The sequence below is a fragment of the Pantoea sp. RG18 genome (assembly GCF_025910075.1).
Taxonomy (GTDB): Bacteria; Pseudomonadota; Gammaproteobacteria; order Enterobacterales; family Enterobacteriaceae; genus Pantoea; species Pantoea agglomerans.
Genome location: NZ_JAPCIL010000002.1, coordinates 1 through 57,671 on the forward strand (window position 1 = coordinate 1; position 57,671 = coordinate 57,671).

The window sequence follows — 57,671 nt, forward strand, 5'->3', positions numbered from 1 at the left end:
TTCAGGCTGGTTAAACCTCATTAGTCAGGCCAGCGTTAAGTGTAAAAGTGTGAGCTGACGGGCAGAGTCAGGAGGCGGTTTTGCGGCGGCGCTTTTTCTCAGGCAGTAACTGCGTCACCTGGCTTTCAACCCAGCCATCATCAAGACGGGTACGGAGCAGGTCGCCGCTCTGGAGCTGTGCGGTTTTCTTCACCACCTGTCCGGCGGTGTCGGTGGTCACGCTAAAACCGCGCGCCAGCGTCGCCAGCGGGCTGACGCCTTCCAGTTGCGCCACCAACTGACCAAAGTGCTGTTTGCTGGTGCTCAGCTGTTTTGTCATGCTCTGCTGCAGGCGGTAGTGCCAGCTTTGCAGCTGTTTTTGCGCATCGAACAGCCGCTGCTGAGGCTGCTGGGCATTGAGTCGATGCGACAGGCGATCCTGCTGACGCGTGGCCTGACGCAGGCGGGTTTCCATCGCTTCTCCCAGTCGCTGCTGCAGGCGGAACAGGGCGGTCTGCTGACGGGCCAGACGCAGCTGCGGATGCTGCTGTTGCAGACGATGCTCAAGGCGGGAGTAAAGCCGCTGCTGACGTGCCAGGTAGTAATCCATCGCCATCTCCAGCCGCTGTTGCTGTGACTGCAACTGACGCAGCAACTCCAGCTGGTTACGGCTGACAATTTCAGCCGCGGCGGAAGGGGTGGGTGCACGTAAATCGGCAACGAAGTCGGCAATGGTGACATCGGTTTCATGACCCACCGCGCTGACGATGGGAATGCGGCTGGCAAAAATGGCGCGCGCCACGCGTTCATCGTTAAAGCCCCACAAATCTTCCAGCGAACCGCCGCCGCGTCCGACAATTAAGACGTCGCACTCGTTGCGCAGGTTGGCGATTTCAATTGCGCGGACGATAGCCGCTGGCGCATCGACGCCCTGAACTACGGTCGGGTAGATGACCACGGGCAGGGAGGGATCACGGCGATGCAGCACGCGTAACACATCGTGCAGCGCCGCGCCGGTGGAAGAGGTGATTACCCCGACCTGACGCGCCGGTTCCGGCAGCGGTTGCTTATGCTGCGGATCAAACAGTCCTTCGGTGGCCAGTTTTGCTTTCAGCAGTTCAAACTGCTGCTGCAGCAAGCCTTCACCCGCCGGATGCATACTTTCGGCAATCAGCTGATAGTCACCGCGTGGCTCATAGAGAGTGATGTTGGCGCGAACCAGCACCTGCTGACCATGCTGCGGACGAAAGGTAACGCGTCGGTTACTGTTGCGGAACATAGCACAGCGAACCTGAGCGCCATCATCTTTCAGCGTGAAGTACCAGTGACCGGATGCCGGTTGCGTGAAGTTGGAGATCTCGGCGCTGATCCAGACCAGGCCCATCTCTTTCTCCAGCAGCTGACGCACTGTCGTATTGAGACGGCTGACGGTAAAAATATTGGCGATGGGTGGCAGCGACATGTGACGAAGATCAAATTCCAAATCAGCAGGTTAATTCATCGATACTACAGGGCTGTCAGTGCGGATCAAGAGTTTTTCGTAAATAATGCTGGAGGCAATCGATTACGGCCTGTATAATGCCGCGGCAATATTTTATCTATTCTCAATCACCCGAGGTGGAGTATTGCCATGTTAAGAATCGCTAAAGAAGCACTCACTTTTGACGACGTTCTGCTCGTCCCTGCACACTCCACCGTCCTGCCGAATACGGCCGATCTCAGCACTCAGCTGACCAAAAATATCCGTTTAAATATTCCTATGCTCTCCGCTGCCATGGACACCGTGACCGAGTCAGGTCTGGCGATTGCGCTGGCACAGGAAGGCGGCCTTGGCTTCATCCATAAAAATATGTCAATCGAACGCCAGGCGGACGAAGTGCGCAAGGTGAAGAAACATGAAAGCGGCGTGGTGACTGAACCACAGACCGTCCTGCCAACCACCCCACTGGCTGACGTCAAAGCGCTGACCGAGCGCAACGGCTTTGCGGGCTATCCGGTAGTTAACCGCGACAACGAACTGGTGGGTATCATCACCGGTCGTGACGTGCGCTTTGTCACTGACCTTTCTCAGCCTGTCTCTGCAGTCATGACCCCGAAAGATCGTCTGGTGACGGTGAAAGAGGGCGAAGCGCGCGATGTGGTGCTGCACAGGATGCATGAAAAGCGCGTTGAGAAAGCGCTGGTGGTGGATGACAGCTTCCATCTGCTGGGCATGATCACCGTTAAAGATTTCCAGAAAGCCGAACGTAAACCTAACGCCTGTAAAGATGAGCAGGGTCGTCTGCGTGTCGGTGCGGCAGTTGGCGCAGGTGCAGGTAACGAAGAGCGTATCGATGCGCTGGTTGCAGCGGGCGTTGACGTGCTGCTGATTGACTCTTCACACGGCCATTCTGAAGGCGTGCTGTCACGTATCCGTGAAACCCGTGCCAAATACCCGGACCTTGAAATCGTCGGCGGCAACGTAGCCACCGGTGCCGGCGCACTGGCGCTGGTTGCGGCAGGCGTCAGCGCCGTTAAAGTGGGTATCGGCCCGGGCTCTATCTGTACTACCCGTATCGTAACCGGCGTGGGCGTTCCGCAGATCACAGCCGTCTCTGACGCAGTCACCGCGCTGGAAGGCACCGGTATTCCGGTGATTGCCGATGGCGGTATCCGTTTCTCCGGTGACATCGCGAAAGCGATCGCCGCCGGTGCGTCCTGTGTCATGGTCGGTTCGATGCTGGCGGGGACCGAAGAGTCACCGGGCGAGATCGAACTCTATCAGGGCCGTTCGTTCAAATCCTATCGCGGTATGGGTTCACTGGGCGCGATGTCTAAAGGCTCTTCTGACCGCTACTTCCAGACCGATAACGCCGCTGACAAACTGGTGCCGGAAGGTATCGAAGGTCGCGTGGCCTATAAAGGCCGTCTGAAAGAGATCGTGCATCAGCAGATGGGCGGACTGCGCTCGTGCATGGGCCTGACCGGTTGCCCGACCATTGATGACCTGCGCACTAAGGCGGAGTTTGTCCGCATCAGCGGCGCCGGCATCAATGAGAGCCACGTGCATGATGTGACCATCACCAAAGAGTCACCGAACTATCGCATGGGTTCATAATCCCGATTTCCCGCCCGGCTTCAGCCGGGCGCTTTTATTGATCAAGTCACCGTTCTGGAAAACCCTCAATGACGACGGAAAATATCCATAAGCATCGCATTCTGATTCTCGATTTCGGCTCACAATATACTCAGTTGGTTGCACGTCGCGTGCGCGAGCTGGGCGTTTACTGTGAACTCTGGGCATGGGATGTCACCGAAGAGCAGATTCGCCAGTTCAATCCAAGCGGCATCATTCTTTCCGGTGGCCCGGAGAGCACCACCGAACTGAACAGCCCGCGTGCGCCTGAATATGTCTTCAGCGCTGGCGTGCCGGTGCTGGGTGTCTGCTACGGTATGCAGACGATGGCGATGCAGTTGGGCGGCACCGTTGCTGGCTCAACCGAGCGCGAGTTTGGTTATGCGCAGGTTGAAGTGACGACGCCAAGCGCCCTGGTTCGCGATATTGAAGATGCGATCAGCGCCGCTGGCAAACCGCTGCTGGATGTCTGGATGAGCCACGGCGACAAAGTCACGGCGATCCCGGCTGACTTCGTTACCGTTGCCAGCACAGAAACCTGTCCGTTCGCCATCATGGCTAACGAAGAGAAGCGTTTCTACGGCGTGCAGTTCCACCCGGAAGTGACCCATACCCGCCAGGGCCTGCGGATGCTTGAGCGCTTCGTTATCGACATCTGTGAATGTGAAGCCCTGTGGACGCCAGCCAAAATCATTGAAGATGCGGTTGAACGCCTGCGTGTGCAGGTCGGCAACGACAAAGTGATCCTTGGCCTGTCAGGTGGTGTTGACTCCTCCGTGACGGCAATGCTGCTGCATCGCGCCATTGGCGACCGTCTGACCTGTGTGTTCGTAGATAACGGCCTGCTGCGCCTGAACGAAGCACAACAGGTTATGGATATGTTTGGCGACCACTTCGGCCTCAACATTATTCACGTTGAAGGCGAAGCGCGCTTCCTCGACGCGCTGGCAGGTGAGAATGAGCCGGAAGCGAAACGTAAAATTATCGGTCGCGTCTTTGTGGAAGTCTTCGACGAAGAAGCGCTGAAGCTGCAGGACGTTAAGTGGCTGGCACAGGGCACCATCTATCCGGATGTTATTGAGTCTGCGGCCTCTGCAACCGGTAAGGCGCACGTCATCAAATCGCATCACAACGTCGGCGGCCTGCCGAAAGAGATGAAGATGGGCCTGGTTGAGCCGCTGCGTGAGCTGTTCAAAGATGAAGTGCGTAAGATTGGTCTGGAGCTGGGCCTGCCTTACGACATGCTCTATCGCCATCCGTTCCCGGGCCCAGGTCTGGGCGTGCGCGTGCTGGGCGAAGTGAAGAAAGAGTATTGCGACCTGCTGCGCCGTGCCGATGCCATCTTCATTGAAGAGCTGCATAAAGCGGATCTCTATAACAAAGTCAGCCAGGCCTTCACCGTCTTCCTGCCGGTACGTTCAGTCGGCGTGATGGGTGATGGCCGTAAATATGACTGGGTTGTCTCGCTGCGTGCGGTGGAAACCATCGACTTTATGACCGCACACTGGGCGCACCTGCCATATGATTTCCTGGGTCGTGTCTCTAACCGCATCATCAATGAAGTCGACGGCATCTCCCGCGTGGTGTATGACATCAGCGGTAAGCCACCAGCGACGATTGAGTGGGAATAACCTGGCCTCAGCCAGTTAATCCCTGATAAGTCTGCAGCCCGCTCCTCAGCGGGCTTTTTTTATTGCTCTGACCTTGCGCAGACTCGCTGTTTTAACCTTTCAGCACATCAAGGTCCGTCGCTGGTGTTTTCCTGTTCACTTTGCCGGGAATTACGCTATCCTCCATGCAGTAAAAGCCCGCAACTGACGTCAGTTGTGTCCCGCTTTTACCCGCCGCTTTCATCGATCGTCCGTATCCCAAAGCCGCCGCTTACTGAAACCGTCTGCTGAACAGGCGTTTCGCGATTCTTACGTCACCAGGAATGTTGTCATGCTCTCACTTAAAGTGTTCAGCCTGTTTTTTGTTGCCGTACTGCTGCTATCGCTGGGAGCCAGCATCGCGCAGGCGACGCGTCACAGCGATAACACAGAGCAGGGCGGCTGGTGGTCGGCCCGCCGCGATTCGGCCGGGATAGCGCCCGACCCGCGCGCTTTATATAGCCTGGCTATCGTACAGGTCTATGCTGCGCCGACTTACGGCTGGAAAGGGGCGGTGGCGGTGCATCCGTGGATCATCTTCAAGCGCGCAGGTGAAACGCGTTTCACTCGCTACGAAGTGATTAGCTGGGGCAGCGGCGATAAAGTCCGGCGCAACACCAACCTGCCTGATGGCTACTGGTATGGCGCAAAACCGCGGCTGCTGGTGGAACATCGCGGACCGGAAGCAGAAGCGATGATCCCGCAGATTGAAGCCGCCATTAAATCCTATCCGTGGCCGACAACCTATCGCGCCTGGCCTGGACCAAACAGCAACACCTTCCTGGCGCATATTGGCCGCGAAGTACCCGCTTTAAGGCTTGATCTACCCGCTAACGCGCTGGGAAAAGATTACCGGCCACTGTGGCGTCCGGTCGGGCTGCCGCCATCCGGGCGCGGCCTGCAGGTGTCGATTCTGGGCGTGGCGGGAGTGACGCTGGGTGCAGAAGAGGGATTTGAAGTCAATCTGCTGGGTCTGAACATGGGAGTCGATTTCACACCGTTCCGGCTGCGTCTGCCGTTTATTGGCGGCCTGGGAAATGACAACCTTCAGCAGGATAAGCCCTGACAGTCTGGCCCCGTCAGGGGCCGTTTCACCTCAGCACACGCCAAAGTCACCCTCTTCGTGATAGAGATTGACGCTCTCTGCTTTCACTTCGATCTCTTTTCTCGCCGCATCATCAACGCGTGCACACCATAAGGTATCGCCTTCTACGCGCAGCACCTGCATTTTCGGGCCGCCGGTTTTCGACTGAACAAAATCCTCTGCTTTAAACATATTGCCTCCGTTGATTATCGTTTCTGCTGCCAGATGACTTCTGGCGCTGATCGTTTTTTGTGTGACGTTTTCCAGTTTATACCCTGACTGTTTTACTGCGAGAAAAAGTCTGAGCATGCTGAGCCGCACTAAGATAATTTCATCAGGTTGTCAGTTGACAACTTATCAATTCGGCGTCAGGATAGGGAAAAACATGGCAAGGAAGCGGCATCCCAACAAAGAGATCGAAACGGCGTTACGTTACGCCGAATCCCATGGCTGGCTGGTCGTCACGGGAGGCCATCACGCCTGGGGCAAAATGTACTGTCCGAAAAATCTGTTGATGTGCCGATGTGGGGAGTTTTGTCTGACCTGTATCTGGAGCACACCAAAAAACGCACATCAGCATGCCCGCGCGCTGCGACGCGTGGTCGACAACTGTCACTATCTGAAGTCCTGATGCAGCACAAGGAGAAGCATATGGAATATTGTTTCACATTACGGTTCAGCCTGCCGGAAGGGCATGCGCCGGTGGATGAACTGCTGGAAACGCTGGCAGCGGCAGGCTGTGATGATGCGCTAATCGGCCTGGGCATGCCGGGCAGAATTGCACTGGAGTTCACCCGGGAATCTGACTCTGCAACGGATGTATTGATGCAGGCAGAAGAGGATGTGTTGCGTGCGATACCGGGTGCCACGCTGGTGGAAGCCGCACCCGATTTTGTGGGATTGACGGATGTTGCGGAGATCATCGGCATGACGCGTCAGAATATGCGTAAGCTGATGCTCAGCCACCGCCCGCCGTTTCCGCTGCCGGTGCATGACGGTAAAACCGCCATCTGGCACTTAGCGGATGTGCTGGAGTGGCTGAGTCAGCGTGGTAACTATACGCTGCCTGCGGCGACCCGAGAGCTGGCACAGGTAACGCGGCAGCGCAATCTTAACGGGTCGCTGCAACGTTACGGTCTGCAAGCCTGACGATTAGTGCGGCAGCAGGAAGATCGTCGCCAGCCCCAGGAAAATAAAGAAGCCGCCGGTGTCGGTAAGGGCGGTGATCAATACGCTGGAGCCGACGGCGGGATCGCGATTCATTTTAGTCATGACCAGCGGCACCAGCACGCCCATCAGCGCGGCCAGCAGCAGATTAAGCGCCATGGCCAGCATCATAACGCCGCCCAGCGCCATATTGTCATACATCATCCAGGTGATGCCGCCCATGATGCCGCCCCAGAACAGGCCGTTGATTAGCGCCACGCCAAGTTCGCGGACGATCAAAAACGAAAAGTTGCCCGGTTCAACCTGATGTAAGGCCAGCGCCCGCACAATCATGGTGATGGTCTGATTACCGGTATTGCCGCCGATACCCGCGACGATCGGCATCAGCGTGGCCAGCGCCACGATTTGCGAAATCGTCCCTTCAAACAGCCCGATAACCCGGGAGGCGACAAAGGCAGTGCAGAGATTAATCGCCAGCCAGGCCCAGCGTTTACGTACCGATTTACGCACCGGCGCAAACACATCCTCTTCCTGACTGATACCCCCCATTTTACGAATGTTGCTTTCGTTTTCGGCATTCACCAGGTCGATGATGTCTTCAATGGTCACGCGGCCAATCAGCTTGCCCTTGGCGTCGGTGACGGCGGCTGAAATGAGGTTATAACGTTCAAAGGCACTGGCAGCGTCTTCGGCCTTATCATTGAGCTGGAAGGTGGTAGGGCGGGCGTTCATCACGTCGCTCACCAGGGTTTTGGGTTTGTTAAGCAGGATGTCCGTCAGCAGCAGCTCGCCCAGCAGCTGATTATCTTTATTGGTGATGAAGAGTTTATCGGTACCGCCCGGCATGCTTTTGCGCTTGCGCAGAAAGCGTTGCACCGTTGCAAGCGTGACATCTTCACGCACCGTCAGGATATTGAAATCCATCACCCGGCCTACGCGGTCACGGTCAAGCTGCACCATATCGAGCATGCGGGCGCGCAGGGCGGGCTCCACCGTTGCCAGCAGGCGTCCGGTCAGGTCACGTGGCAGATAACGCGCCAGCCAGACCTGATCGTCGATATCCAGCGGCTGGATAGCGCGCAGGATATCGCGGTCGCTCATCTCTTCGGTGAGGCTGGCCCAGACCGTTTCAGACGCTTCAACCAGCACATGGCCGCGCCGCTCGTTCGGCACCAGCCGCCACAGCGCCTGACGTTCTTCTTCGGGCAGGGCTTCGAGAATATCCGCGAGGTCAGCGGCATGCAGTTGCAGAATGTCCTGCTCCAGCGCGTCACGCTGGGCCGCATTTTCACGTTGCTGTTCAGGATTGAGATCGCCCGATTTCTCCAGCAGGGCATCAACCAGATCGTGCTCGCTGAGCAGCAGCGTCAGAATGCGATGACGTATTTCACTTAAACGTTGAGAGTGAGAGGCAGACACATTGGATCCCTTAAGTCTGAAAGCACCAGCACGAAGTGTAGCGTTTCGCCTGAAAAAGGGATGCAAAAAAGAGTCCAGTTATCTGGATAACGTTTAAGTTTCAGGTGCGTTTCAGGCGAAATGTCGTTATTGGTTATTCGCTATCGCGTATCGCCTGATGTTATGGCAACCGGTTCAGGAATAGCTTTCTGTTGCTGATGATGCTCGAAGGCAGCAGGCAGGATAAAAATCAGGCGACTAAAAAGAATGATAAAACTAATCAGCAGCACAATGCGGGTCATGGTGCCGGTTTTTTGACGTCTTCGGGGAGAAATAGCGCTGTTCACGCGGGGTGGTTCCTGTAATGACCCCATCTGGGGCGACTGCAATATTTAGTCACAGTCGCCTGATGAAATCAATCGCTGTTGAAAAAAACAGCAGATAAAGATCAGTAACTCGCTTTTTGCGCCAGCAGCGTCGCAAACCGACAGGTGATGCGGTTGCCATTTTCATCTGTGCGATGCAGCTGACCGGGGTGCTCGTTGTACTTCACGATGTGCCAGTTGCGGTAGTAGTGGCTGAGCTCACCTGATTTAAACGCAAAGGAGAAATCAGCCGGGCAGGGCATATCGTCCGTGTTCATCGCCGCCACGATCAGGTTAAAACCGTCTCTGACCGTACAGGCCTGCATGTCGGCAATCAGCTGCGGAATAGTCTGCGGCTGCAGGAACATCATCACCACAGTCGACAGCACAAAGTTGAAGCCGCCATTAAAGCGCGTGTTGTTCAGGTCGCGCTGCTCGGTATGAATGCCGCTGAGATTTTCCTGCGCAATAATCTCCTGCAGGCGCGCCAGGCTTTGCGGATTATGATCCCACGCCGTGACGTCAAAACCGTGCTGATTCAGAAACAGCGTATTGCGTCCCACGCCACAGCCAAGGTCAAGCGCCTTGCCGACGTTGAGCTGGGGCAGCGCCGCAACCACTTCGGAGTGGGGCGGCGTTAAACCATAGGTTTCGGCAAAATAGTTTTCGCCTGAAAGGGGTGCGGTTGGTTGTGTCATATTCATCATTTCAGTTAAACGGGCGCCAGGCGCCCGTGTTGTCAGACTTCTTCTTCGAGGATCAGTTTCCATCCCGTGACGTCATTCCAGTAAACCTGCTCCCGTTCAAGATCGAGCTGAACCAGGTTGTTCTGCGTGAAGTAGCCCGCCGGGAAGGTCAGCGTCCAGTGGCCATCATCGCATTTCAGGGTTAACGCCTCCGGACGCGTGGTGGCCTGTCGCTGATTATTCAACAGGGTACCCAGGCGAAGCAGGAAGATCAGCGGTACAAACTGCTTTTTCTTGAACAGCGTCACGCGCGGCAGCTCATCAAGCTTTATCGCTTTACGATGGAATCTGACCAGCGCCGCCAGCAGCATCTGCTGATCCTGATTGAAGCCCGGCAGGTTGGTGTTTTGAAGAATATAGGCTGAATGGCGTTGCAGGCCGCTGTGATTGATGGTCAGGCCCACTTCGTGCAGCATCGCCGCCCATTTCAGCAGTGCGGCCAGTTGTGGATTCGCCAGTTTCTGATTCTGCTCGCGCCACTGCAGATAAAGCTGCTCGGTGGTGTCGAGCACGCGTCGTGCCTGATCGCTGTCGATAGCGTAATGGTTCGCCAGACTCTGTGCAGTACGGCTACGAATATCCTGATGGCGGAAACGGCCCTCCATCTCATAGAGCACACCTTCACGCAGCGCACCGTCGGAGAGGCGCAATTCGCGAATGGCCAGCGCATCAAATACGCCGCACAGAATCGCCAGCCCGGGTACAAACACGCCTTTACGCTCTTCCGACAGACCCGGCAGGCTGAGTGCAGCAAAGGATTTGTGTTTCATCACCTCGTCATAAAGCTTTTCGAGGCGCTCAGGCGTAATCAGCTTCTCTTTTTCATCCATCGCCAGCAGCACTTCGCAGGCGGCTTTGATGGTGCCGGACGCGCCCAGCGCATATTGCCAGCCATGCAGACGATATTGCCACGCCAGCGTTTCCAGCTTCTGCGCGGCCGCTAAACGGGCGCGACGGAAGTTTTCACGGCTGATTTCACCTTTCGGGAAATAGAGCTGGGCGAAACTGACGCAACCCATGCGTCGGCTCTCAACCAGTTGCGGTTCAAAATCCTCGCCAATGACCAGCTCGGTTGATCCGCCGCCGATATCGATCACCAGCTTGCGGCCTTTCTCCGGCTGGGTATGTTCAACGCCCATAAAGATCAGGCGAGCCTCTTCATGGCCCGAAATCACCTCGATCGGATAGGGGATCACCTCGGCCGCACGTTGCAGGAAGGTTTCGGCGTTGACCGCCTCGCGCAGCGTATGGGTACCGACAATCGTCACGTTGCTCGGACTGAACCCCTGCAGGCGCTCGGCGAACAGGGCCAGGCAGGCTAACCCCCGCTCCATCGCTTCCTCGCTGAGGTTGTGCCGGGCATCCAGTCCGTCAGCCAGATGGACGCGCTGTTTAAGGCGGCCCAGTACCTGCATCGCACCATCGACAACCCGCGCAATCACCATATGGAAACTGTTCGAGCCCAGGTCAATCGCCGCAAACTCCTGGGGTTTTGGCGTACTTTTATGAGAAATTGGCATAGGATTTATTCAGGTTGTTCCAGTTTCTTGATGTAATCATAAATGGCCAGCTGCGATCGCACTTTACGACGATTGCCGCGCTGGACGTAATGGTTACTCAACTCTTTATCGACGATGCGGGCTTTCACCGTATCACTCAACTGAATAGCAATAATGTCGAGTATGCGCTGCCGGATGTGGGGATCGAGTATCGCCACTGCCACTTCGATACGGTAATCAATGTTACGTGTCATCCAGTCAGCGGAGGAGAGGAACACCTTCTTTTCGCCGCCATTCTCAAAAATATAGACGCGATCGTGTTCCAGATAACGGTCAACAATACTGATGACACGAATATTTTCACTGATCCCGGGCAAGTCAGGGATTAATGAGCACATTCCGCGCACCAGAAGATTGACCTTCACCCCTACGCTGGAGGCTGTATAAAGCCGATCAACCAAGCCTTTGTCCACCAGATTGTTGATTTTCAGAGTAATGCCGCAGGGCTTATTCTGCTGCGCATTAGCAATTTCGGTGTCGATTAGCTCATACAGCATCCGGCGCGAGTTCTGCGGCGAGACCATCAGATGATCGAACGTCACGGGCCGGTAGGGATTCTCAATAAAGTTGAACACCCGACGCACTTCATTGGTGATGCGCGCATCCGCGGTCAGCAACGAGTAATCCGTATAGAGACGCGCGGTTTTCTCGTTAAAGTTGCCGGTACCGATATGCGCGTAGCGCACAATCTCTTCGCCTTCGCGGCGTGAAATCAGGAACAGCTTGGCGTGGATCTTCAGGCCTGGTGCGGAGAAAATGACATGCACGCCCGCTTCAGTCAGGCGTTTCGCCCAGTAAATATTGGCTTCTTCATCAAAGCGCGCCTGCAGCTCCACCACCACCGTGACTTTTTTACCGTTGTAGGCGGCATGGATCATCGCATCCATGATGCGGGAGTGTTTAGCAACGCGGTAGATGTTGATTTTTATCGCCAGCACGCTGGGGTCGAACGACGCCTGACGCAGCAGCTCCAGCACATGCTCAAAGGTGTGGTACGGGTAGTAGAGCAGCACGTCGCGATTGCGAATCGCATCAAAGCCGTTGCGGAAGCCATCAAAGCCGATGTGGCGAATCTGCGGCAGCGGGCGGTTCACCAGGTTATTTTTGCCGACGTTAGGGAAGCCGATAAAGTCTTTGAAGTTGTGGTAGCGGCCGCCTGGCAGGATGGAGTCCAGGTTTGAGATGGAAAGCTTGTGGCACAGCAGCGACACCATCGTGTCTGGCATATCGCGCTGGTAGACGAAACGCACCGGTTCCGCCGTCAGTCGCTGCTTCAGGCTGGAGGACATCAGCTCCAGCAGGCTCGACTCCATCTCCGTGACCAGGTCGTACTCGGCGTCACGCGTCATTTTCATTGAATAGGCGTTGAGCGCGTCGTAGTCGTAGAAACCTTTAAAAATGTCATCCAGGCAGTAGCGCAAGATGTTATCCAGCAGGATCATTGGCTTACGGCGGCGCGGTGGCTCTGCCGGTAAATTGATGAAACGCGGGACTTTGTCGGACGGAATTTCCAGCAGCGCATACTGAATATTGTCACCGCGAATGATCTCTACCGCCAGGTAGGTGTAGTCATCTTTAAGGAATTCGGTCAGATCCGTTTCATGGGTGATCAGAATCGGCGAGATATGCTGACGCAGCTCGTGCTTGAAGTAGTGGCGCAGCCACGCCTGCTGATTGGATGAGAGCTGACGTTCGTTGATCAGGAAGATCTGGTTACGTGCCATCTCCAGCAGCAGATCGTTATATAACGCATCAAACTCCTGATCGGACTTCATTACCCGCTGCTGAATTTTCTTAAACAGATGGCGTGGCGTACTGGCGGAACCCTGCTCTTCACCAATCAGAATGCGGCGTTTGAGGTCGGCGAAACGCACTTTATAGAATTCGTCGAGATTATTGGAGTAGATACCCAGAAAGCGCATCCGCTCAATCAGTGGATTGCTTTTGTCTGCTGCTTCCTGCAAAACCCGTTCATTAAAGGATAACCAGCTTAATTCTTTTTCAATATAAAGCTTTACCTGACCCATTCTCACTCCATTTAGCGGTTGCAGGACTGAAGATCCAGTATCCACCAACATTATGGCGAGAGTATGGCAGCGTTGTCCAACGCCAGGAGTTGTCTTATCAATCGGCTACGGGCAACATAGCGGCTTATTTTGGCCTGCTAGCGGAACCGCATGAGCGCAAACCACATTCCTGTCCAATTCAGCGATCGTAAGCGTCGTGCCGTTGACCGTCTGACGCGGCGGCTGGTCACCTGCTGTGGCGTGGCGATCCTGCTATTGATGCTGCTGCTCTTCTGCTGGCTGATTGGCGTGGTATTACCGCTGTTTAATGCGCCGGGCCTGCAGATTGCGGCCAGCCAGCAACTCTGGGATCGTGCGCCAGCCTTAGCGATTGGCAATCAGGGGAAGGTCGGCTGGCGCATCAGCGAGCGCGGTGCGGCGCGTTTTATTCCGCTGGATGGTCAGCCTGCGGAACCGGCACTGGCGCTGACCCCGCCGCCCGGGGAGATAGTGCGGAGTGCCGATGAGCAGACGCTACTGCTGAATATGCAGGGTGCGCTGACACTGATGCAGCCAACCGCCGACCAGCAGTGGCGTTTTCCGCTGGGCGATAAACCTTTTCATCTGCCTGATGGCGCAGTGACGAAGATGGCGCTGGCGACACGCCATGCGGGTCAGTGGCGTATAGCCGCACTTACTAAGGCCGGACTCCGGGTGCTGACGCTTGGCACCGATCGCCAGGCCTCGGTTATCCCACTGCCGCAACGCCAGCTGGATCTGCTGGCGCTCTCTCCGTCCGGCGATCTGCTCTACACCACCGAAGGCAATCTGCTACGAGTCTGGCAACTTGACGATGACCGTGCACTATTGCGCGAAACGCACACCCTGCCGCAGCGGCCAAAAAGTCTGCATCTGCTGGTGGGCGGCACAAGCCTGCTGATCCAGGATGGCAGCGGCGTCACACAGTGGTTTGCTATCGCCAGCGAACAGGGGCCGCGCCTGCAGCGCATTCGTACCTTTGCCAACAGCGACGGCGAGACCATTCTGGTGACGGAATCACAACGCCGCGTGTTTGCGACGCTCAGCAAACAGGGGCTGTTACGGCTGTTTGCCAGCAAGCAGAATGGCCCGATACTGCAGCGTCAGCTGGAACCTGGCATTGTGCAGGCGCAGTTTTCGCCACGTGGCGACAGCCTGCTGATTGAACGGGCGGGAAGCTGGCAGACTCTGCGGCTTGATAATCCGTGGCCGGACGTCACCTGGCGCAATTTCTGGCAAAAAATCTGGTATGAAAATTATCCCGGACCGGACTGGATCTGGCAATCGACCGCGGCGGGTGACAGTTATCAGGCCAAGTTCAGCCTGATGCCGATGGTGATGGGTACGCTGAAAGCGGCGAGTTTAGCGCTGCTGTTTGCCACACCGCTGGCGCTGGCGGCGGCGATGTACACCGCCTGGTTTATGGCGCCAGGCCTGCGACGCTGGGTCAAACCGGCCATTGAGATGATGGGTGCGCTGCCAAGCGTGGTCGTGGGGCTGATTGCCGGGATCTGGCTCGCGCCGCATATTGGTCAGGCGCTGGTGGGTGTGCTGCTGCTGCCGCTGACGCTGGCGGGCACGCTGCTGCTGTGCGGCGTATTCAGCGCGCGTTTACCGCCGCGCTGGCGTCAGCCGGGTCGTGAAGTGCTGATTCTGCTGCCGCTGTTGCTGCTGGTCACGCTGCTGACGCTGTGGCTGCCCACGCTGTTGATACCGGATGCGGGCGACTGGCTGCCGCATTACGAACAGCGCAATCTGCTGGTGGCCGCGCTGGCGATGGGCTTTGCGCTGGTACCGCTGATCTTTACCCTCTCTGAGGATGCGCTGTTCAGCGTGCCCGCAGCGTTAGGGCAGGGCTCGCTGGCACTGGGCGCGACGCCGTGGCAAACCCTGACCCGCGTCGTGCTGCCGGGTGCTTCCGCCGGTATTTTTGCCGCCCTGATGATTGGTCTGGGGCGTGCCGTAGGAGAAACCATGATTTTGCTGATGGCGACCGGCAACACGCCGCAAAGTGAAGGTGGCCTGTTCAGCGGCCTGCGCGCGCTGTCCGCCAATATCGCCATTGAGATGCCGGAAGCGGCGGCGGGGAGTGCTCATTATCGCGTGCTGTTTCTTAGCGCCCTGATGCTGCTGCTGTTTACGCTGGTGATCAACACGGTTGCCGAGCTGATCCGTCAGCGGCTGCGCCAGCGCTACAGCCAGCACGAGGAGCAGGCATGAAAGCGATGCAACAGAACGATCGCTGGCGCTGGCTAACCGCCGGTGCCGTAGCCGTCTGCCTGCTGGCCTTTACGCTGCTGATTGGGTTACTGGCCTGGCAGGGCGTGCGCGCTTTCTGGCCGCAGCGCGTCGATCTCTACACGTTTAGCCAGCCTGAAGGGGCCGAGACGCGCCTGCTGGGTGAAACCCTGGAACATCAGCGGCGCTTTCCGGCCCCGGCAGATGAGCAGGGCAACAGCGGCGGACAGGTTAATCGTTATCTGATTAAAACCGGTAACCGTGACTGGGACGCACCCGATTTCCGGGTGGTTTACAGTCGCACGGCGGCGCAGGTCAGCCAGCCCGCGGACATCATGGTGCTGCAGCGCCGCAGCCACGGTCAGGCATACGGCTGGTTTGTCGGCCTGCGTGAGGATAATGAAGAGCTGACTGCGCAGGATCCTGATGCACTGCTACATCAGCGGCTCGGACAGGTGCAGATGCTGGTGCGGCAGGCTAATCAGATTCGCCGGGTCGATATGGCGCGCCTCAACAGCCAGCGTGAGCAGCTTGATGAGCAGGCGGCCACAAACCGTGCTGCCGGGCGCTTTGATCTGCAGGCCGAGTCAGAATATCAGGCCAATCAGGCCGCTTTGCAGCGCCGTTTTAATCAGCTGAGCGAGACACTGGCTTCGCTGCAACAGCAGAGTCAGCGCGATCTGTTAATCCTGCGGGATGTGCATGGCACCGAACATGCGATCCCGCTGACCGAAATCGTTGACAGCTGGAAGCCGAACGCGATGACGCTGACCGGCAAAACGCTGCATTTTCTGCATCAGCTGTGGCGTTTCGTCAGTGATTCACCCGCTGAAGGCGAGAGTGAATCCGGGGCGTTCCCGGCGATCTTTGGCACCGTGCTGATGGTGCTGCTGATGTCGGTGGTCGTGATGCCGCTGGGTGTCATCGCCGCCATCTGGCTGCATGAATATGCCGGACGCAATGCGCTGACCAGACTGGTGCGCATCGCGGTGGTCAATCTGGCAGGCGTTCCTTCAATCGTCTATGGCGTATTTGGTCTGGGCTTCTTTGTCTGGCTGGTGGGCGGCACGATAGACCAGCTCTTCTTCGCCAGCGCGCTGCCCAATCCCACCTTCGGGACACCTGGTTTGCTGTGGGCGTCGCTGACTCTGGCGTTACTAACGCTGCCGGTGGTGATTGTGGCGACCGAAGAGGGACTATCCCGCATTCCCAACAGCCTGCGGCAGGGTTCGCTGGCGCTGGGCGCGACTCAGGCGGAAACCCTGTGGAACGTGGTGCTGCCGATGGCGGTGCCTGCCATGCTGACCGGCCTGATTCTGGCGGTGGCGCGTGCCGCTGGTGAAACCGCGCCGCTGATGCTGGTTGGCGTGGTAAAAATGGTGCCGGAACTGCCCGTCGACGCGGTGTTTCCTTATCTGCATCTGGATCGCAAATTTATGCATCTGGGCTTCCAGATTTACGATCTGGCGTTTCAGAGTCCGAATATTGAAGCTGACCGGCCGCTGGTGTTCGCCACCGCGCTGCTGCTGGTGCTGATTATTCTGTCGCTTAATCTGCTGGCGATGGGTCTGCGTCACCGTCTGCGTGAACGCTATCGCCTTATGACTCAATAACAGGCTATGACTATGACGTCCGACACGGATATCGCGCTGACCGTTAACCAGCTGTCGCTGTGGTATGGCGAGCGCCAGGCGCTGCAGGCTATTTCGCTGCAGGTGCCGAAAAACAAGATTACCGCGCTGATTGGTCCCTCCGGCTGTGGCAAATCAACGCTGCTGCGCTGTTTTAATCGCATGAATGATGTGATTGATCATTGCCGGGTCGAGGGTGAGGTGTTGCTGGGATCGCAGCCGATCCTGCGACCTGAGCAGGATCTCTCGGCGCTGCGTCGTCGGGTCGGCATGGTGTTTCAGCGCCCTAATCCTTTTCCAAAATCGATCTATGAAAATGTGGTCTACGGGCTGCGTTTACAGGGTGTACGCGATCGGCGGGTGCTGAACGAAGCCTGTGAACGTGCGCTGCGCGCGGCGGCGTTGTGGAGTGAGGTCAAAGATCAGCTGTCACAGAATGCGCTGACGCTCTCTACCGGACAGCAGCAGAGGCTGGTGATTGCCCGCGCCATCGCGATTGAACCGGAAGTTCTGCTGCTGGATGAGCCGACCTCCGCGCTGGATCCCATCTCCACGCTGGTGATTGAAGAGCTGATGACCACGCTCAAGCAGCATTTCACGCTGGTGCTGGTGACGCACAACATGCAGCAGGCTTCTCGCGTGTCAGATTACACCGCGTTTATGCATCAGGGCGCGTTAGTGGAGTTTGATGAGACTGACCGTATCTTTACCGCGCCAAAACAGCGACGGACCGAAGATTATATTACGGGGCGCTACGGTTAAGTCAGTAACGGGAGCTGAGCAGGTTGTTATGTCAGACGGCTCAAAGGTTCCCTGAGCCTTTACCCCGACCGCCAGCACTTCAGGGGAAGCCCCGGCTTCCCCTGTCGCGTCAGTCGTTAGCATAACCCTGCGGCGGCAGCGGTTCGCCATCCAGCCAGGCCTTACCGTCACGCATCGCCAGACGACCCTCAACAAACCAGTCGATTACCATCGGATAGATGGCATGCTCCTGATGCTGCACCCGCTCCGTAATCTCCGCTTCGCTGTCGCCGGGAAATACCGGGACTTTTGCCTGCAGGATCACCGGACCCCCATCCAGCTCGTCAGTGACGAAATGTACGGAGGTGCCATGTTCGCTATCGCCATTTTCCAGAGCCTGACGATGCGTATGCAGACCCGGATATTTCGGCAACAGGGAAGGGTGGATATTCAGCAGGCGATCGTGAAAATGGGCCACGAACGCGCTGCTGAGAATGCGCATATATCCTGCCAGCACAATCAGGTCTGGACTGTAGGCTTCGATTTCAGCGATGAGCTGGCGATCGAAGGCTTCGCGGTCAGTGAAGTCGCTGGCGGCAAGCGAGTGGGCGGGAATCCCTGCCTCCTGCGCCCGCGTAAGGCCATAAGCGGCGGCGCGGTTGCTGAACACGGCAGCCACGCTGCCGTGAATCCGCCCGCTTGCACAGGCGTCAAGGATGGACTGAAGGTTACTTCCGTTGCCGGAAATCAGTACAACCAGCTTTTTCATCCGTTGATGACCACACGCTCTTCGGCATCAGACGCTTTAATTACGCCGAGCTTCCAGGCTTTCTCGCCCGCAGCCTGCATCAGCGCAATCGCGTTGTCCGCGTCTGCCGGACTCAGGGCGATGATCATGCCGACGCCGCAGTTAAAGGTGCGGTACATCTCGAAACGGCTGACGTTGCCTGCCTGCTGTAACCAGCTGAAGACGGCCGGCCATTGCCAGCTCTTCTCGTCGATGACGGCCTGAGTGTTGTCGGGCAGCACGCGCGGAATATTCTCCCAGAAGCCGCCGCCGGTCAGGTGTGCGATAGCGTGCACATCGACCTGCTCAATCAGGCTCAGGATATTTTTCACGTAGATGCGGGTCGGTTCCAGCAGATGATCGGCCAGCGGTTTGCCTTCCAGCTGTTCAGCCAGCGGATCGGTGTTGCTGACTTCCAGAATCTTACGCACCAGCGAATAGCCGTTGGAGTGCGGGCCGCTGGAGCCGAGGGCGATAAGTACGTCGCCATCCTGCACCTTGCTGCCATCAATGATCTCTGACTTTTCCACCACGCCAACACAGAAACCGGCCACATCGTAATCTTCGCCGTGATACATGCCTGGCATCTCAGCGGTTTCACCGCCCACCAGCGCACAACCCGACTGCAGACAACCTTCGGCGATGCCGGTGATCACCGCAGAGGCGGTATCCACATCCAGTTTGCCGGTAGCGTAGTAGTCGAGGAAGAAGAGGGGCTCGGCGCCCTGTACCACCAGGTCGTTGACACACATCGCCACCAGGTCAACACCAATGGCATCGTGACGTTTGAGATCCATCGCCAGACGCAGCTTGGTGCCAACGCCATCGGTGCCGGAGACCAGCACCGGTTCACGGTATTTCTGCGGCAGCGCGCAAAGCGCACCAAAACCGCCCAGTCCACCCATCACTTCCGGGCGACGCGTCTTTTTCACTACGCCTTTAATACGGTCAACCAGAGCGTTACCAGCATCAATATCAACACCGGCGTCTTTGTAACTGAGAGAGGTTTTGTCGGTCACTGCGAGGTCCCCACGCGAGTTGCGGTTGGTGGTTTAAAATAAAGCGCGGCAATTCTATCAGTGCAGGCAAACGTTTGCGAGTCCGGGATTGCGCATCGGGCGATTTTCATTAATCCTCTATTTGTCCCGTTAAAACCCGCGGCTTTGCGCAAGAGCAGGTGGCGCGGAGCGTAAAAGGCGGTATAATCCCGCGATTTTTTTTTAGCTCAACTCATTCCGGGAGAACACCAATGAAGATCGTGGAAGTCAGACACCCGCTGGTCAAACATAAACTGGGCTTGATGCGTGAGCATGATATCAGTACAAAGCGTTTTCGCGAGCTGGCGTCTGAAGTGGGCAGCCTGCTGACCTACGAAGCGACCGCCGATCTGGAAACAGAGCGCGTAACCATTGAGGGCTGGAACGGCCCGGTAGAGATCGATCAGATCAAAGGCAAAAAAATCACGGTGGTGCCGATTCTGCGTGCCGGCCTGGGCATGATGGAAGGGGTGCTGGAGCACGTTCCCAGCGCCCGTATCAGCGTGGTGGGTGTTTACCGTGATGAAGAGACACTGGAGCCGGTTCCCTATTTCCAGAAGCTGGTCTCTAACATCGAAGAGCGCCTGGCGCTGGTCGTCGATCCTATGCTGGCGACCGGCGGTTCCATGATCGCCACCATCGACCTGCTGAAGAAAGCGGGCTGCACCAGCATTAAAGTGCTGGTACTGGTTGCCGCACCAGAAGGGATTGCCGCGCTGGAGAAAGCGCATCCTGACGTTGAGCTTTACACCGCGTCAGTGGATCAGGGACTGAATGAGAAGGGTTACATCATTCCCGGGCTCGGCGATGCCGGGGACAAGATTTTCGGAACCAAATAAATCGCACAGCCGACCAGAGAGTCGGCTTTTTTTTGGCAAAAAAAAGATCCCCGAACGGGTTTGGTGTGGCTGCGAGGCTCACCGGCGTGCCTGCTGCTGTGCCAGAGGCGTGCGCCATGGGGGATAAATAACACAAGGGGATAAATGATGACTCGTCGCGCCATTGGCGTCAGTGAACGACCGCCGTTACTGCAAACCATTCCACTCAGCCTGCAACACCTGTTCGCCATGTTTGGTGCCACGGTACTGGTACCGATTCTGTTCCACATCAACCCGGCGACGGTGCTGTTATTTAACGGCGTAGGGACGCTGATCTACCTCTTTATCTGTAAAGGCAAAATTCCCGCTTACCTCGGTTCCAGTTTTGCCTTTATCTCGCCAGTACTGCTATTGCTGCCGCTGGGGTATGAGGTCGCGCTGGGCGGATTTATCCTGTGCGGCGTGCTGTTCTGTCTGGTGGCGCTGATTGTCAAACGCGCGGGCACCGGCTGGCTCGATGTGATGTTTCCCCCGGCGGCGATGGGCGCGATTGTCGCCGTCATCGGTCTGGAGCTGGCAGGGGTAGCCGCTAATATGGCGGGTTTGCTGCCCGCGGAAGGCAGTGCGCCCGACAGTACAACCGTGCTGATTTCGCTGGTCACGCTGGCAGTGACGGTATTCGGTTCCGTGCTGTTTCGTGGCTTCCTGGCGATCATCCCGATTCTGGTTGGGGTGGTGGCGGGTTATCTGCTCTCTGCATTTATGGGCATCGTTGACTGGAGCGGCGTGGTCAAAGCCCCCTGGTTTGCGCTGCCAACCTTCTATACCCCGCGCTTTGAGTGGGTGGCGATGCTGACGATCCTGCCCGCAGCGCTGGTGGTGATTGCCGAGCATATCGGTCATCTTGTAGTCACCGCCAACATCGTAAAGAAAGATCTGATTCGCGACCCTGGCCTGCATCGTTCGATGTTCGCCAACGGCTTATCAACGGTCATCTCCGGCTTCTTTGGTTCAACGCCTAACACCACCTACGGCGAAAACATCGGGGTGATGGCAATTACCCGCGTCTACAGTACCTGGGTGATTGGCGGCGCGGCGATTCTGGCGATCCTGCTCTCCTGTGTCGGCAAACTGGCGGCGGTGATCCAGGCGATCCCGGTACCGGTAATGGGCGGCGTGTCGCTGCTGCTGTATGGCGTGATCGGCGCATCCGGTATCCGGGTGTTGATCGAATCCAAAGTCGATTACAACAAAGCGCAAAATCTGATCCTGACCTCGGTGATCCTGATCATCGGCGTCAGCGGTGCGAAGGTGCATATCGGTGCTGCAGAGCTGAAAGGCATGGCGCTGGCGACAATCGTAGGGGTTGGATTAGCGCTGATCTTCCGTGTGATCTCACTGCTGCGCCCGGAAGAAGTGGTGCTGGAGGCTGAAGAATCGCGCGAGCCGTGATCGCAGCAAGCCTGACAGGATCGGGGCAGGGACGCCCCATTCATCTCTTTCTGAAAACTGTGTTAGACTTCCCCCGATTTTTTGCTTGTTCTCTTGCTGAGGTGCTTCTGAACACGCCGGCACAATTGTCATTGCCACTCTATTTACCTGACGATGAAACCTTCTCCAGCTTCTGGCCGGGGGAAAACCCGTCGCTGATTGCCGCGCTGAAAGGCGCTCTCAACCAACAACATGGCAGCTATCTCTACTTCTGGTCACGCGAAGGCGGAGGGCGGAGCCATTTGCTGCACGCCGCGTGCGCCGAGATGTCAGCGCGCAGCGAAGCGGTCGGTTACGTTCCGCTGGATAAACGCACCTGGTTTGTACCGGAAGTACTGGAAGGGATGGAGCAGCTGTCACTGGTCTGCATCGATAACATCGAGTGCATTGCAGGCGAGCCTGAATGGGAAATGGCGATCTTCGATCTCTATAACCGTATTCTGGAAACCGGTAATACGCGCCTGTTTATTACCGGCGATCGTCCACCACGCCAGCTTAATCTGCAACTGCCCGATCTCGCCTCGCGGCTGGACTGGGGGCAGATCTATCGCCTGCAGCCTCTCTCCGACGAAGACAAATTACAGGCGCTGCAATTGCGCGCCGGGTTACGCGGATTTGAGCTGCCGGAAGATGTGGGACGCTTCCTGCTGAAGCGACTGGATCGTGAGATGCGCACCCTGTTTGATACGCTGGATCGGCTTGATCGTGCCTCGATCAGCGCCCAGCGTAAACTCACCATTCCGTTTGTGAAAGAGACACTCGGCCTTTAAAACAGGTCGAGCACCGCTTCGGGCGGACGTCCGATCCGCGCCTTGTCGCCATTGATCACTATCGGCCTTTCAATCAGCACCGGATGTTCCACCAGCGCATCCAGCAGTGCACTTTCGCTTTTGTCGCTGAGTGCCAGTTCGCTATAGATCGCCTCTTTAGTCCGCATCAACTGCTGTGCGCTCTGCATTCCCAGTTTCTGTAACAGGATTTCCAGCGTCTCGCGATCGGGCGGCGCTTGCAGATAGAGCACCACGTCCGGCTCGATCCCGCGGGCGTTCAGCAGTGCCAGCGTCTCGCGGCTCTTGCTGCAGCGCGAGTTGTGGTAAATCGTCACCATCTCAGGCTCTCCTCTATTCGCAGCGTGAATGCTCAACCTTTCTGATATTGCTTAAAGCGCTGTTGTAACTGGCGCAGCTGATCGATACGGGCATCGTAGCGCGCCTGTTTCAGGCTGCCGAGCGGCACCTGTGCGCTGGCGCTGCCAAGCGCGGTGATCGCCTGATCGAGCTGGCCATTCAGCGCCAGACTCTCTGCCCGCGCCGATAACTCTTCATCATTCAATCCCTGCTGTGCAGACGCCTGGGCCAGCAAATCCCAGCCGTTGGGATCATCTTTATTAGCCCAGGTGTAGCGATTCAGAATGCGGCTGGCATTGGCATACTGTTTCGCTTCAACGTAGGCATTGGCCAGGTTGAGCTGCACCACCGGGCTGTTTTTTGCACTGGTGGCGGCGCTGAGCAGGGCGATCGCCTGTTGTGGCTGATTCAGGCCGATATCGATGTCTGACATAAGATCCAGGAACCAGACGTTATTCGGCTGTTTCGCCAGCAACGGCGTCATAATCCGCTTCGCATCGGCAAAGCTTTTCGCCTGCAAAAACTGTATGGCTTTGCCATATTGTGACGCCAGCTGCTCACGAGAATTGCCGCTGGCATACTGGCTCAGCAGTTCGTCGGTGAGCTGATTACGCCCGGTGGAGTACATGCCCAGTGAACGCATCTTTGCCAGATAAAAATCTTCTGTAGATTGCACCACCACCGGGCGCATCTGGTTAGCGCGGTTGCGGGCATCCGCCAGACGGCTGTCGGGCAGGGGATGCGTCAGCAGAATTTCAGGAGGCTTCGAGGAGAAGCGGCTCTGATCGGCCAGCTTCTGTAAAAAGTTCGGCATCGCCTGGGGATCAAACCCGGCGCGCTGCAGTACCTGAATTCCGATGCGGTCGGCTTCCTGCTCATTACCCTGGGTAAAACTGATAATCCCCTGCTGAGTTCCCGCCAGAGTGCCGGTCAGTGCTGCCATGCCCGCCTGCGGATTGGCCATTGCCAGCAGAATAGAGCCCAGCGCACCGACCCATGTCAGTGGCGCATTGCGCTTTTGATCTTCCATTGCGCGCGCCAGATGGCGCTGGGTAACGTGTGAGATCTCATGCGCCATTACTGACGCCAGCTGGCTTTCATTTTCGGTATAGCGGAACAGCGCTGAGTGCAGCACCACGTTGCCACCAAAAAAGGCAAAGGCGTTGAGCTCATCGTTCTGAATCAGAAAGAAGTGGAACGGGGTTTTCACTGAGTCGGCATGCGACACCAGTCGCTGACCCAGCTGATTAATATACTGATTAAGCAGCGGATCGTTGATCAGCGGCGCACTGGCACGCAGCTGGCGCACATAAAAGTCGCCCATCTGCAGTTCCTGATTAATCGACAGCGTCGAACCGGCCGTAGTGCCAATATCGGGAAGTGAATCACTGACATCGGCGTAAGCAGGTGACAGAGTAGTGAAAATGAGCGTCGGAAGGAGCGCGGCGATCAGCGTTTTCTTTAACCGGTTCAACATGCCTTAATCCTGTAGAGAGGCCCTGAAAATGGACAGGTGCGCAGCGGGAATGTTCCATTTTTCGCAGATAACGACGGTTCGTGACTATCTTAACCAGAGCATCAAAAGAATGAAATGTCGTTTTCTGGCAAACGACCAACGTAATTTGTGCAAGATCGCCCATTTTGACGAAAAAAACTGAACATCCTGCCAACTTAAACCGCGGTTAAACGAATAAAACCTGGCGGAGTATCGCCGGGTTTGTGAGCGGTTAAGTAACGCCTTATTCATTTATTCCCAATGCGCTTCGGCAGAATAAAGCAGAATCTGCTGCCGCGCAGATTTAGCCTGTGATCGGATTTTTTTAAAGTTATGTAAATTCACTCAAAAAAACTGACTATGGCATGAGTTTTTCCAGGTCTACTCTGAAAAAATAGCCCTCTCTGAGCCGTGAATCTCCTCTTCGCCATTGATAAATTAAATCGTAGCTTCCGCCGTTATCCTGCTTATTCCAGCTACAACTGGCTGTTATTTATTGCTGTTAATGTCACAGAAATGGAAAAAAGCACAAAAAGTCAGGTCCATTCTGATTAAGACCTTTTTTTCCTCATAATGAAACTTTTCGATTAATACGGAAGGTGAATAATTTCAGCAGTTATCAGCCGCGCGCTGACCTGAATTTACGCAGGCGAGAATTATGCCTGCGCTGTGATATAGATAGCCGACCTGATTCAGTCCTGAATCTGCCAGCCATTATTTGCCGGAGAGAAGTGTTATGCGTTCAGTTGTTTCATACGCGTTAATCGCCATTATTGGCGGAGTCGTTGGCGCGGCTGTCACACAGAGTGGCGAGATTTATGACAAAGTGACACGCCATTTTGCAACCGAGCCACAGGAAGCCCCGGGATTCTGGAGCACACCGGCGATTGAAGGTTACGGCAAAATTCATTATGAGCCCGACGCCGCGTTTAAACCGGTGGCAGGCCTGAGCAATAAAATTGTTTTCCAGATTACCCGAAGCGATGGCGCGATGACCGCGCCCAATCTGGGACTGGAGCGTGTGGCGCGCGTGGTGAATTTATATATCGCCTCCGGCATTCCGGCCGATCAGCTGAAGTTTGTCGTTTCGGTCACCGGCGATGCGACGCCCGCCATGCTGGATAACGCCCATTTTAAAAAGTTTTATGGCATCGAAAATCCAAACCTGAAGCTGATTAATGAGCTGAATCAGGCGGGAGTGAAAGTCTCGGTCTGCGATCAGTCCGTGGCATTCCATCACTATCCTAATAACTGGATTGATAAATCTGTGGTCCATGCGCTTTCCAGTCCGACCACCGTATCAACCCTGCAAAACCAGGGATACGCGTGGCTGGCAATGTAATTGATGTTTTAAACGATCGGGAGAAGAGTTAATGCGTCCAGCAGCTTTAGTGGTGATGGCAGCCGTAGCGGGATTTATCGGCGGCAATGTTTTACAGTTGCCGGAATTATTCGATAAGGTCAGCGGGAAAATGGCGGATAATAAATCCGAACCTGCTGATTTCTGGAGTACGCCAGCGATTGAAGGCTACGGAAAAATACATTATGTCGATACGCCTGCATTTAAACCCGGCACGACAGCGGGCCTGAGTAATAAAATAGTATTTCAGATCAACCGCAGTGAAGGGGATATTCGTAAGCCGAATCTCGGTCTGGAGCGCGTAGCGCGCGTCACCAACCTCTATTATGCGGCAGGTGTGCCACTCGACCAGCTGAAATTTGTGGTGTCAATTAACGGCGACGCGGTTTCATCAGCGCTGAATAATGACCAGTTCAGCAAAGCCTACGGCGTCGATAACCCGAACCTGAAGCTGATCAGCGAGCTGAAAAAAGCGGGCGTTCAGGTCACTATCTGCGATCAGTCAGTGGCGTTTCATCAGCTTGAGCGCAACTGGATCGACCCGATGGTCACTCACACTATCTCCAGCGGCACCACCGTTGCGACCCTGGAAAACAGCGGTTACGCCTTCCTGATGCTTTAATTCCCCCACAGCGGCGTCACTGCCGCTGTCACCTTCCCGTCAAATTGCTGTGATGTCCCTGTCATAGAACGCCGCTAGTGTTGTCGCAATGAGATCGATCTCATCGACAATAAACGAGGCAGTCATGACCGATTTAATCAGCGTAGCCAGACTGGCAGGGGTCTCCCGCGCAACCGCTGCGCGCGCCTTTTCTGACCCTCATCTGCTAAAACCGGGCACGCTGCAAAAGGTGCTTGCCGCCTCGGAACAGATCGGTTTCCGCCCGAATCATATTGCCCGTCAGCTCCGCACCCAGCACTCCACCACGCTTGGCGTCCTGTTGCCTTCGCTGCTCAATCCGGTTTTTGCCATGCAGTTACAGGCGATGGAGCAGCAGGCTCGTCTGGCGGGATATGGGCTGCTGGTAGCAACCAGTGATTATCAGGCTGAGCGGGAAGCGGCCATTGTCGAACATATGCTGCACCAGCGTGTCGCCGGTCTGGTACTGACGGTGGCAGATGCCGACAGCAGTGCGCTGCTGCCGACACTGGCGGCGGCGAAGATGCCCTTCGTGCTGACCCACAACGTACCGCAACAGCACGAATGGCCCGCGCTGTGCGTAGATAACCGCAAAGCCATTGCCGAAGCGACCGCCCATCTGGTGTCACTGGGCCACCGCCACATCGTGATGGCTGCGGGCCCTATGCAGCAATCTGACCGCGCCCGTCTGCGCTATCTCGGCTACTGCGATGCCATGCAGCAGGCCGGTCTGACGCCGCAGGCGATGATTGAGATGCCCAGCCATATCCAGTCCGATTTCCATCTGTTGCTGCCGCTGATTAATTCACCTTCGCCGCTGACGGCGGTGATTTGCAGTAACGATCTGCTGGCTATCAGCCTGCTGGGCGCCGCTGCGCGTGCCGGCGTCAGCGTTCCGAATCAGCTCTCCGTGGTCGGCTTCGATGGCATTGAGCTGGGCGAACAGCTTTCACCTTCACTGGCCAGCGTGGTGCAGCCGATTGCGCTAATGGGCGCGCGCGCTATTGACCTGCTTCTGAATCCCGTCGGCGGTAAAACCCATCTGCTGGCACATCATTTACGTCTCGGGGAGAGTGTCGCCCCGGCATTTCATGGCTCTTTTTCAGGGAAACATCATGTCACTCACCGTTAACTTCAAACCTATCGCCAGCGCTGCGCTGCTGGCCGGATGCACGCTTGCCTCATCGTGGGCGCAGGCGGCTGAAAATGCTATCTGCTACAACTGCCCGCCAGAGTGGGCCGACTGGGCGACACAGCTCCAGGCGATCGAAAAAACGACGGGCATTCATGTGCCGCAGGACAATAAAAATTCGGGTCAGGTACTGGCGCAGCTGGTTGCCGAGAAAAGCAATCCGGTCGCCGACGTGGTCTATTATGGCGTCAGCTTCGGCATTCAGGCAGTCAGTGCAGACGTGGTCAGCGCTTACAAACCGGCAAACTGGGATCAGATCCCGGCAGGCATGAAAGATCCTGCTGGCAAGTGGGTGGCGCTGCACTCCGGTACCATGGGCTTTATGGTCAATGTTGATGCGCTGGGTGGCGCGCCGGTGCCGCGCTCCTGGGACGATCTGCTGAAGCCGGAATATAAAGGCATGGTGGGTTATCTTGATCCGGCCAGCGCCTTTGTCGGCTACGTTGCAGCCGTCGCGGTGAATCAGGCGAAAGGCGGCAGCCTGCATGACTTCACCCCGGCTATCAACTGGTTCAAAGCGCTGCAACGCAACCAGCCGATTGTGCCTAAGCAGACCGCCTATGCCCGACTGATTTCAGGCGAAATCCCGATTCTGATCGACTACGACTTCAACGCCTATCGCGCCCGCTACAAAGATCACGCCAATGTGGAATTTGTGATCCCCAGCGAGGGGACGGTCACGGTGCCTTACGTCATCAGCCTGGTGAAAAATGCGCCGCATCCGGCCAACGGTAAGAAAGTGATCGATTTCGTGCTGTCAGACGCCGGTCAGGCGATCTGGGCTAATGCCTGGCTGCGTCCGGTCCGGGCGGGCGCGATGTCACCCGAAGCGAAGAAATATTTTCTGCCTGACAGCGACTATGCTCGCGCTCATACGGTTGATTATCAGCAGATGGCCGATGCGCAGAAGAGCTTCTCCGCCCGTTACCTGAGCGAGATCCGCTGATGTCACTCTCAGAGATCAATCCGTTTGCTGCTGGCGACTCAGTTCGCCACCGCCTTCGGCCGCTGGGGGCAAACTGGCCGTGGATGCTGCTGCCTGCGCTGCTGTTCTTTGCTGCCTTCTGGCTGTTGCCGTTTGCTCGTCTGTTGCAGATCGGTATGACGGAAGATCGCACGACTCACCACAGCGGCTACTGGACGGTAATCAGCCAGCCGCAATATCTGCAAAGCCTGCTGAATACCGTGCTGCTCTCGGCGGCGGTCACGCTGGTGACGCTGCTGATTGCTGCGGTGGTGGGCTGCTTTCTGGCACGGCAGCGCTTTACCGGGCGAGGCACGCTGCTGGCGCTGCTGACCTTTCCGCTGGCCTTTCCGGGCGTGGTGGTGGGATTTCTGATGGTCATGCTGGCGGGGCGTCAGGGTGTTCTGGCGCAACTCAGTCTCAGCCTGTTTCATGAACGCTGGATCCTTGCCTATTCGCTCAGCGGCTTATTTATTGGCTATCTCTATTTTTCGCTGCCGCGCGCCATCGTGACGCTGGTGGCGGCCAGTGAAAAGCTGGACCGTTCGCTGGAAGAGGCCGCCCGATCGCTGGGTGCCAGCCAGTGGCGCATCATCATTGACGTCATCATTCCTGGGCTGAAACCGGCGCTGCTCTCCTGCGGCGCGCTCTGTTTCGCCACCAGCATGGGCGCCTTTGGCACCGCATTTACCCTTGGCACAGAGCTCGCGGTGCTGCCGCTGACCATTTATGGCGAGTTCACTAATTACGCCAACTTTGCCACCGCAGCGGCGCTTTCGGTGGTGATGGGGGCGGTGGCCTGGCTGGCGCTGATGCTGGCGAACGGACTGGCTGCCCGCCGCAAGGAGACGGTATGAAGCGCCGGGGTTTGTTCTGGCTGCAGGTGGTGATCACCAGCCTCACCGCGCTGTTTATGATTGTGCCGGTTGTGCTCTCGATGCTGGCGGGCGTCACGCAGAACTATTTCACTGGCCTGCGCAGCGGCCTGACGCTGAAATGGGTGGAACAGGTGTGGCAGATGTATGCCGACACCTTCTGGCTGTCGCTGCTGATCGCTCTGAGTTGTCTGGCGGTGACGGTTATCGCTGGCGTGCCAGCCGCCTGGGGCTTACTGAAATCACCGTCACGCTGGGCCAGCCGCATTGAGGAGTGCCTGATGCTGCCAGTCGCATTGCCGGGCCTGGCCACCGCTCTGGGCATCATTCTGCTCTATGGTCAGTTCAGCGCATTGCGCGACAGCTGGCTCTTCATCCTGATCGGCCATGTGCTCTTTACCTTGCCCTTTATGATCCGACCGGTGCTGTCGGTGATGCAGGCGATTGATCTGCCGCGCCTTGAAGAAGCCGCCGCCAGCCTGGGGGCGGGCTTCTGGCGCCGCTTCTTTACCGTGGTCGTCCCGAACTGCCGCAACGGCATTCTGGCGGGCGCATTTATGGTGATCACCCTGTCGGTGGGGGAGTTCAACATTACCTGGATGCTGCACACGCCACTGACCAAAACCCTGCCGGTCGGTCTGGCCGACAGCTACACCTCGATGCGACTGGAAGTCGGGTCCGCCTATACCCTGATCTTTATTATGATGATTTTACCGCTGCTGCTGTTGCTCAACGCCTGTAATCACTGGCTGGAACGGCAATCTTCGCGGCAGCAGAGAGAGGAAACCGTATGAATGAGGCCGTCAACGTGACGCTGCGCCACTGCTCGCGTCGCTTTAATCAGCAGGTCGCGCTGCATCCGCTCGACCTGCAGGTTCACGCCGGTGAAACACTGGTATTGCTGGGGCCGTCAGGCTGTGGCAAAACCACGCTGCTGCGTATTATCAGCGGTCTGGATAGCAGCGATCCCCCGGGAGAGATCTGGTTTGACAAGCGTAACGTCACCGCGCTGCCGATTGAGAAACGCAACGTTGGCATGGTGTTTCAGAACTACGCGCTGTTCCCGACGCTCAACGTGGCGCAGAACGTCGCCTATGGTCTGAAGGTGCAGGGCGTGCCACGTGCCGAGCGTGATGCGCGGGTCGCGGAAATGCTGGCACTGGTTGACCTGACACATCTGTCCCACCGGGCGATTGATAAATTGTCCGGCGGGCAGAAGCAGCGGGTGGCGCTGGCACGTGCGCTGGCCGCCCGGCCTAAAGTTCTGTTGTTCGATGAGCCGCTGGCGGCGCTTGACGCCAGGCTGCGCGATCGACTGCGGCTGGAGATCGGCGCGCTGCTCAAGCGGCTGGCGATCACCGCGGTTTACGTCACCCACGATCAGCAGGAGGCGATGGCGCTGGGCGATCGCATCGCGGTGATGGAGCAGGGCCGTCTGGTGCAGTTGGATACTCCGCAGGGAATTTATCAGCGCCCGGCCTCCCGCTTTGTAGCGGATTTTGTGGGCGCCATAAACTGCATTGCGCACGATCCCGACGGTCATCCCCTGCGTTTTTGCCGCCCGGAAGATGTGCTGCTGGCTGACGACACCCGCTATGCCCAGCGCGGTGTGGTGGTGGGCAGTACGTTTCTTGGCGCCTCGCAGCGCTTACTGATCGATATCGGGCTGGATAACCCCATTCAGGTCGAGCGTCATGCCCGCGAAATCTGGCAGGCGGGACAGCGCATCAGCTGGTCGCTGACCCGCCAGGCCGCGCTGGAATTTAGTTGCTAAGGAGTCTGTTGTGTCTGTTCAACCCACAGTCATCGCGCAAATCAGCGATCTGCATATCAAGGCTTTTGGTCGTCTCTCTTATAAACAGGTCGATACCCATGCCGCTTTACTGCAGGTTATCGATACCCTTAACGCGCTGCAGCCGCGCCCCGATGTGGTGGTGATTACCGGCGACCTGGTCGATTTTGGCAGGCCGGAAGAGTATCAGACGCTGCGCGAAGCCCTGCAGCGCCTCCAGTTGCCCTTTTATCTGATGGCGGGCAATCACGACGATCGCGAGGCACTGCGTGCTGCCTTCCCGGATCACACCTACCTGCAGGCGGGGCCGACCCTGAACTGGCAGCTTAGCGTGGGCGGCGTCAGGCTGCTGGCCCTGGACTCCAGCGTACCGCAACAGCCGTGGGGGGAGGTGGATGAGCAGCAGTTGCAATGGCTGGATCAGGCACTGCGCGAGGCCGCGGATCAGCCCACGCTGGTGATGCTGCATCATCCCCCTTTTGCCTGTGGCATTGCGCATATGGATCGGCAACGGTTACGCCATCCTGAGGCACTTGAGGCGATCATTGCTCGCCATCCGCAGGTTGAGCGGGTGCTTTGTGGTCATCTGCATCGCAGCCTGCAGACCCGCTTTGCCGGAACCCTGGCCTGTGTCGCACCCGGCGTGTCGCATCAGGTGGCTCTGGATCTGCACCCGGAGGGGCCCGCTCACTTTATTCTGGAGCCGCCCGGCTTTTTGCTCCATTGCTGGCAGCCAATGCAGGGAATGGTCACGCATCAGTGCGCGATTGGCCACTTTTCGGGACCCTGGCCATTTTACGATAGTCAGGGGTTAATCGATTAGTGCCAGCTAAATCTGTATTAAGCGGGGTGATATTTGTCTTAATGCTGCTCAAAAATGCCGACACAGTGTAGACTTAAGCCCGGCTATCAGGGCTTCTGGCACACATTAAAAAAATAATCAGGCATTCACGACATGACACTCTTCTCCGGGGCGGCGACGCCATGTTAAAGCTCTTTCGGCCCAAGGCCGACTTGCGCAATCTGATCGCCCTGCTGGTGATTGTCAGCATTGTTATCACGCTCGCGAATACGCTCTACGCCACCTGGCGGGTGCAGCGCCAGGTGCTGATTGACACCACGCTTGAGGCTAACCGGGCCTATGCCGCCAAGCTGGCCTCAACCAGTGAAATCTTTTTTCAGCTGGCGCAGTCACAGTTGCACTACAGCGCCAATCAGCTAAGCCGTGACTTTAATAATGAAGGACTGCTGAATAGCGAAGTCAATCGTCTGCGTGAGCAGACTACCAGTTTCAACTCGGTGGCCGTGGTGGATGAGCAGGGCGCGATCAAAGCGATCTCGCCCGAATCCCTGACGCTGAAAGGGATGCGTGTCACCAGCGACGCCTCCCGCGAAGCGCTGACGCTGCGGCAGCCGATCATCAGTAAACCGACCCTTTCTGCAGCCAATAATCTGCTGGTGTTTGTCTCCTGGCCAATCTGGAGTCCCGATGGCGACTATCTGGGCTACATCGGCGGCACGATCTATCTGAAGAAAAAAAGCATTCTGAATGCGCTACTGGGTGAACAATTCTACCGCGATGGCACCACGGTCTATGTGCTCGACAGTAATAATGAGGTGTTGTATCACCAGAATCGTCAGCTGATTGGTAAAGTTCTGCCCGCCATCGTCAGTCCGCGTGACGAGCAGACCAATGGCTCGCTGATGCTTGCGGGTGCAGGTGAGTCGACGCAGCTGGCGGGCTATGCCGTCGTGCCGACCACCGGCTGGACGGTGGTGGCGCTGAAGCCGATTAACGTCACGCTGAACCCGCTTTCAGGCCTGTTAATGAAAGTCCTGAAAAACTCGGTGCCGTTCGCGCTGCTGACCCTGCTGGTTGCGTTAGGGCTGGCACGGCTGATTGCCCGACCACTGTTCCAGCTGGCCCGCAAAGCCAGCCGTATGGATGCGCAGGGCGTATCAAAAGAGATTGGCGGCATCAGTGCCTGGTATTTTGAGGCGGCGCAGGTCAAGCGCGCGCTGCTCACCGGCATCGGACTGGTGCAGGACAAAATCGGTCGTCTGAGTTCGGAAGCCCAGACCGACCCCCTGACTCAGTTGCTGAATCGGCGTGGTCTTAATGCGGTACTGGAGTACTACCGCACGCTACGTCAGCCTTTCTCGGTGCTGGCGCTGGATATCGATCACTTTAAAAACGTCAACGATAGCTGGGGCCACGATGTGGGCGACCGGGTGATTCAGCAGGTGGCGAGCACGCTGCGTGCCAGCGCCCGTCAGTCTGATGTGGTGTGCCGCAACGGCGGAGAGGAGTTTCTGATGCTGCTGCCGGGAACGGCGCTGGATGAGGCGCAGATTATCGCCGAGCGCGTGCGACTGGGTATTGCAGAAGCCTGGCTCACCGACGTGGGACGCATTACCTTGTCTATCGGCGTCGCGGCCTGGAATGGTTCGCAGGATGTCGGGCTGGAAGGCAGTTTAAAACAGGCGGATGCGGCACTCTATGAGGCGAAAAATGCCGGGCGCAACTGCGTTATCGTGGCCGCCGCGTAATCGCGTTAACTCACAGTGTTTCGCAACGGCAGGATAAAAATGGGTGGGGAAGGGGAAGTTAAGCAGGGCGCGGCGTTAAGGCTACCGCGCCCCTCAACATCAGGCTGACTTGACGTAATCCAGCACCATGTCGTGGTGATTCGAGGTCTTGAAGTTATCAAACACTTTTTCGATCCTGCCCTCAGCATCTATCAGGAAGCTGATGCGATGAATGCCGTCATAGGTTTTCCCCATAAACGTTTTTTCACCCCAGACGCCAAACGCCTGGCAGACTTCATGGTTTTCATCGGAGAGCAGGGTAAAGTTCAGCAGCTCTTTTTCGACAAACTTTGACAATTTTTCCGGTTTGTCGGTGCTGATGCCCAGCACTTCCACGCCCGCTTTTTTCAACTCATCCATGTTGTCACGCAGACCGCACGCCTGCACGGTGCAGCCTGGTGTCATCGCTTTCGGGTAAAAGTACACCAGAACGCGCTGTCCCTGGAAGTCGGTCAGATTCACGTGTTCGCCGTCCTGATCGGGCAGGCTAAATGCGGGTGCAGTATCTCCGGCTTTCAGTGGATTCATTACATCTCTCCATTTTCTTATTCAGGCTGTGGGTAATACACCATCCGGTCAGAAACGGCCAGAGGGAAAATTACCATCAGGGGGTATTTCACCACATAGCCGGTCACCTTTCAGTGGCAGTAATGTGGAGAAATAACTCCGGTTAATTGACCAAAGCTTAGCGTACCGCGCTGACAGATTCGCTGCTGTCGGCATCTGACACACTGTAAAGGCGCAGCGTTCCCTGAGCATTCAGCTCCTGACACAGGGTATTAAACGCCTGCTCAAACGGGGTGCCACTGGTTCGCGTCGGACTGTGAGCGGTCATTTGAATATAGAGCGTAGGTGGCAAATTGTGTTGCGCTGGCGTAATGCGCGACACCAGTTCGGCCACATTCATCTGATGCTTATCGATAAGATCGGTAAAGCGTTCAATAATATGCGGCGAATCAGCCACCTCAACCTGAATGAACGCGGTGTCGGGCATCGGCGGACGGAGCCGGGCATTGGTGCGCTTCATGACGATCAGCAGTTCCAGCTCTGCCCCTTTCAGTGGCAGGGTCGATTCAATCAGTGTGATCGCGTTCCAGCTGCCCGACAGCAGCATGATAAAGGTGAACTCATCCCCAAGCATGGCAAGACGGCTATCTTCAATATTGCAACCGCAGCTGCTGACGTGTCGGGTAATGGTGTTGACGATACCCGGACGGTCAACACCGAGCGCGGTGATCACCAGATGATGGGGCTGAGATTGCGGCAAAATGGCTTTTCCTCTGCTTTCGCTAATAACCATAAGGTAAACATAAAAAAAACTGCTGACAAGCGCGGGAATGGCGTGGCTGGCTTGCTTTTCCCTAAGTGTAAAACGTACCATGAAGCACTTGTTTGTCGAGGGGATCGCCAATGTTTACGGGAAGTATTGTTGCACTCGTTACGCCAATGGATGACAGCGGTAATGTCTGCCGGTCGAGTCTGAAAAAACTGATTGATTATCACGTCGCCAGCGGCACCGCGGCGATCGTTTCCGTCGGCACCACAGGCGAATCTGCTACCCTGAGCCATGAAGAACATGGTGATGTGGTGATGCTGACCCTGGAACTGGCCGATGGCCGTATTCCGGTGATTGCCGGAACCGGGGCAAACGCCACCGCTGAAGGCATCTCTCTGACTAAGCGTTTTGAAAATTCCGGCGTTGTGGGTTGCCTGACCGTGACTCCGTATTACAACCGTCCGACGCAGGAAGGGCTGTTCCAGCACTTTAAAGCGATTGCGAATAGCACCAGCCTGCCACAGATGCTGTATAACGTTCCCTCGCGTACCGGTTGTGACATGCTGCCGGAAACCGTTGCCCGCCTGGCCGAAATCAAAAATATTATCGGAATCAAAGAGGCAACCGGGAACTTATCGCGGGTTAGTCAGATCCAAGAGCTGGTTAATGAAGATTTCATTCTGGTGAGTGGCGATGACGCGACTGCGCTGGACTTTATGCAACTGGGCGGTAAAGGCGTTATTTCGGTGACGGCCAACGTGGCTGCGCGCGAAATGGTCGAACTGTGTCAACTCGCACAGCAGGGCAATTTCGTCGAGGCACGCCGCCTGAATCAGCGTCTGATGCATCTGCACCAGACGCTTTTCTGTGAACCCAATCCTATCCCGGTGAAATGGGCTGCGAAACAGCTAGGATTAATCGCTAACGACACGCTGCGTCTGCCAATGACGCCACTGACTGCAGCCGGCCAGCCGAAAGTGGAGCAGGCGCTGGTGAAAGCGGGTTTGCGATAATTTAGGGAGTTTGAATGAATTACTCAGTAAAGCGGTCAACAGTAGCCACAGTGGTGGGGCTTTCTACCCTGATGCTGTTGTCGGCCTGTTCAAGCGATCAGCGTTATAAGCGCCAGGTCAGCGGTGACGAATCTTATCTTGAAGCCAGTCAGTTAAATGAACTGAAAGCGCCTGCCGGAATGATCCTGCCGGTGCAGCGTGGTGATTTCGACGTGCCGCGCACGACCAGTCAGGCACCCACCGGCAAGCAGCTCGACATCCGTCCGCCAGCCCAGCCGCTGGCGCTGATGAACGGCACCCGCGCACAGTTCAGCAACAATACCGGCGCGCTGATGATTGATAACAGCCGCGGTTCAGTCTGGTCGCAGGTCGTCAACGTGGTGCAGTCATACAAATTCCCGATTGCCTCCCGTAATGATGCAGGCCAGCAGCTGACGACGGATTGGGTGCAGTGGAACCGTGCTGATGAAGATCAACAGTATCGTGGCCGCTACCAGATCAGCGTGCAGTCGCAGAGCTATCAGCAGCAGTTAACCGTTCGTCTGCTGGAGCTGCAGCAGGATGGTAAAACCATTACCTCACCTGTGCAGATCCAGCGTTACACCGCGCAGATGCTGAATGACATCAGCACCGGTATGGACAAGATTGATACGGCGAGTGAAAACGCGGCCTCTGGTCGGGTGAATGGGGCCATTGATGTGCAGAGCGGTGCAGATGATACCGGCCTGCCACTGCTGATCCTGCGTACGCCATACAATGTGGCATGGCAGCGTCTGCCTGATGCAATGAAACGCGTCGGGATGGAAGTGACCGACACGACCCGCTCAACCGGCAGCATGAAGGTGACCTACAAGTCACTGAGCAGCAGCGACTGGGATTCAGTCGGTGCGAAAGATCCGGAATTACCAAACGGTGATTACAAAGTGCAGGTCGGCGATCTCGACAACCGCACCAGTCTGCAATTCATCGACCCGAAAGGGCATGTGCTGACCCAGTCGCAGAACGATGCGCTGGTGGCCGTGTTCCAGGCGGCGCTGAACAAATAAAGTTGCCCCAGGCCGGAGATTCTCCGGCCTTTTTATTTTGTTTTTGGCATAATAGCGCGCGGCGAAGTAAACGATTGCGTCAAGGCAATCGCCGCAGCGGCACTGGCCGCTGAACACCCGTTATTTCAAGTCTGGAGTGAACAAGATGCAAAAGCGAGCTGAGTTGTATCGCGGTAAAGCGAAAACCGTATACAGCACCGATAACCCGGATCTGCTGATACTCGAATTCCGCAACGATACGTCAGCAGGTGATGGCGCCCGAATCGAGCAATTTGATCGCAAGGGAATGGTTAACAACAAGTTTAACCATTTTATCATGACTAAATTGCAGGAAGCGGGTATCCCGACCCAGATGGAAGCGCTGCTGTCAGATACTGAAGCGCTGGTGAAGAAGCTGGAGATGGTGCCGGTAGAGTGCGTGGTACGTAACCGCGCCGCAGGCTCGCTGGTAAAACGTCTGGGCGTGGAAGAGGGCATTGTGCTCAATCCGCCGCTGTTTGATCTTTTCCTGAAAGATGATGCAAAGCATGACCCGATGGTCAATGAATCCTACTGCGAAACCTTTGGCTGGGTCAGCAAACAGAACCTGGCGCGGATGCAGGAGTTGACCTTTAAAGCCAACGAGGTGCTGAGCAAACTGTTCGACGATGCGGGCCTGATTCTGGTCGACTTCAAACTGGAGTTTGGTCTGTTTAACGGCGAAGTGACGCTGGGCGATGAGTTTTCGCCAGACGGTGCGCGCCTGTGGGACAAAGAGACGCTGGATAAAATGGATAAAGACCGTTTCCGCCAGAGCCTCGGCGGCGTGGTGGAAGCCTATGAAGCGGTTGCACAGCGGCTGGGCGTGAAGCTCGACTGAGTTTGCCTGCCGCGCAGAAAGAAAAAGGAGAGCCCCGGCTCTCCTTTTTTCATTTCAGGGTAAAGCTGGTGATTGCTGCTTCACACAACTAAAATCATGCCATCTGAAAAAATGACTGAGGGAACACAGCATGCGCTGGCAAGGGCGTCGCGAAAGCGACAATGTAGAGGACCGTCGCGATCAATCGTCCGGTTTAGGCGGCGGAGGCCGCCAGATTCGTCTGCCGCGCGGTAAAGGCGGTATTGTGCTGCTGATTGTCGTGGCCATCGCGGGTTATTACGGTTACGACCTGACCGCACTGCTGACAGGCGGCGAAGTTGCACCGACCAGCCAGCAGCAACAGCGCAGCGTCAGCGCCAATGATGATGAGGCTGCGAAATTCACGAAGGTGATCCTGGCCACCACGGAAGACACCTGGGGCAAACTGTTCCAGCAGATGAACAAACAGTATGTGGCACCGAAGCTGGTGATGTATCGCGGCGCAACCCGCACTGGCTGTGGTACCGGACAGTCAGTCATGGGGCCGTTCTACTGTCCTGCCGATCAGACCGTCTACATCGACCTCTCTTTTTATGACGAGATGAAAACCAAACTCGGCGCGGACGGTGACTTCGCCCAGGGCTACGTCGTCGCGCATGAAGTTGGCCACCATGTCCAGAAACTACTGGGTATTGAACCGAAAGTGCGTGAGATGCAGCAGGGTGCCAGCCAGACGCAGGTTAATCAGCTCTCCGTCAAAATGGAACTGCAGGCGGACTGTTTTGCCGGTGTCTGGGGACACTATATGCAGCAGGAAAATATCCTTGAAGCGGGCGATCTGCAGGAAGCGCTGAATGCCGCCGAGGCAATTGGCGATGACCGCCTGCAGCAGAAAGGTCAGGGCCGGGTGGTGCCGGACAGCTTCACCCACGGGACGTCTGAGCAGCGCTACACCTGGTTCAAGCGCGGTTTTGATGGTGGCAATCCAGGACAGTGCAACACCTTCGCCAGCAACTGATGAGTCTGCAGCATCTTACGCAGCTTATGCAGCAGGCCGGTGTGCGTCGTCTGGCGGTGATCAGCGGCGACCCGGCCTGGTGTTTACTACGGGCTGCGGCGTGGCGTGAAACGCTGACCGGCGACTGGCTGGCGTTGAGCCCGGAACCGCTGTTCTCTGCTTCAGATATAGGGCCGGGTCAGTATAAAACGCCTGTCCTGCACAAACAGCCTGCTGCGGTGCGCACGCTGCTTGGCCGTGAATTTCGTCATGCTCTGTTTGACGCTCGTCAGGGCTTTCATGCCGACGCTTTCGCTGCGCTGGCTGGCACGCTCACCGCCGGTAGCTGGCTGTTACTGCTGGTGCCGCCCTGGGAACAGTGGGCGCAGCAGCCTGACAGCGACAGCCTGCGCTGGGCCGATGTCGCTGAACCCATCGGCACCCCTTATTTTGTTCACCACCTGCAACAGCTGATATTAGCGGATGACCAGGTGCTGCTGGAGCGGCAGCATCAGCCATGCCGGTTTCCGGCGCAGCCGGACTGGCCGCAGTGGCACTGTCAGGCACCGCAGCAGCAGCAGGCGATACTCGATCAACTGATGAGGCTGCCATCGGGGGTTGCCGTGCTGACCGCGCCCCGCGGACGCGGTAAATCGGCGCTGGCGGGTATGCTGGCACGATTGAACGGACATTGTCTGGTGACGGCTCCGGCCAAAGCCTCAACGGAGGTGCTGAGCACCTTCGCCGCTGATGCTTTTCACTTTATGGCACCCGATGCGCTGCTGGCGCTGGAGACGCCACCGCAGGCGGAATGGCTGATTGTGGATGAAGCGGCGGCGATCCCGGCACCGCTGCTTCAGGCGCTGGTCAGTCGATATCCCCGCGTATTGCTCACCACCACCGTACAGGGCTACGAAGGAAGCGGGCGCGGGTTTATCCTTAAATTCTGCGCCGGGCTTCCTGATGCACACTATTTTACGCTCGATGAGCCGCTGCGCTGGTCGCGTTTCGATCCGCTGGAGCAGTGGCTGAACCAGGCGCTGCTGTTTGACGATGCCGCCGCGACCGCACCCGCACCCGATTGCCCTGTAACGCCTCATCGTGTTGAGCGCCACGATTTCAGCGCGCTGGAGGCCGCGTATCGTCTGCTGACCAGTGCACACTATCGTACCTCACCACTTGATCTGCGCCGCCTGCTGGATGCTCCGGGCATGCAGCTGTGGCGGGCCGGCGACGCGTCGGCGTTACAGGGCGCGCTCTGGCTGGTGGAAGAGGGCGGTCTTGAACCTGCACTGGCACAGGCGGTCTGGGCGAGCACCCGGCGACCCCGCGGGAATCTGGTGGCGCAGTCGCTGGCAGCCCACGCTGGTCTGGCTGAGGCGGCGACATTGCGCTCGCTGCGCATCAGCCGTATTGCCGTGGCGGCGGAGCGGCGTCGTCTGGGAACCGGACAGCAGCTGGTTGCGGCAGCGGCCAGTGCGGCCGTCGGATATGACTACCTCTCCGTCAGCTTCGGCTACACTGAATCTCTCTGGGCGTTCTGGCGCGCCTGTGGCTTTAGCCTGGTGCGGATTGGCAGTCAGCGCGAAGCCAGCAGCGGCTGCTACGCGGCGATGGCCATGTTGCCCTGTTCTGCTGCGGGTGAGGCATTGCAACACCGCGCGGCAGAACAGCTGGCGCGAGACTGGCCGCTGTTGCGCCAGCATATCGCAATGGAACTGCAGTTTGATCAGGTTACTGACGACGGATTGACCGCGCAGGATATTCGTCTGGCGGCGGGTTTTGCCTGGGCGCAGCGGCCACTGGAAGCGAGCCTGCCGGTGTTGCAGCGTCTGGTGCAGGCCAGTTCAGCCTCTGTACCGCTGCTGGCCGCGGCGGTTGCCACACCCACAGCCCTGGGCGAACTGGCCCAGCAGGCGGGAGTGAGCGGGCGCAAAGCGCTAGTCGCAGCGCTGCGTCAGCAGGCGGCAGCGGCCCTCCAGACACTGGGCGTTGATGCAGCCTTGCTGCACCTGCCGTTGAAATAATTCGACCAGCTGGTTCAAATTATCCTCATATGATTTTATGCCAGGCGGCGTAGAGTGAACACAGGAGGTCAACATGACACTGAAATATGTAATCGTTCAACAGCCTGCCACCACAGCACAGCTGTTTCTGCTCTACCATGGCGTTGGCGATAACCCGGATTCAATGGGCGAGATTGGCAACTGGTTTGCCCGAACGTTTCCCGACGCGCTGGTGGTGTCCGTCGGCTCGCCTGGTGCGAGTCGTCAGTGGTTCGGCGAAACCGATCTGCACGATCAGACCGTCCAGCAGCGGGTTGATGCGGCCATGCCGCAGTTTGTTGGGTCTGTGCGTCACTGGCAAAAAAAGAGCAGCGTGCGGCCGGAAGCGACAGCCTTAATTGGCTTTTCGCAGGGCGGCAGTATGGTGCTGGAAGGGGTTAAGGCGCATCCGGATCTGGCGGGCCGCGCGGTGGTGTTTAATGGCCGGTTTATTACCCTGCCGGAGAAGGCCAGTACCCGCACCACCATTCACCTGATCCACGGTGATTATGATGAGCAGGTCCCGCTGCACCATGCGCAGCAGGCGGAGCATCGGCTGACCGCCTGCGGTGGCGATGTTACCCTGGATATCGTTGACGATCTGGAACACGCCATCGATCACCGCAGCATGGAGCTGGCGCTGAATCATCTGCGTTATACGGTGCCAAAACGCTACTTTGATGAGGCGTTAAGCGGCGCAAAACCGGGTGACGATGATGTTATCGTGATGATGTAAAAAAGCCCCTGCGCAAGCTCGATCTTAACGCTGATGAGAGCTGACTTTGTGAAGAACCATAAAAAAGCCCCTGCATAGCAGGGGCTTTTTCGTTTACTTCTTCTTCGGCCAGTTGTCGTCGTCATCCCATTTATCGTTAAAATCACGATGCGGCGGCAGGTCAGGTTTGTTATCCATAAATTTTTTATGATCGATGCGTTTCAGATCTTTATAAACGTTCATCAGCACGCCAACCATCAGCAGGATCACCAGGATCCACCAGTAATCTTTAATAAATTCCATTTGCTGCTCCTTAAAACCGCCGTCAGGCGATCAGTTGTTCCATGATGCGTTGGTACATCCGGCTCAGCATCTGCAGGTCGGAGGCTTTCACACACTCATTGATTTTATGAATGGTGGCATTCACTGGCCCCAGTTCCACCACCTGTGCACCCATCCGGGCAATAAAGCGGCCATCGGAGGTTCCGCCCGTGGTCAGCAGCTGCGGCTTAATTTCATTATAGTGCGCTACAGCTTTCACGACGGCATCAACCAGCTTACCGCGCGTGGTCAGGAAGGGCTGGCCAGAGAGTTTCCACTCAATGGTGTAACGCAACTGGTGACGATCCAGCAGCTCTGCGACCCGCTGACGAATCATCTCATCGGTGAGTTCGGTGCTGAAGCGGAAGTTAAACTGCACAAACAGCTCGCCGGGGATCACATTGTTACTGCCGGTGCCCGCCTGGACATTGGCAATCTGCATGCTGGTCGCCGGGAAGAACTCATTCCCCTGATCCCACTCGGTCGCGACCAGCTCGTTCAGCGCCGGCATCGCCCGGTGAACCGGGTTATCCGCCAGATGCGGATAGGCGACGTGGCCCTGCACGCCATGCACCATCAGGTTAGCGGTGATCGAACCGCGACGGCCATTTTTCACCACATCACCCACCACTTCCGTGCTGGAGGGCTCGCCGACCAGGCAATAGTCGAGCCGTTCGCGGCGCGCCATCAGCCGCTCAACCACTTTAACCGTGCCATTGGCCCCGCTGGCCTCTTCATCAGAGGTAATCATAAAGGCGAGTCGCCCTCGGTGATTGGGACGCACCGCAACAAAACGTTCGGCAGCCACCACCATTGCCGCCAGCGATCCTTTCATGTCGGCCGCGCCGCGGCCAAACAGCATGCCGTCGCGGATGGTGGGTTCAAACGGCGGATTAATCCAGCGGCTGGCATCGCCAGGCGGCACCACATCGGTGTGACCGGCAAACGCCAGCGTTTCACCTTCGCCACGGGTGGCCCAGAAATTCAGGGTGTCGTCGATGTTCATCGTTTCAATCTTAAAGCCAATGGCTTCAAGACGGGCGATCAGCAGAGCCTGACATCCGGCATCATCGGGGCTGAGAGAGGGGCGACGAATAAGCTGCTGCGTCAGCTCAATGACCGGGCAAAACATATTATGACTTCTCCTGGATAGCATTCTGATAGGTGGCTTCGCTGAAACCGGCGAGCAGGGAGCCATCCGGGGCGCGCAACAGCGGACGCTTAATCATGGCGGGATGCGCCAGCATCAGCGCTTTGGCGCTGCTGGCATCGGTAACCGCGTCGCGATCACTCTCAGGCAATTTACGCCAGGTGGTGCCCCGGGTGTTAAGCAGAGCCTGATAACCCAGTGCATCGATAAACTCCTGCAGCAGGACATCGTTCAGGCCATCCGCACGGTAGTCGTGGAAGTGATAGTCAACGCCTGCGTCTGTTAAAAAGCGCCGGGCTTTTTTTATGGTGTCGCAATTTTTAATCCCGAACATCACCCACTGCGTGCTCATTGCCCGATCCTTATTGTCCTGTGAGAAGTGAAAGCTGAAAAAAGCAGCCAAAGTGCGAGTTTACCATAGTGTGATCCGTTGCGGCATCTGCACAGGCGCGGGAATCGGGCCACAGAGCACGGCAGCAAGGTCATCGTCCGGCATCGGGTAAACGCTATCAATTTCGCAGCTAATCATTACTCTGCTTATCAATAAGAGCTTAGGAATTTCGCCATGTTGATAAAATAGTCTACCGCTGGGTTTAAAATAAATTATTTTCAACGGGGTTAAGGAGTTGCTGAAGTGTGCGTCAGCTTGCAAAACCAGCAACATTCATGTTTTTATGGCGTATGCCGATAGATATAACAGGTGTAAACGTATTCACCTGTATAAAAAAGAGCGTAACATTGCCAGCACAATAAGAGAGGGCATTATGATTGACACCGAAATGGGAACCTGGAAAGAATTTATCGAAGCGATGTTACGCAACAAGTAACGCGCGAAGAAAAAAGCAGGTTAATCCCGCTTGCTGGAATTCTTACCACACACAGAAATAAGGCGGCCACTGATATCAGTGACCGCTTTTTATTTGCGCCTCTACTTAGTCGAGCGGCTTCTCTTTGAGCGGGAAGCGGCGGCGTACCAGCACAAAGAACAGCGGCACAAAAAAGATCGCCAGCAGTGTGGCAGAGATCATTCCGCCCATCACACCGGTTCCTACGGCATGCTGGCTGCCGGAGCCCGCTCCGCTGCTGATCGCCATGGGCAGTACACCAAAGATAAAGGCCAGCGAGGTCATCAGAATCGGCCGCAGGCGCTGACGCGATGCCTCCAGCGTAGATTCCACCAGCTCGCGTCCCCGGCTATTGATCTCATTAGCAAATTCTACAATCAGGATGGCGTTTTTGGCGGATAACCCCACTACCGTCAGCAGGCCAACCTGGAAATAGACGTCATTTTCCAGCCCACGCATCCAGGTGGCGATTAGCGCCCCGACCACGCCCAGCGGCACTACCAGCATCACCGAGAACGGGATCGACCAGCTTTCATACAGCGCGGCAAGGCAGAGAAAGACCACCAGCAGCGAAATCGCATAAAGTGCCGGCGCCTGCGAACCGGAGAGCCGCTCCTGATAAGAGGCACCGGTCCACTGGAACCCGACGCCCAGAGGCAGGGCATTAACCAGTTTTTCCATCTCATCCATCGCCGTGCCACTGCTGACGCCACTGGCCGCTTCGCCGACAATCTCCAGCGATGAATAGCCGTTGTAGCGTTCAAGACGTGGGGAACCGGTCTCCCAGCGGCTGGTGGCAAACGCGGAGAAGGGCACCATTTTGCCGCTGCTGTTGCGCACGTACCATTTGTTGATGTCGTCTGGCAGCATGCGGAATTCAGCGGCAGCCTGCACATAGACCTTCTTCACCCGGCCACGATCCAGGAAGTCATTCACGTAGCTGGAGCCCCACGCGGTGGTCAGGGTGTCGTTGATGGTATCCAGCGACACGCCCAGCGCCTGCGCTTTACGTGCATCAACATCGATCTGCAGCTGCGGGCTGTCATCCAGTCCATTGTGCCGTACCCGCGACAGCGCGTTGTCATTGCCCGCCATCTCCAGCAGTTTGTCACGCATCGCCATCAGTTGGGTATGACCGACGCCCGCGTGATCCTGCAGTTGCAGGTCAAAGCCGGAGCTGCTGCCCATGCCGGTGATGGCTGGCGGGCTGCTGGCAATCACCCGGCCCTCTTTGATCTTCTGAAATGCCTTCGTCGCGCGCTCGATAATCGCGAACGAGGTGCGATCGGCACCGGGCCGCGCTTCCCAGTCTTTAAGCCGCACAAACAGACGCGCCACGTTTTGTCCATTGCCGCCCGGACCTGCGCCGATGGTGGAGAAGACCGACAGCACATTGGCTTTCTCCTCGGTGAGATAATAGTTTTCAACTTTGGCGACGACGCTGGCAGTTTGCTCAAGCGTCGCGCCTGCCGGAAGCTGAACCTGCGTCAGGAATACGCCGCGATCTTCCAGCGGCAGAAACGACGTCGGCAGACGCAGAAACAGAAAGGCCATCAGGCCGATGATGCCGAGATAGAGCAGCAGCCAGCGACCGCCCTTGCGCAGGATACCCGCGACCCCTCGCTCGTAGCGGTCAGCATTGCGATTAAAGTGACGATTGAACCAGCCGAAGAAGCCGCGACGCTCAGGCTGCTCGCCCTGCGCCACGGGTTTGAGCAGCGTGGCACAGAGCGCCGGTGTCAGGATCATCGCCACCAGCACCGACAGCACCATCGCCGACACAATGGTAATTGAGAACTGGCGGTAAATGGCGCCGACGGTGCCGCCGAAAAACGCCATCGGCACAAACACCGCAGAGAGCACCAGCGCGATACCCACCAGCGCGCCCTGAATCTGGCCCATCGATTTTCGGGTGGCGGCACGCGGCGAGAGTCCCTCTTCATGCATGATACGTTCAACGTTTTCCACCACCACGATGGCATCATCCACCAGCAGCCCGATTGCCAGCACCATGGCAAACATGGTCAGGGTATTGATGCTGAACCCGCAGGCATAGAGCACGCTGAAGGTGCCGAACAGCACTACCGGCACCGCAATAGTAGGAATTAAGGTGGCGCGGAAGTTCTGCATAAACAGGTACATCACGCCAAATACCAGCACAATCGCCTCCAGCAACGTCTTCACCACATCGGTGATTGACGCTTTAACGAAAGGGGAGGTTTCATAGGCGATTTTTGCTTCCAGACCGTGTGGGAAGTAGTGGGACAGCTCCTCAATGCGCGCCCGCACCAGCTTATCGGTGTTCATCTCGTTGGCACCGGACGCCAGCTTCACCCCCAGGCCTGACGCGGGCTGGCCGTTGTAACGACTCAGATAATCATACTTCTCAGCGCCCAGCGCCACGCTGGCGACATCGCCCAGCGTCACCACCGAACCATCGGGATTGTTCTTCAGGGTAATCGCCCGGAACTGCTCAGGGGTCTGCAGCATCGACTGGGCGTTGACCGTAGCGTTAAGCGCCTGTTTCTCTACCGACGGCAGGCCACCCACCTGACCCACGGCAACCTGGGTGTTCTGCGACTGGATCGCACTGACCACATCTTCCGTGGTCAGCGAATAGGCGATCAGTTTATTGGGATCGAGCCAGATACGCATCGCATATTGCGAGCCGTAAGCGTCAACCTGGCCGACGCCATCAATACGGCTTAGCGGATCCTGAATATTACTGGCGACATAGTCTGAAATATCCTGCTTATCCATGCTGCCGTCGGTTGAAACGAATGCCACCATCAGAATATTACTGTCACCGGTTTTATTGACGGTCACACCCTGCGACTGCACCGCCTGTGGCAATTTGCGCAGTGCGGATTGCAGCTGGTTCTGTACCTGCTGACGGGCTTCATCGGGATTGGTCCCGGCGGTAAAGGTGAGGGTGATCTGTGCCTGGCCGGTGTTGCTGCTGTTAGAGGACATGTACATCAGATTATCGATGCCGGTCATGTTCTGCTCGATCACCTGGGTAACGGTGTTTTCCAGCGTCTGGGCGGATGCGCCCGGATAGTTAGCGGTGATGCGCACGTTGGGCGGTGCCAGATCGGGGTACTGTTCAATAGGCAGCGAAATAATCGAAAGCGTGCCACAGAGGCACAGCAGAATCGCCAGAACCCAGGCAAAGATAGGGCGGTCGATAAAGAAATTCGACATTAAATCGACACTCCTCACTACTTTTATCGTTGGTCAGGCCCACCAGTAACGGGCGCTCTGGCAGGAAACTCGGCGGGTCTTTGCCACGTTTCTCCGCCGCCGTTTACTCTACGTGCGGCAGCGGGGGAAATCGTGGAGAAATTGAGGAGAAAATGTAAATTCGTTGGCTATTTGCGGCTTTCAAGCCACATCACCGTGGCGGCGACGCGTGAGCGGACATCCAGTTTCCGCAGCAGGTTACGAATGTGCACTTTTACCGTCTCTTCAGAGATATGCAGAATAGCGGCAACCTCTTTATTCGACAGGCCACGCGCCACTTCCTGCAGCACATCCCGTTCGCGCTCGGTGAGCTGACGCAGAGGATCGGCACTGTGCTGGCGATTAGCCAGATAGCGGGTGACGCCCTCGCTGAAGACCTTTTCGCCCCGCGATGCCTGCAGGATATGCCCCAGCAGGACCTCCGGCTCGCTGTCCTTGAGCAGATAGCCGTCAGCACCGGCATCCACCATGGCAAAAATATCGCTGCGGGCGTCAGAAACGGTCAGCACCAGAATGCGCGAACTGATCCCTTCATGGCGCAGCGCCTTCAGCGTATCCAGTCCGGACATGCCTTTCATATTCAGGTCGAGCAGAATGATGTCCGGTTCCTGATGGCGGGCCTCCGCCAGCGCTTCAGTGCCGTTGCTGGCTTCGGCGATCACCTCCAGCCGGGGATCGAGCGCCAGCAGCTGACGGACACCGCGGCGCATCAGCGGGTGGTCATCCACAATCATCAATGTTAATGCGGGCTGTTGCATATTTTCTCCGTTTCATAGGTTTCAGACTGCGGCAGATCAGACGGTATTGTTCAGGGACAACACCCTGTTTTGTATCGAATAGTCCGCGGTCGCAAACCGATAGATTATTTTAATAAATTAAGACCCGCTCTGGCCTGCTATTCCAGCGGGCGCGCCGGTTGCGGTGGAAAGCGCAACTCCACCCTGGTACCCCGTGGCTGTGTGTGGAGGGTCAGATGGCCGCTCAGGCGCTGAGCGCGCTCCGCCATAATAGTCAGGCCGTAATGGCCCGGCGGTTCCTCAGTGCTGTTCATCCCCACGCCATCATCGGTAATTGTCAGTAAGTGCTCACCTTTTTCACTGTGCTGATAATCCACCCGGATAACCTGCGCACTGGCGTGACGAATCGCATTCAGCAGCGCCTCACGGACGATCTGCAACACATGCACCTGCTGTTGTGCTTCCAGACTCTGCAGGCCGGTCTGATAGTTAAAGTGTATCTCTGCACTGCTCTTCTCCTGCAGCGAGGCGATCATCGCCTGCATGGCCGCCACCAGATCCGCCTGCTCGATGGTCAGACGGAAAGTGGTCAGCAGCTCACGCAGCTGACGATAGGCCTCGGCCAGCGCCTGATCGAAGTCCGCGATAATGGTATGGGCGGCGCTATCGTCTTTATCAACGGCGCGGCGCAGCAGGGTCAGCTGAATGCGTAAAAACGAGAGCGACTGCGCCAGCGAGTCATGTAATTCCCGGGCAATGGTCGTGCGCTCTTCAATCAGCAGCATCTGCTGATACTGCTGCTGTGCCTGCCAGATCCAGATAGCCCGTCCCAGCATCGCCGCCAGGCTGCGCATCAGTTCATCCGGAGGCGAGGCACCAGCTGTCTGCCAGCGCAGCTCGCCAATCTGCTGCTCGTCCTGCTGTAACGGCAGACGTTGCCACTGACCGGCTGCCTGATCATCACCGGCGCGAAACTGAAACTGGTCACTGTCGAGCCGGATCGCCGTCAGTTTCTCGCGCGTCAATACATTGGTTAACACGGCTTCAAACAGTGCCGGATGCAGCGGGCTGGCGGTCAGCATTTGTGAGCTGTCATAGAGTAGCGACAGCGTGCGATTAGCCTGGGTTAAATCTTCTGTTTTGGCGCGCACCGTGCTTTCCAGCAGCTGGTAGTGCGAATGCAGCCGTGCCGCCATGCCGCTGAAGGCATGCGACAGTACCCGCAGTTCATTCTGCTGCTCAACGTGCAGCGGCGGAAAAGCAAAGTTGCCGCTCTCTACGTAGCGACTGGCGGTGACCAGCGCATTAAGCGGGCGCACCACCTGCAGTCGGGTAAAGCGAATCGTCATCAGTGCCAGCGCCACAATCGCAATGACCCCCACCAGGCTGCTGGCGGCCACCAGATGCATTTTCAACTCGGTATAGCGTTGCAGACCCAGCACAAAGCGATCGATTTCACCGACGTAGATCGGCACCTGCTGCTGATAAGCCACGGTATCGCCCTGTTGCAACTGTTGCTGCAGCGAGGGCCAGGCGGCACGCAGCCGTTGATAGCGAACACTTACTTCACGGGGTACCCAGGGCCGATCAAGTTTCTGCAGCACCGGGGCATCCAGCGTTTGCTGATAGCGCGCCAGATGATGAGCCAGATTTTGCGGCTGCCGGCTGGCATCCCAGGCCATGCGATAGCTCTGCATGCGCAGTGAACCCGCCAGATTGATCGCCTCCGCGTCGCGCTGGCTGCTCAGGAGCGTGACTAATGCCAGACCGGTGGTGAGCAGCGACAGCAGGACAATGGCGCTGAGCGCCTGAGCGATGCTTTGAGTTACGGAACGTTTAACAATCACATGAATGGCCCTGTTGAGAGTGCGGGAATTATAAGAGCGCATTAACGTAACGCAAATGATCCATTCCCTGTTTATCGCACAGGACGTTACACATCGCACATAAAATGACCGCAACTGACAGTTCCCAGGACGTGCTGCTGTTCAACGCTTAAAAAAGGAACAGGTTTACATCGTCCCGATGTTGCTTTTCATTGCAGCGCTAATAATTCATCCAGTCATCAACTCAACCCCGATCACAGATTAAGGAGCATCCAATGAAAAAGCTGAATGCTGTCCTGGCGGGCGCATTACTGGCTACCGCCTCATTTGCCACTTTCGCCGCCGCGCCGGTCGATCAGTCGCAGGCGCAGAGTATGCAGAGCATCGGTAGCGTTTCGGTTTCCGGTGTTCGCGGCTCGCTGGACGATGCGAATCGCCAGCTGTCGCAAAAAGCGGAAGAGATGGGCGCCAGCCATTACCGCGTTATCGGTGTCGATAACCCAGGCGACTCCAGCCTGTGGAGCGGCACCGCAGAGATTTATCGCTAACCCAACCCTCCTGTTTCCATCCCTGTAGCTTTTACCGGCCTGAAAATGGCCGGTTTTTTTGTTTTTGTGCATCAGGATGGATTCTTACAAATCAGCCTGTGCATCTGCCCGGTATATTTTGCTTCGTTCTTGCAGAACGGGTAGGATTCATCGCCGTAAATTCCCGCGCTGCCTGGCACTCACTCACAGGCAAACGCACAGAGGAAAATACCCCATTTCACAGGGCATTACGCCTGAAATGGGGGCGACGACTGATAGTCAGGACAAACAGGAATGCTATGAAATCTAAAAACAAAACCCCAGGCGAGATGCGCGCTGCGAAACGACGCTGGCTCAACTCTCATGACGCCGGCTACCAGAAGGCGATGGGTAACCGTCACGTACAGATGATTGCGATCGGCGGTGCCATCGGTACCGGTTTGTTCCTGGGCGCAGGTGGCCGTTTGCAGGCTGCTGGCCCCGCCTTAGCCATCATCTATCTGGTGTGTGGCATCTTCTCCTTCTTTATTCTGCGTGCGCTGGGCGAACTGGTGTTACACCGTCCCAGCAGCGGCAGCTTCGTCTCCTACGCCCGTGAATTCCTGGGTGAGAAAGCCTCCTACGTGGCGGGCTGGATGTACTTCGTCAACTGGGCAATGACCGGCATCGTCGATATCACCGCCGTCGCGCTCTACATGCACTACTGGGGCGCATTTGGTGATGTGCCACAGTGGGTGTTCGCCCTGGGCGCGCTGGCGATTGTCGGCACCATGAACATGATCGGCGTAAAGTGGTTTGCCGAGATGGAGTTCTGGTTCGCGCTGGTGAAAGTGCTGGCAATTGTGATCTTCCTGGTGGTGGGCGTGGTGTTCCTTGGCACCGGCAAACCGCTGGATGGCAACAGCACCGGCTTCCATCTGATCACCGATAACGGTGGCATGTTCCCGCACGGCTTACTGCCTGCGCTGGTGCTGATTCAGGGTGTAGTGTTCGCCTTTGCCTCTATCGAACTGGTAGGTACGGCGGCCGGCGAATGTAAAGACCCGAAAACCATGCTGCCGAAAGCGATCAATAGCGTGATCTGGCGTATCGGCCTGTTCTACGTTGGCTCGGTGGTCCTGCTGGTGCTGCTGCTGCCGTGGAACGCCTATCAGGCGGGTCAGAGTCCGTTTGTTACCTTCTTCTCGAAGCTGGGCGTGCCTTACGTTGGCAGTATCATGAATATCGTGGTGCTGAGTGCGGCGCTCTCCAGCCTGAACTCGGGCCTCTACTCAACCGGGCGTATTCTGCGCTCCATGTCGATGGGTGGCTCTGCACCGAAATTCATGTCTAAGATGAACGGTCAGCAGGTGCCTTATGCCGGTATTCTGGTGACCATCGCCGTCTATGTGATTGGTGTGGTGCTTAACTACTATGTGCCTTCTCAGGTGTTTGAGATCGTCCTGAACGTCGCCTCGCTGGGGATTATCTCCTCCTGGGCCTTTATCGTGGTTTGTCAGCTGCGTCTGCGAAAAGCGATTAAAGAGGGCAAGGCGGATGATGTCAGCTTCAAGCTGCCAGGCGCGCCGTTTACCTCATGGCTGACGCTGCTGTTCCTGTTCAGCGTGCTGGTGCTGATGGCGTTTGACTACCCGAACGGGACTTACACCATCGCCTCCATTCCGCTTATCGCGGTATTGCTGGTGCTGGGATGGTTTGGCGTGCGTAAACGTGTTCACGCCATAGCTGAGACCGAACAGGATCATCACGAAGAGGAGCCTCAGCCGACCCGACTGGCTGACGACACCTCACGCTGATTAGCGCTGCAGCAATCAGGCCAGCCTTCGGGCTGGTTTTTTTTTGGCGTAAACCGCCTCATTCACCGCGAGAATTAAGATAGTTTTCCCGCAAGCTTGCCCCTATGATGAAAGGCTCCCTTTATGCGGTAGCGGAGTCCTCATGTCGTTTAAGATCAACATCATCAAAGATAAGCTCCTGTCCGAAAACTGGTTTGTGCTGCGTAACTACACCTATGAGATTACCGATCATCGTGGCGAGGTTATCCGCCATAAACGCGAAGTCTACGATCGTGGAAACGGGGCGACCATCCTGCTCTATAACCGCGAAAAGAACAGCGTGGTCCTGACGCGCCAGTTCCGTATCGCCACTTACGTCAACGGTAACGAGGGCGGCATGTTAATTGAAGCCTGTGCCGGCTTGCTGGACGACGACTCTCCGGAAGATTGCATTCGCAAAGAGGCGATTGAAGAGACCGGTTATGCGGTGGGCGAGGTGGAGAAACTCTATTCCTGCTATATGTCGCCGGGCGGCGTCACTGAATTGATCCACTTTTTCGCGGCGGAATATAATGAATCGCTGCGCGACAATGCGGGCGGCGGCGTTGAAGATGAGTCGATCGACGTGCTGGAACTGCCTTTCCCTGATGCACTGGCAATGGTCGCCGATGGCCGCATTCGCGACGGCAAAACCGTCATGCTGTTGCAGCATGCGCAGATTGCTGGCTGGCTGATACCATAAAAAATCATGCAGTTAGCCTGTTGCAGCGTGACGGCGTTGAGCGTGGAAAGTGAAGCATAATCCACTTTTCATGCACGCTTTTTAAGCAGTTAACTGCGCTTTTTGCACAGGTTCACAGAATGGGAACCCTGGCAGGCCCGTTGATGCGCTATCCTCTCCACTCTGGGTATTCGGGGATCGATTTTCTTAATGTCGTATTGGATGAAATCGCTGTGGCTGTTGCCGTCTCTGTGGGTTGCCTGTGTTCAGGCGGAACCGTTGCAAAAGTCATTCAACGACTGGCAAATCACCTGCAACAATGAAGCCTTTTGCGTGGCGCGCAATATTCCGGGCGACAAAGGGTTAGTGATGACGATTTCGCGGCATGCGGGCGTCAACGATCGCCCCTTGCTGCGAATCGACTACGGCAGTGCCTACAGTGGCGCGCTGCCTGGCGGTTCGCTTCAGGATAACCTGCTACTGGATCAGCGCCGTCTGAAACCCGACCTCAAACACTGGACGGTTGAACCGCACCATCTCGCCACCAGCAATGCCATCGCAATTGATGAGTTTCTTGATCTGGTGATGGAGGCGAAAACCCTTCAGCTCACTTTCGATCCCAATGCGCTGATCTCCCTGCGCGGCATGAAGGCCGCGCTGTTGCTGATGGATGACACCCAGGGGCGGGTCAACAGCATGAGCGCATGGGTCAAACGTGGCGATCGCGCCAGCTGGGATGTTCCGCCGCCGCCTGCGCTGCCGCCACTGCCGCCTGCTGTCGAGCCACCCGCGGCATTGACGCGCGATGAGACCAGCGGATTAATTGATTACGGCACCTGGCGGGTCAATACCGACTCCTGCTCACTCGATCCACTGCGCCGTGAAGTCAGCGTGGCGCCACTCACCGATCAGCGCGCGCTGCTGCTGGTGAGTTGTGAAATGGGGGCTTATAACGTGATCGATCTGGCGTTTGAAGTGACGCGCAGCCAGCCGTATGTTGCGCGCGGCATCACCTTAACTCTGCCGTTTACCCCACCAGGTGCCAGTGATCGGCAGCTTGAGCTGATCAACGCCGAATATGATGCGGCCAGCGGCCAGCTCTACACTTTTGGTAAAGGACGTGGATTGGGTGACTGTGGCAGTGCCACACGCTGGCAGTTTGATGGCACGCGTTTTGTGTTAGCGGAGTATGCGGAAGAGTCGACCTGTGATGCCTGGCATAGCAGTGATGACTGGCCAACCCTGTGGGTCAGCCAGTCTGACGGTGGCGTACAGCAGCGTTAACGAATCGCCTGCACCATCATCGGTGAGCCAAGCTGATTACCGACCAGTTCGGCCAGCATATTATTCACGCCGTCGCTCATTGGCGTAAAGCGGGTCAGCGGCGAGCGAGTCACCACCACAAATACCCCCACGTTATGCTGCGGCACCATCGCCATATAGGTGATGAAACCGCCGCCGCCGCCGGTTTTCTGAATAATGCCAGGGCGACCATTTTTCGGCCCCATAAAGACCCAGCCCATTCCCAGCGCATCCGCTTTACCCGGCACATCCATGCCTTCTACCTTGCTCAGCTGATCGCGACGATAGATCAGCGTCTGCAGTCGATCGATCTGCGGCGTGCGGTGGTTAACCGAAGAGTTAAGGAACTGCTGCATCCAGCGGCCCATATCATCCGGCGTGGAGTAAACGCCGCCGCTGCCAATCGCCGCCAGGGTGTTATTGCACGGACTGGCCCCTTTTTCCGCCACCATCAGGCGTCCGCACTGCTCTGGCGACGGCGTAAACGTCGTGTCCTTCATGCCGAGCGGGCGGGTAATCAGCTGCTGAAACAGCGCCGGATAGGGTTTGCCCGTGGCGCGCGACAGCGCATCACCCAGCAGATCGTAGCCCAGGTTGGAGTAGGCGGCACTGCTGCCCGGTGCTGCTTTGAGGTTAGCGCGTGACAGCCACGCCCAGCGTTCACCACGGGTCGGCCAGACAAATACCGGACGCTGCGCTTTGCCGCCTGGCTGTTCGCGCGGCAGTCCGCTGGTGTGGGTCGAGAGATTGATCAGGCGAATGGGCTGACCATTGTAGGTGGGCACGCGTGAACCCGGCGGCGCATATTTACTCAGGGGATCGTCGAGGCGGATCTGTCCGCGCTCAGCCAGCTTCACCATCACTTCACTGGTCATCAGCTTACTCAGCGAGGCGATGCGGATCAGCGAATCTTTCTGCGGACGGACATTGTTGCCGGGACGGGTTTCACCAAAGCTGGCGAACACCCGCTGATTACCATCAATCGCCACCAGTGCCATGCCGGTTGCACCGCTGCCGTAAAAGATATGTTCCGCATAGCGATCAACAATCTGAGAGGCCAGCAGTGGATCGGGCGCGACCTGCGCCATGCTTTTTAATGGAAGCAGTGAAACCATCAGGGCCAGTAAATAGGGTGTGCGCATGTTCAACGGAAGTGGCTTCGCTATAAAATCGGAGGAAATCTGCCTTCACTCATCGGGATGCATCAGGACAGAACCGCGTTATCCCGGCAGAACAACAGCGGGAACAGACGGACAGCCAGCGCACAGGCAGCATTAAGTATGACGGCTCTATAGTAATGAGTTTGCGCAGGGCGGGAAGAGGGGAATGGAGTTTTTTTTATGTATCAGGCTATAAGTGGAAATGGCCCTTCCCGGTGAGCCGGGAAGGGCATAAGCATTAAACTGGCTTGAGTAATGCTTCAGCGTGGCTGACGATATTCTCAACCGTGAAGCCAAACTCCGGGAACAGCTGACTGGCCGGGGCCGATTCACCAAAGGTGGTCATACCGACAATCGCACCGTCCAGACCGACATACTTGAACCAGTAGTCAGCAATACCCGCTTCTACCGCCACACGCGCTTTCACGCCGCTCGGCAGTACGGATTCGCGGTAAGCGGCATCCTGCGCATCAAACAGATCAGTAGAAGGCAGTGAAACCACCCGCACCTTGTGACCGCCTGAAGTGAGCTTGTCCGCTGCACCCAGGGTGATCTCAATCTCTGAACCGGTCGCGATCAGAATCACTTCTGGTGTGCCGTCGCAATCCTTCAGCACGTAGCCGCCGCGTTTGATGTTTTCGATCTGCTCCGGGGTACGTTCCGGCTGCAGCAGATTCTGACGCGAAAGGATCAGCGCAGTCGGGCCGTGATGACGTTCGACGGCGGCTTTCCACGCTACGGCTGTTTCGACCTGATCGCACGGACGCCATACGCTCATATTTGGCGTCAGACGCAGGCTGGCGATCTGCTCTACCGGCTGGTGCGTCGGGCCATCTTCGCCCAGACCGATGGAGTCATGGGTGTAGACCAGAATCTGTCGTGCCTTCATCAGCGCAGCCATACGCGCGGCGTTTCGCGCATATTCGACAAACATCAGGAAGGTTGCGGTGTAGGGAACGAAACCGCCATGGTGCGCGATACCGTTACCAATCGCCGTCATACCAAATTCACGCACGCCGTAGTGAATATAGTTACCGGCCGGATCCTCTTTGATCGATTTAGAACCTGACCAGATGGTGAGGTTACTCGGTGCCAGGTCAGCAGAACCGCCGAGGAACTCCGGCAGCATTTTGCCGTAGGCTTCCAGCGAGTTTTGTGACGCTTTACGGCTGGCGATTTTCTGCGGGTTAGCCTGCAACTCCTGAATGAACCGGGTCGCTTCGGTTTCCCAGTTGGCGGGCATTTCGCCATTCATCCGGCGCTCATACTCTTTCGCCAGCTCTGGATGGGCTTCTTTGTAAGCCGCAAATTTTGCATCCCAGGCTTTTTCACGTTCAGCACCCGCCGCTTTGGCATCCCACTGCTGGTAGATTTCAGCCGGGATCTCAAACGCCGGATAGTTCCAGCCGAGCTGTTTGCGGGTCAGGGCAACTTCTGCCTCACCCAGCGCCGCGCCGTGCGACTCCTCTTTACCGGCTTTGTTCGGCGAACCGAAACCGATAATGGTGCGGCAGATAATCAGTGAAGGCTTATCGGTGACGCTCTGCGCCTCTTTGATCGCCTCACGAATGGCATCAGCGTCATGGCCGTCAATGTCGCCAATCACATGCCAGTTGTAGGACTCAAAGCGTTTATGGGTGTCGTCAGTAAACCAGCCTTCGGTCTCGCCATCGATCGAGATACCGTTATGGTCATAGAAGCCGATCAGTTTGCCGAGACCCAGGGTCCCCGCCAGTGAACAGACTTCGTGCGAGATGCCTTCCATCAGACAGCCATCGCCCATAAACACATAGGTGTGGTGATCGACAATCTCATGATCCGGACGGTTAAACTGCGCGGCCAGCGTGCGTTCTGCAATGGCTAAGCCCACGGCGTTAGCCAGTCCCTGACCCAGCGGGCCGGTGGTGGTTTCAACGCCTGGGGTGTAGCCGATTTCCGGGTGACCTGGCGTTTTAGAGTGCAGCTGACGGAAATTTTTCAATTCTTCAATCGGCAGGTCATAACCGCTCAGGTGCAGCAGGCTATAGAGCAGCATCGAGCCGTGGCCGTTGGAGAGGATAAAGCGGTCGCGATCAAGCCAGGCGGGATTGGTCGGATTATGCTGGAGGAAGTCGCGCCACAACACTTCGGCGATATCGGCCATTCCCATTGGCGCACCGGGGTGGCCTGAATTTGCCTTCTGTACCGCATCCATGCTCAGTGCACGAATCGCGTTTGCCAACTCTCTGCGTGAGGACATAAAGTTCTCCC

51 protein-coding genes are annotated in these 57,671 nt (G+C 56.9%); 30 read left to right on the forward strand and 21 right to left on the reverse strand.

What is annotated here, in order from left to right:
• Positions 1–67: 67 nt before the first annotated feature.
• Positions 68–1,441, reverse strand: a complete 1,374-nt coding sequence (xseA, locus tag OK409_RS00520) for an exodeoxyribonuclease VII large subunit (RefSeq protein WP_033758621.1) — start codon at positions 1,439–1,441, stop codon at positions 68–70.
• Between the two features lie 168 nt (positions 1,442–1,609).
• On the opposite strand from xseA, the gene guaB reads away from it, so the two are divergent.
• The 3 genes from guaB to OK409_RS00535 all read left to right on the forward strand — a co-directional run bounded on the left by guaB (position 1,610) and on the right by OK409_RS00535 (position 5,809).
• Positions 1,610–3,076 (forward strand): IMP dehydrogenase, encoded by a 1,467-nt coding sequence (guaB, locus tag OK409_RS00525; RefSeq protein WP_010671324.1) that lies wholly within the window; start codon positions 1,610–1,612, stop codon positions 3,074–3,076.
• 68 nt (positions 3,077–3,144) lie between these two features.
• Entirely contained in the window at positions 3,145–4,725 is a 1,581-nt protein-coding gene (gene guaA / locus OK409_RS00530) for a glutamine-hydrolyzing GMP synthase (protein WP_010671325.1), read from the forward strand.
• 310 nt (positions 4,726–5,035) lie between these two features.
• Positions 5,036–5,809: a DUF3750 domain-containing protein gene (locus OK409_RS00535; protein ID WP_264366641.1), complete on the forward strand. Its 774-nt coding sequence runs from the start codon at positions 5,036–5,038 to the stop codon at positions 5,807–5,809.
• Between the two features lie 30 nt (positions 5,810–5,839).
• On the opposite strand, the gene OK409_RS00540 is transcribed toward OK409_RS00535, so the two are convergent.
• Positions 5,840–6,019, reverse strand: coding sequence for a hypothetical protein (locus OK409_RS00540; RefSeq protein WP_029519437.1), 180 nt, complete (start codon positions 6,017–6,019; stop codon positions 5,840–5,842).
• Positions 6,020–6,212: 193 nt separating this feature from the next.
• On the opposite strand from OK409_RS00540, the gene OK409_RS00545 reads away from it, so the two are divergent.
• Positions 6,213–6,458 carry a hypothetical protein gene (locus OK409_RS00545; RefSeq protein ID WP_010671328.1) on the forward strand — a complete coding sequence of 82 codons (246 nt, stop codon included), beginning with the start codon at positions 6,213–6,215 and terminating at the stop codon, positions 6,456–6,458.
• Between the two features lie 20 nt (positions 6,459–6,478).
• Positions 6,479–6,976, forward strand: a complete 498-nt coding sequence (locus OK409_RS00550; protein ID WP_033788084.1) for a helix-turn-helix transcriptional regulator — start codon at positions 6,479–6,481, stop codon at positions 6,974–6,976.
• Between the two features lie 3 nt (positions 6,977–6,979).
• Here OK409_RS00550 and mgtE read toward each other — a convergent pair whose 3' ends face one another.
• From mgtE to ppk1, 5 genes are all read right to left on the reverse strand, one after another.
• The gene (gene mgtE, locus OK409_RS00555; RefSeq protein WP_031594028.1) at positions 6,980–8,413 is read right to left on the reverse strand and encodes a magnesium transporter; all 1,434 of its coding nucleotides are present in this window, start codon (positions 8,411–8,413) and stop codon (positions 6,980–6,982) included.
• Positions 8,414–8,553: 140 nt separating this feature from the next.
• A complete protein-coding gene (locus OK409_RS00560) occupies positions 8,554–8,739 on the reverse strand; it encodes a YfgG family protein (protein ID WP_010671331.1) in 186 nt (61 codons plus the stop codon).
• Between the two features lie 101 nt (positions 8,740–8,840).
• Positions 8,841–9,455 carry a tellurite resistance methyltransferase TehB gene (gene tehB / locus OK409_RS00565; RefSeq protein ID WP_010671332.1) on the reverse strand — a complete coding sequence of 205 codons (615 nt, stop codon included), beginning with the start codon at positions 9,453–9,455 and terminating at the stop codon, positions 8,841–8,843.
• A gap of 41 nt (positions 9,456–9,496) precedes the next feature.
• Positions 9,497–11,023 carry an exopolyphosphatase gene (gene ppx / locus OK409_RS00570; RefSeq protein ID WP_010260078.1) on the reverse strand — a complete coding sequence of 509 codons (1,527 nt, stop codon included), beginning with the start codon at positions 11,021–11,023 and terminating at the stop codon, positions 9,497–9,499.
• Between the two features lie 5 nt (positions 11,024–11,028).
• Positions 11,029–13,089, reverse strand: coding sequence for a polyphosphate kinase 1 (gene ppk1, locus OK409_RS00575; RefSeq protein ID WP_010671333.1), 2,061 nt, complete (start codon positions 13,087–13,089; stop codon positions 11,029–11,031).
• A 150-nt stretch (positions 13,090–13,239) separates the two neighbouring features.
• Between ppk1 and OK409_RS00580 the strand changes: the two genes are divergently transcribed.
• From OK409_RS00580 to pstB, 3 genes are read left to right on the forward strand one after another with little or no spacing between them, the layout of a single operon-like run.
• Positions 13,240–15,327 carry an ABC transporter permease subunit gene (locus tag OK409_RS00580; protein WP_264366642.1) on the forward strand — a complete coding sequence of 696 codons (2,088 nt, stop codon included), beginning with the start codon at positions 13,240–13,242 and terminating at the stop codon, positions 15,325–15,327.
• Positions 15,324–16,958 carry a phosphate ABC transporter permease PstA gene (gene pstA / locus OK409_RS00585; RefSeq protein ID WP_010260070.1) on the forward strand — a complete coding sequence of 545 codons (1,635 nt, stop codon included), beginning with the start codon at positions 15,324–15,326 and terminating at the stop codon, positions 16,956–16,958. The genes OK409_RS00580 and pstA overlap by 4 nt, the downstream gene beginning before the upstream one ends.
• A gap of 12 nt (positions 16,959–16,970) precedes the next feature.
• Positions 16,971–17,738 carry a phosphate ABC transporter ATP-binding protein PstB gene (gene pstB / locus OK409_RS00590; protein ID WP_010260068.1) on the forward strand — a complete coding sequence of 256 codons (768 nt, stop codon included), beginning with the start codon at positions 16,971–16,973 and terminating at the stop codon, positions 17,736–17,738.
• 109 nt (positions 17,739–17,847) lie between these two features.
• On the opposite strand, the gene purN is transcribed toward pstB, so the two are convergent.
• The gene (purN, locus tag OK409_RS00595; RefSeq protein WP_033778678.1) at positions 17,848–18,486 is read right to left on the reverse strand and encodes a phosphoribosylglycinamide formyltransferase; all 639 of its coding nucleotides are present in this window, start codon (positions 18,484–18,486) and stop codon (positions 17,848–17,850) included.
• Positions 18,483–19,523: a phosphoribosylformylglycinamidine cyclo-ligase gene (gene purM / locus OK409_RS00600; RefSeq protein ID WP_010671337.1), complete on the reverse strand. Its 1,041-nt coding sequence runs from the start codon at positions 19,521–19,523 to the stop codon at positions 18,483–18,485. The genes purN and purM overlap by 4 nt, the downstream gene beginning before the upstream one ends.
• 230 nt (positions 19,524–19,753) lie before the next feature.
• On the opposite strand from purM, the gene upp reads away from it, so the two are divergent.
• From upp to hda, 3 genes are all read left to right on the forward strand, one after another.
• Entirely contained in the window at positions 19,754–20,380 is a 627-nt protein-coding gene (gene upp / locus OK409_RS00605; RefSeq protein ID WP_009088774.1) for a uracil phosphoribosyltransferase, read from the forward strand.
• A 147-nt stretch (positions 20,381–20,527) separates the two neighbouring features.
• Positions 20,528–21,811, forward strand: coding sequence for a uracil permease (gene uraA / locus OK409_RS00610; protein ID WP_010671338.1), 1,284 nt, complete (start codon positions 20,528–20,530; stop codon positions 21,809–21,811).
• 107 nt (positions 21,812–21,918) lie between these two features.
• Positions 21,919–22,620 (forward strand): DnaA inactivator Hda, encoded by a 702-nt coding sequence (hda, locus tag OK409_RS00615; protein ID WP_195719715.1) that lies wholly within the window; start codon positions 21,919–21,921, stop codon positions 22,618–22,620.
• On the opposite strand, the gene arsC is transcribed toward hda, so the two are convergent.
• Positions 22,617–22,958: an arsenate reductase (glutaredoxin) gene (gene arsC, locus OK409_RS00620; protein WP_264366643.1), complete on the reverse strand. Its 342-nt coding sequence runs from the start codon at positions 22,956–22,958 to the stop codon at positions 22,617–22,619. The two genes, hda and arsC, sit on opposite strands and share 4 nt — an antisense overlap.
• A 32-nt stretch (positions 22,959–22,990) precedes the next feature.
• Positions 22,991–24,454, reverse strand: a complete 1,464-nt coding sequence (locus OK409_RS00625; protein WP_264366644.1) for a tetratricopeptide repeat protein — start codon at positions 24,452–24,454, stop codon at positions 22,991–22,993.
• Positions 24,455–25,208: 754 nt separating this feature from the next.
• Here OK409_RS00625 and OK409_RS00630 point away from each other — a divergent pair.
• From OK409_RS00630 to OK409_RS00670, 9 genes are all read left to right on the forward strand, one after another.
• Positions 25,209–25,814: a DsrE family protein gene (locus OK409_RS00630; protein WP_010671340.1), complete on the forward strand. Its 606-nt coding sequence runs from the start codon at positions 25,209–25,211 to the stop codon at positions 25,812–25,814.
• 31 nt (positions 25,815–25,845) lie between these two features.
• Complete coding sequence (locus OK409_RS00635) at positions 25,846–26,454, forward strand: DsrE family protein (RefSeq protein WP_010671341.1); 609 nt, start codon at positions 25,846–25,848, stop codon at positions 26,452–26,454.
• A 124-nt stretch (positions 26,455–26,578) separates the two neighbouring features.
• The gene (locus OK409_RS00640) at positions 26,579–27,604 is read left to right on the forward strand and encodes a LacI family DNA-binding transcriptional regulator (protein WP_264366645.1); all 1,026 of its coding nucleotides are present in this window, start codon (positions 26,579–26,581) and stop codon (positions 27,602–27,604) included.
• Positions 27,588–28,610 carry an ABC transporter substrate-binding protein gene (locus OK409_RS00645; protein WP_264366646.1) on the forward strand — a complete coding sequence of 341 codons (1,023 nt, stop codon included), beginning with the start codon at positions 27,588–27,590 and terminating at the stop codon, positions 28,608–28,610. The genes OK409_RS00640 and OK409_RS00645 overlap by 17 nt, the downstream gene beginning before the upstream one ends.
• Positions 28,610–29,485 carry an ABC transporter permease gene (locus tag OK409_RS00650; RefSeq protein WP_109650978.1) on the forward strand — a complete coding sequence of 292 codons (876 nt, stop codon included), beginning with the start codon at positions 28,610–28,612 and terminating at the stop codon, positions 29,483–29,485. The genes OK409_RS00645 and OK409_RS00650 overlap by 1 nt, the downstream gene beginning before the upstream one ends.
• The gene (locus tag OK409_RS00655; RefSeq protein ID WP_022624145.1) at positions 29,482–30,297 is read left to right on the forward strand and encodes an ABC transporter permease; all 816 of its coding nucleotides are present in this window, start codon (positions 29,482–29,484) and stop codon (positions 30,295–30,297) included. Before OK409_RS00650 ends, OK409_RS00655 begins: the two co-directional genes overlap by 4 nt.
• Positions 30,294–31,277 carry an ABC transporter ATP-binding protein gene (locus tag OK409_RS00660; RefSeq protein WP_010260026.1) on the forward strand — a complete coding sequence of 328 codons (984 nt, stop codon included), beginning with the start codon at positions 30,294–30,296 and terminating at the stop codon, positions 31,275–31,277. The genes OK409_RS00655 and OK409_RS00660 overlap by 4 nt, the downstream gene beginning before the upstream one ends.
• Positions 31,278–31,287: 10 nt before the next feature.
• Entirely contained in the window at positions 31,288–32,118 is an 831-nt protein-coding gene (locus OK409_RS00665; RefSeq protein WP_060680718.1) for a phosphodiesterase, read from the forward strand.
• A 161-nt stretch (positions 32,119–32,279) separates the two neighbouring features.
• Entirely contained in the window at positions 32,280–33,845 is a 1,566-nt protein-coding gene (locus tag OK409_RS00670; protein WP_010260020.1) for a sensor domain-containing diguanylate cyclase, read from the forward strand.
• 99 nt (positions 33,846–33,944) lie between these two features.
• On the opposite strand, the gene bcp is transcribed toward OK409_RS00670, so the two are convergent.
• Both bcp and OK409_RS00680 read right to left on the reverse strand, forming a co-directional pair.
• Positions 33,945–34,412: a thioredoxin-dependent thiol peroxidase gene (gene bcp / locus OK409_RS00675; protein ID WP_010260016.1), complete on the reverse strand. Its 468-nt coding sequence runs from the start codon at positions 34,410–34,412 to the stop codon at positions 33,945–33,947.
• A 157-nt stretch (positions 34,413–34,569) separates the two neighbouring features.
• Positions 34,570–35,151 (reverse strand): glycine cleavage system transcriptional repressor, encoded by a 582-nt coding sequence (locus tag OK409_RS00680; protein ID WP_010260011.1) that lies wholly within the window; start codon positions 35,149–35,151, stop codon positions 34,570–34,572.
• 143 nt (positions 35,152–35,294) lie between these two features.
• Here OK409_RS00680 and dapA point away from each other — a divergent pair, with 143 nt between their 5' ends.
• The 6 genes from dapA to ypfH all read left to right on the forward strand — a co-directional run bounded on the left by dapA (position 35,295) and on the right by ypfH (position 41,835).
• Positions 35,295–36,173, forward strand: coding sequence for a 4-hydroxy-tetrahydrodipicolinate synthase (gene dapA, locus OK409_RS00685; RefSeq protein WP_010260008.1), 879 nt, complete (start codon positions 35,295–35,297; stop codon positions 36,171–36,173).
• A gap of 14 nt (positions 36,174–36,187) precedes the next feature.
• Positions 36,188–37,219, forward strand: coding sequence for an outer membrane protein assembly factor BamC (gene bamC / locus OK409_RS00690; RefSeq protein WP_010260005.1), 1,032 nt, complete (start codon positions 36,188–36,190; stop codon positions 37,217–37,219).
• A gap of 145 nt (positions 37,220–37,364) precedes the next feature.
• Entirely contained in the window at positions 37,365–38,078 is a 714-nt protein-coding gene (purC, locus tag OK409_RS00695; RefSeq protein WP_010260002.1) for a phosphoribosylaminoimidazolesuccinocarboxamide synthase, read from the forward strand.
• 130 nt (positions 38,079–38,208) lie between these two features.
• Complete coding sequence (locus OK409_RS00700; protein ID WP_010259999.1) at positions 38,209–39,075, forward strand: neutral zinc metallopeptidase; 867 nt, start codon at positions 38,209–38,211, stop codon at positions 39,073–39,075.
• Complete coding sequence (locus tag OK409_RS00705) at positions 39,075–41,081, forward strand: tRNA(Met) cytidine acetyltransferase TmcA (protein ID WP_264366886.1); 2,007 nt, start codon at positions 39,075–39,077, stop codon at positions 41,079–41,081. The genes OK409_RS00700 and OK409_RS00705 overlap by 1 nt, the downstream gene beginning before the upstream one ends.
• 73 nt (positions 41,082–41,154) lie before the next feature.
• Positions 41,155–41,835 carry an esterase gene (gene ypfH, locus OK409_RS00710; protein WP_010259992.1) on the forward strand — a complete coding sequence of 227 codons (681 nt, stop codon included), beginning with the start codon at positions 41,155–41,157 and terminating at the stop codon, positions 41,833–41,835.
• A 93-nt stretch (positions 41,836–41,928) separates the two neighbouring features.
• Here the strand turns inward: ypfH and OK409_RS00715 are convergent, their stop codons facing one another.
• From OK409_RS00715 to narQ, 6 genes are all read right to left on the reverse strand, one after another.
• Positions 41,929–42,117, reverse strand: coding sequence for a YpfN family protein (locus OK409_RS00715; RefSeq protein WP_003848800.1), 189 nt, complete (start codon positions 42,115–42,117; stop codon positions 41,929–41,931).
• 22 nt (positions 42,118–42,139) lie between these two features.
• On the reverse strand, positions 42,140–43,267 hold the full coding sequence (gene dapE, locus OK409_RS00720) for a succinyl-diaminopimelate desuccinylase (RefSeq protein ID WP_010671351.1): 1,128 nt from the start codon (positions 43,265–43,267) through the stop codon (positions 42,140–42,142).
• Between the two features lies 1 nt (position 43,268).
• Complete coding sequence (locus tag OK409_RS00725; protein WP_052271800.1) at positions 43,269–43,637, reverse strand: ArsC family reductase; 369 nt, start codon at positions 43,635–43,637, stop codon at positions 43,269–43,271.
• A 580-nt stretch (positions 43,638–44,217) separates the two neighbouring features.
• Positions 44,218–47,334: a multidrug efflux RND transporter permease AcrD gene (gene acrD / locus OK409_RS00730; protein WP_010259979.1), complete on the reverse strand. Its 3,117-nt coding sequence runs from the start codon at positions 47,332–47,334 to the stop codon at positions 44,218–44,220.
• 167 nt (positions 47,335–47,501) lie between these two features.
• Positions 47,502–48,131 carry a response regulator gene (locus OK409_RS00735; protein WP_033758590.1) on the reverse strand — a complete coding sequence of 210 codons (630 nt, stop codon included), beginning with the start codon at positions 48,129–48,131 and terminating at the stop codon, positions 47,502–47,504.
• 137 nt (positions 48,132–48,268) lie between these two features.
• Positions 48,269–49,957 carry a nitrate/nitrite two-component system sensor histidine kinase NarQ gene (gene narQ / locus OK409_RS00740; protein WP_264366647.1) on the reverse strand — a complete coding sequence of 563 codons (1,689 nt, stop codon included), beginning with the start codon at positions 49,955–49,957 and terminating at the stop codon, positions 48,269–48,271.
• Positions 49,958–50,211: 254 nt separating this feature from the next.
• On the opposite strand from narQ, the gene OK409_RS00745 reads away from it, so the two are divergent.
• The 4 genes from OK409_RS00745 to OK409_RS00760 all read left to right on the forward strand — a co-directional run bounded on the left by OK409_RS00745 (position 50,212) and on the right by OK409_RS00760 (position 54,243).
• On the forward strand, positions 50,212–50,484 hold the full coding sequence (locus OK409_RS00745) for a DUF1471 domain-containing protein (RefSeq protein ID WP_010671356.1): 273 nt from the start codon (positions 50,212–50,214) through the stop codon (positions 50,482–50,484).
• 278 nt (positions 50,485–50,762) lie between these two features.
• Positions 50,763–52,259 (forward strand): L-asparagine permease, encoded by a 1,497-nt coding sequence (ansP, locus tag OK409_RS00750; RefSeq protein WP_010259970.1) that lies wholly within the window; start codon positions 50,763–50,765, stop codon positions 52,257–52,259.
• A 142-nt stretch (positions 52,260–52,401) separates the two neighbouring features.
• Entirely contained in the window at positions 52,402–52,980 is a 579-nt protein-coding gene (gene nudK, locus OK409_RS00755; RefSeq protein ID WP_033788107.1) for a GDP-mannose pyrophosphatase NudK, read from the forward strand.
• A gap of 189 nt (positions 52,981–53,169) precedes the next feature.
• The gene (locus tag OK409_RS00760; RefSeq protein WP_010259965.1) at positions 53,170–54,243 is read left to right on the forward strand and encodes a DUF1176 domain-containing protein; all 1,074 of its coding nucleotides are present in this window, start codon (positions 53,170–53,172) and stop codon (positions 54,241–54,243) included.
• Here the strand turns inward: OK409_RS00760 and ampH are convergent.
• Together ampH and tkt are read right to left on the reverse strand one after the other, a co-directional pair.
• Complete coding sequence (gene ampH / locus OK409_RS00765) at positions 54,240–55,403, reverse strand: D-alanyl-D-alanine-carboxypeptidase/endopeptidase AmpH (protein ID WP_010259962.1); 1,164 nt, start codon at positions 55,401–55,403, stop codon at positions 54,240–54,242. The two genes, OK409_RS00760 and ampH, sit on opposite strands and share 4 nt — an antisense overlap.
• A gap of 256 nt (positions 55,404–55,659) precedes the next feature.
• Positions 55,660–57,660 carry a transketolase gene (gene tkt, locus OK409_RS00770; protein WP_010259958.1) on the reverse strand — a complete coding sequence of 667 codons (2,001 nt, stop codon included), beginning with the start codon at positions 57,658–57,660 and terminating at the stop codon, positions 55,660–55,662.
• Between the last annotated feature and the right edge of the window lie 11 nt (positions 57,661–57,671).

Coding starts and splice junctions, on each gene's coding strand:
- xseA (WP_033758621.1), bottom strand. CDS start 1,441: ATGTCGCTGCCACCCATCGCCAATATTTTTACCGTCAGCCGTCTCAAT.
- guaB (WP_010671324.1), top strand. CDS start 1,610: ATGTTAAGAATCGCTAAAGAAGCACTCACTTTTGACGACGTTCTGCTC.
- guaA (WP_010671325.1), top strand. CDS start 3,145: ATGACGACGGAAAATATCCATAAGCATCGCATTCTGATTCTCGATTTC.
- OK409_RS00535 (WP_264366641.1), top strand. CDS start 5,036: ATGCTCTCACTTAAAGTGTTCAGCCTGTTTTTTGTTGCCGTACTGCTG.
- OK409_RS00540 (WP_029519437.1), bottom strand. CDS start 6,019: ATGTTTAAAGCAGAGGATTTTGTTCAGTCGAAAACCGGCGGCCCGAAA.
- OK409_RS00545 (WP_010671328.1), top strand. CDS start 6,213: ATGGCAAGGAAGCGGCATCCCAACAAAGAGATCGAAACGGCGTTACGT.
- OK409_RS00550 (WP_033788084.1), top strand. CDS start 6,479: ATGGAATATTGTTTCACATTACGGTTCAGCCTGCCGGAAGGGCATGCG.
- tehB (WP_010671332.1), bottom strand. CDS start 9,455: ATGACACAACCAACCGCACCCCTTTCAGGCGAAAACTATTTTGCCGAA.
- ppx (WP_010260078.1), bottom strand. CDS start 11,023: ATGCCAATTTCTCATAAAAGTACGCCAAAACCCCAGGAGTTTGCGGCG.
- ppk1 (WP_010671333.1), bottom strand. CDS start 13,089: ATGGGTCAGGTAAAGCTTTATATTGAAAAAGAATTAAGCTGGTTATCC.
- OK409_RS00580 (WP_264366642.1), top strand. CDS start 13,240: ATGAGCGCAAACCACATTCCTGTCCAATTCAGCGATCGTAAGCGTCGT.
- pstA (WP_010260070.1), top strand. CDS start 15,324: ATGAAAGCGATGCAACAGAACGATCGCTGGCGCTGGCTAACCGCCGGT.
- pstB (WP_010260068.1), top strand. CDS start 16,971: ATGACGTCCGACACGGATATCGCGCTGACCGTTAACCAGCTGTCGCTG.
- purN (WP_033778678.1), bottom strand. CDS start 18,486: ATGAAAAAGCTGGTTGTACTGATTTCCGGCAACGGAAGTAACCTTCAG.
- upp (WP_009088774.1), top strand. CDS start 19,754: ATGAAGATCGTGGAAGTCAGACACCCGCTGGTCAAACATAAACTGGGC.
- uraA (WP_010671338.1), top strand. CDS start 20,528: ATGACTCGTCGCGCCATTGGCGTCAGTGAACGACCGCCGTTACTGCAA.
- arsC (WP_264366643.1), bottom strand. CDS start 22,958: ATGGTGACGATTTACCACAACTCGCGCTGCAGCAAGAGCCGCGAGACG.
- OK409_RS00625 (WP_264366644.1), bottom strand. CDS start 24,454: ATGTTGAACCGGTTAAAGAAAACGCTGATCGCCGCGCTCCTTCCGACG.
- OK409_RS00630 (WP_010671340.1), top strand. CDS start 25,209: ATGCGTTCAGTTGTTTCATACGCGTTAATCGCCATTATTGGCGGAGTC.
- OK409_RS00635 (WP_010671341.1), top strand. CDS start 25,846: ATGCGTCCAGCAGCTTTAGTGGTGATGGCAGCCGTAGCGGGATTTATC.
- OK409_RS00640 (WP_264366645.1), top strand. CDS start 26,579: ATGACCGATTTAATCAGCGTAGCCAGACTGGCAGGGGTCTCCCGCGCA.
- OK409_RS00645 (WP_264366646.1), top strand. CDS start 27,588: ATGTCACTCACCGTTAACTTCAAACCTATCGCCAGCGCTGCGCTGCTG.
- OK409_RS00650 (WP_109650978.1), top strand. CDS start 28,610: ATGTCACTCTCAGAGATCAATCCGTTTGCTGCTGGCGACTCAGTTCGC.
- OK409_RS00655 (WP_022624145.1), top strand. CDS start 29,482: ATGAAGCGCCGGGGTTTGTTCTGGCTGCAGGTGGTGATCACCAGCCTC.
- OK409_RS00660 (WP_010260026.1), top strand. CDS start 30,294: ATGAATGAGGCCGTCAACGTGACGCTGCGCCACTGCTCGCGTCGCTTT.
- OK409_RS00670 (WP_010260020.1), top strand. CDS start 32,280: ATGTTAAAGCTCTTTCGGCCCAAGGCCGACTTGCGCAATCTGATCGCC.
- bcp (WP_010260016.1), bottom strand. CDS start 34,412: ATGAATCCACTGAAAGCCGGAGATACTGCACCCGCATTTAGCCTGCCC.
- dapA (WP_010260008.1), top strand. CDS start 35,295: ATGTTTACGGGAAGTATTGTTGCACTCGTTACGCCAATGGATGACAGC.
- bamC (WP_010260005.1), top strand. CDS start 36,188: ATGAATTACTCAGTAAAGCGGTCAACAGTAGCCACAGTGGTGGGGCTT.
- purC (WP_010260002.1), top strand. CDS start 37,365: ATGCAAAAGCGAGCTGAGTTGTATCGCGGTAAAGCGAAAACCGTATAC.
- OK409_RS00700 (WP_010259999.1), top strand. CDS start 38,209: ATGCGCTGGCAAGGGCGTCGCGAAAGCGACAATGTAGAGGACCGTCGC.
- OK409_RS00705 (WP_264366886.1), top strand. CDS start 39,075: ATGAGTCTGCAGCATCTTACGCAGCTTATGCAGCAGGCCGGTGTGCGT.
- ypfH (WP_010259992.1), top strand. CDS start 41,155: ATGACACTGAAATATGTAATCGTTCAACAGCCTGCCACCACAGCACAG.
- OK409_RS00715 (WP_003848800.1), bottom strand. CDS start 42,117: ATGGAATTTATTAAAGATTACTGGTGGATCCTGGTGATCCTGCTGATG.
- dapE (WP_010671351.1), bottom strand. CDS start 43,267: ATGTTTTGCCCGGTCATTGAGCTGACGCAGCAGCTTATTCGTCGCCCC.
- OK409_RS00725 (WP_052271800.1), bottom strand. CDS start 43,637: ATGAGCACGCAGTGGGTGATGTTCGGGATTAAAAATTGCGACACCATA.
- acrD (WP_010259979.1), bottom strand. CDS start 47,334: ATGTCGAATTTCTTTATCGACCGCCCTATCTTTGCCTGGGTTCTGGCG.
- OK409_RS00735 (WP_033758590.1), bottom strand. CDS start 48,131: ATGCAACAGCCCGCATTAACATTGATGATTGTGGATGACCACCCGCTG.
- OK409_RS00745 (WP_010671356.1), top strand. CDS start 50,212: ATGAAAAAGCTGAATGCTGTCCTGGCGGGCGCATTACTGGCTACCGCC.
- ansP (WP_010259970.1), top strand. CDS start 50,763: ATGAAATCTAAAAACAAAACCCCAGGCGAGATGCGCGCTGCGAAACGA.
- nudK (WP_033788107.1), top strand. CDS start 52,402: ATGTCGTTTAAGATCAACATCATCAAAGATAAGCTCCTGTCCGAAAAC.
- OK409_RS00760 (WP_010259965.1), top strand. CDS start 53,170: ATGTCGTATTGGATGAAATCGCTGTGGCTGTTGCCGTCTCTGTGGGTT.
- ampH (WP_010259962.1), bottom strand. CDS start 55,403: ATGCGCACACCCTATTTACTGGCCCTGATGGTTTCACTGCTTCCATTA.
- tkt (WP_010259958.1), bottom strand. CDS start 57,660: ATGTCCTCACGCAGAGAGTTGGCAAACGCGATTCGTGCACTGAGCATG.